Annotated in this window: 44 protein-coding genes, 1 tRNA gene and 1 pseudogene (1 of these 46 running past the window's edge); 30 read left to right on the plus strand and 16 right to left on the minus strand. The window is 68.7% G+C overall.

Translation table 11 applies throughout. The features are described from left to right. Together BKH32_RS01450 and trhA are read right to left on the minus strand one after the other, a co-directional pair. A partial coding sequence (locus BKH32_RS01450) for a GreA/GreB family elongation factor (protein WP_075248298.1) occupies nucleotides 1-363 on the minus strand: 363 nt, incomplete at its 3' end. Nucleotides 364-695: 332 nt separating this feature from the next. Then, nucleotides 696-1406: a PAQR family membrane homeostasis protein TrhA gene (trhA, locus tag BKH32_RS01455; protein ID WP_075248299.1), complete on the minus strand. Its 711-nt coding sequence runs from the start codon at nucleotides 1404-1406 to the stop codon at nucleotides 696-698. A 383-nt stretch (nucleotides 1407-1789) separates the two neighbouring features. Between trhA and uppS the strand changes: the two genes are divergently transcribed. Further along, entirely contained in the window at nucleotides 1790-2614 is an 825-nt protein-coding gene (gene uppS, locus BKH32_RS01460; RefSeq protein ID WP_075248300.1) for a polyprenyl diphosphate synthase, read from the plus strand. Nucleotides 2615-2823: 209 nt separating this feature from the next. On the opposite strand, the gene BKH32_RS01465 is transcribed toward uppS, so the two are convergent. Then, entirely contained in the window at nucleotides 2824-3537 is a 714-nt protein-coding gene (locus BKH32_RS01465) for a FadR/GntR family transcriptional regulator (protein WP_075248301.1), read from the minus strand. A 126-nt stretch (nucleotides 3538-3663) separates the two neighbouring features. On the opposite strand from BKH32_RS01465, the gene BKH32_RS01470 reads away from it, so the two are divergent. From BKH32_RS01470 to BKH32_RS01485, 4 genes are all read left to right on the plus strand, one after another. After that, on the plus strand, nucleotides 3664-4191 hold the full coding sequence (locus BKH32_RS01470; RefSeq protein WP_075248302.1) for a gluconokinase: 528 nt from the start codon (nucleotides 3664-3666) through the stop codon (nucleotides 4189-4191). Between the two features lie 138 nt (nucleotides 4192-4329). After that, nucleotides 4330-5742: a GntP family permease gene (locus tag BKH32_RS01475; RefSeq protein ID WP_075248303.1), complete on the plus strand. Its 1413-nt coding sequence runs from the start codon at nucleotides 4330-4332 to the stop codon at nucleotides 5740-5742. 339 nt (nucleotides 5743-6081) lie between these two features. Then, entirely contained in the window at nucleotides 6082-7560 is a 1479-nt protein-coding gene (locus tag BKH32_RS01480; RefSeq protein ID WP_075248304.1) for a DEAD/DEAH box helicase, read from the plus strand. A gap of 189 nt (nucleotides 7561-7749) precedes the next feature. Further along, nucleotides 7750-8595: a hypothetical protein gene (locus BKH32_RS01485; protein WP_075248365.1), complete on the plus strand. Its 846-nt coding sequence runs from the start codon at nucleotides 7750-7752 to the stop codon at nucleotides 8593-8595. A gap of 440 nt (nucleotides 8596-9035) precedes the next feature. Here BKH32_RS01485 and BKH32_RS01490 read toward each other — a convergent pair. Then, nucleotides 9036-9109: transfer RNA gene (locus tag BKH32_RS01490), tRNA-Lys, on the minus strand. Nucleotides 9110-9296: 187 nt separating this feature from the next. Between BKH32_RS01490 and BKH32_RS01495 the strand changes: the two genes are divergently transcribed. The 3 genes from BKH32_RS01495 to BKH32_RS01505 all read left to right on the plus strand — a co-directional run bounded on the left by BKH32_RS01495 (nucleotide 9297) and on the right by BKH32_RS01505 (nucleotide 14382). Then, nucleotides 9297-9959: a hypothetical protein gene (locus BKH32_RS01495; RefSeq protein ID WP_075248305.1), complete on the plus strand. Its 663-nt coding sequence runs from the start codon at nucleotides 9297-9299 to the stop codon at nucleotides 9957-9959. 454 nt (nucleotides 9960-10413) lie between these two features. Next, complete coding sequence (locus BKH32_RS01500) at nucleotides 10414-13341, plus strand: RNA degradosome polyphosphate kinase (protein WP_075248306.1); 2928 nt, start codon at nucleotides 10414-10416, stop codon at nucleotides 13339-13341. 12 nt (nucleotides 13342-13353) lie between these two features. Then, nucleotides 13354-14382, plus strand: a complete 1029-nt coding sequence (locus BKH32_RS01505) for an NUDIX hydrolase (protein ID WP_075248307.1) — start codon at nucleotides 13354-13356, stop codon at nucleotides 14380-14382. Between the two features lie 95 nt (nucleotides 14383-14477). On the opposite strand, the gene BKH32_RS01510 is transcribed toward BKH32_RS01505, so the two are convergent. Then, nucleotides 14478-14807, minus strand: coding sequence for a cell surface protein (locus tag BKH32_RS01510; RefSeq protein ID WP_256690353.1), 330 nt, complete (start codon nucleotides 14805-14807; stop codon nucleotides 14478-14480). Nucleotides 14808-15004: 197 nt separating this feature from the next. On the opposite strand from BKH32_RS01510, the gene pstS reads away from it, so the two are divergent. The 4 genes from pstS (at nucleotide 15005) to pstB (ending at nucleotide 19266) form a co-directional block, all read left to right on the plus strand. Further along, nucleotides 15005-16078 carry a phosphate ABC transporter substrate-binding protein PstS gene (pstS, locus tag BKH32_RS01515; RefSeq protein ID WP_075248308.1) on the plus strand — a complete coding sequence of 358 codons (1074 nt, stop codon included), beginning with the start codon at nucleotides 15005-15007 and terminating at the stop codon, nucleotides 16076-16078. 98 nt (nucleotides 16079-16176) lie between these two features. Further along, nucleotides 16177-17190, plus strand: a complete 1014-nt coding sequence (pstC, locus tag BKH32_RS01520) for a phosphate ABC transporter permease subunit PstC (RefSeq protein ID WP_075248309.1) — start codon at nucleotides 16177-16179, stop codon at nucleotides 17188-17190. 1 nt (nucleotide 17191) lies between these two features. After that, nucleotides 17192-18415, plus strand: a complete 1224-nt coding sequence (pstA, locus tag BKH32_RS01525) for a phosphate ABC transporter permease PstA (RefSeq protein WP_178384525.1) — start codon at nucleotides 17192-17194, stop codon at nucleotides 18413-18415. A 71-nt stretch (nucleotides 18416-18486) separates the two neighbouring features. Beyond that, entirely contained in the window at nucleotides 18487-19266 is a 780-nt protein-coding gene (gene pstB, locus BKH32_RS01530; RefSeq protein ID WP_003781705.1) for a phosphate ABC transporter ATP-binding protein PstB, read from the plus strand. Between the two features lie 447 nt (nucleotides 19267-19713). Here pstB and BKH32_RS01535 read toward each other — a convergent pair whose 3' ends face one another. Then, nucleotides 19714-20385, minus strand: a complete 672-nt coding sequence (locus BKH32_RS01535; protein WP_075248310.1) for a winged helix-turn-helix domain-containing protein — start codon at nucleotides 20383-20385, stop codon at nucleotides 19714-19716. A gap of 207 nt (nucleotides 20386-20592) precedes the next feature. On the opposite strand from BKH32_RS01535, the gene BKH32_RS01540 reads away from it, so the two are divergent. From BKH32_RS01540 to BKH32_RS01575, 8 genes and pseudogenes are all read left to right on the plus strand, one after another. Next, a complete protein-coding gene (locus tag BKH32_RS01540) occupies nucleotides 20593-21729 on the plus strand; it encodes a hypothetical protein (protein WP_075248311.1) in 1137 nt (378 codons plus the stop codon). Nucleotides 21730-22020: 291 nt separating this feature from the next. Continuing rightward, nucleotides 22021-22770 (plus strand): FABP family protein, encoded by a 750-nt coding sequence (locus BKH32_RS01545; protein ID WP_075248312.1) that lies wholly within the window; start codon nucleotides 22021-22023, stop codon nucleotides 22768-22770. Next, entirely contained in the window at nucleotides 22770-24017 is a 1248-nt protein-coding gene (locus tag BKH32_RS01550) for a YgfZ/GcvT domain-containing protein (RefSeq protein WP_075248313.1), read from the plus strand. The genes BKH32_RS01545 and BKH32_RS01550 overlap by 1 nt, the downstream gene beginning before the upstream one ends. A 232-nt stretch (nucleotides 24018-24249) precedes the next feature. Then, nucleotides 24250-24639, plus strand: a complete 390-nt coding sequence (locus BKH32_RS01555; RefSeq protein WP_075248367.1) for a DUF2516 family protein — start codon at nucleotides 24250-24252, stop codon at nucleotides 24637-24639. After that, a complete protein-coding gene (gene dtd, locus BKH32_RS01560) occupies nucleotides 24639-25067 on the plus strand; it encodes a D-aminoacyl-tRNA deacylase (RefSeq protein WP_075248314.1) in 429 nt (142 codons plus the stop codon). Before BKH32_RS01555 ends, dtd begins: the two co-directional genes overlap by 1 nt. A gap of 223 nt (nucleotides 25068-25290) precedes the next feature. After that, nucleotides 25291-26115 (plus strand): arginase family protein, encoded by an 825-nt coding sequence (locus BKH32_RS01565; protein WP_075248315.1) that lies wholly within the window; start codon nucleotides 25291-25293, stop codon nucleotides 26113-26115. A gap of 171 nt (nucleotides 26116-26286) precedes the next feature. Then, nucleotides 26287-26445 (plus strand): annotated as a pseudogene (locus tag BKH32_RS01570) (D-aminoacyl-tRNA deacylase); the annotation flags it as partial. A 39-nt stretch (nucleotides 26446-26484) separates the two neighbouring features. After that, on the plus strand, nucleotides 26485-26991 hold the full coding sequence (locus BKH32_RS01575; RefSeq protein WP_075248317.1) for a DUF3995 domain-containing protein: 507 nt from the start codon (nucleotides 26485-26487) through the stop codon (nucleotides 26989-26991). A gap of 300 nt (nucleotides 26992-27291) precedes the next feature. On the opposite strand, the gene BKH32_RS01580 is transcribed toward BKH32_RS01575, so the two are convergent. After that, a complete protein-coding gene (locus tag BKH32_RS01580) occupies nucleotides 27292-28317 on the minus strand; it encodes a threonine ammonia-lyase (RefSeq protein WP_075248318.1) in 1026 nt (341 codons plus the stop codon). A gap of 81 nt (nucleotides 28318-28398) precedes the next feature. Here BKH32_RS01580 and BKH32_RS01585 point away from each other — a divergent pair, with 81 nt between their 5' ends. Genes BKH32_RS01585 through BKH32_RS01605 form a run of 5 tightly spaced genes read left to right on the plus strand, consistent with a single transcriptional unit; the run spans nucleotide 28399 to nucleotide 31713 of the window. Then, nucleotides 28399-29310 carry a LysR family transcriptional regulator gene (locus tag BKH32_RS01585; protein WP_075248319.1) on the plus strand — a complete coding sequence of 304 codons (912 nt, stop codon included), beginning with the start codon at nucleotides 28399-28401 and terminating at the stop codon, nucleotides 29308-29310. A gap of 40 nt (nucleotides 29311-29350) precedes the next feature. Then, entirely contained in the window at nucleotides 29351-29656 is a 306-nt protein-coding gene (locus tag BKH32_RS01590; RefSeq protein WP_256690374.1) for a hypothetical protein, read from the plus strand. A gap of 52 nt (nucleotides 29657-29708) precedes the next feature. Continuing rightward, a complete protein-coding gene (locus BKH32_RS01595; RefSeq protein ID WP_075248320.1) occupies nucleotides 29709-30248 on the plus strand; it encodes a LacI family DNA-binding transcriptional regulator in 540 nt (179 codons plus the stop codon). After that, on the plus strand, nucleotides 30134-30700 hold the full coding sequence (locus BKH32_RS01600) for a LacI family DNA-binding transcriptional regulator (RefSeq protein ID WP_256690417.1): 567 nt from the start codon (nucleotides 30134-30136) through the stop codon (nucleotides 30698-30700). Before BKH32_RS01595 ends, BKH32_RS01600 begins: the two co-directional genes overlap by 115 nt. Nucleotides 30701-30729: 29 nt before the next feature. Further along, nucleotides 30730-31713 carry a ribokinase gene (locus BKH32_RS01605; protein WP_075248322.1) on the plus strand — a complete coding sequence of 328 codons (984 nt, stop codon included), beginning with the start codon at nucleotides 30730-30732 and terminating at the stop codon, nucleotides 31711-31713. Between the two features lie 105 nt (nucleotides 31714-31818). Here the strand turns inward: BKH32_RS01605 and BKH32_RS13440 are convergent, their stop codons facing one another. The 9 genes from BKH32_RS13440 to BKH32_RS01645 all read right to left on the minus strand — a co-directional run bounded on the left by BKH32_RS13440 (nucleotide 31819) and on the right by BKH32_RS01645 (nucleotide 47490). Beyond that, complete coding sequence (locus tag BKH32_RS13440) at nucleotides 31819-33030, minus strand: hypothetical protein (RefSeq protein ID WP_178384526.1); 1212 nt, start codon at nucleotides 33028-33030, stop codon at nucleotides 31819-31821. Between the two features lie 17 nt (nucleotides 33031-33047). Continuing rightward, nucleotides 33048-35255 (minus strand): hypothetical protein, encoded by a 2208-nt coding sequence (locus tag BKH32_RS13445; protein WP_143222660.1) that lies wholly within the window; start codon nucleotides 35253-35255, stop codon nucleotides 33048-33050. A 101-nt stretch (nucleotides 35256-35356) separates the two neighbouring features. Continuing rightward, on the minus strand, nucleotides 35357-36307 hold the full coding sequence (locus BKH32_RS01615) for a hypothetical protein (protein ID WP_075248324.1): 951 nt from the start codon (nucleotides 36305-36307) through the stop codon (nucleotides 35357-35359). Further along, on the minus strand, nucleotides 36304-38379 hold the full coding sequence (locus BKH32_RS01620; RefSeq protein WP_075248325.1) for a hypothetical protein: 2076 nt from the start codon (nucleotides 38377-38379) through the stop codon (nucleotides 36304-36306). Before BKH32_RS01620 ends, BKH32_RS01615 begins: the two co-directional genes overlap by 4 nt. 19 nt (nucleotides 38380-38398) lie before the next feature. Beyond that, nucleotides 38399-39643: a hypothetical protein gene (locus tag BKH32_RS01625; protein ID WP_256690378.1), complete on the minus strand. Its 1245-nt coding sequence runs from the start codon at nucleotides 39641-39643 to the stop codon at nucleotides 38399-38401. Then, nucleotides 39640-41571 (minus strand): hypothetical protein, encoded by a 1932-nt coding sequence (locus tag BKH32_RS01630; protein WP_256690380.1) that lies wholly within the window; start codon nucleotides 41569-41571, stop codon nucleotides 39640-39642. Before BKH32_RS01630 ends, BKH32_RS01625 begins: the two co-directional genes overlap by 4 nt. A gap of 205 nt (nucleotides 41572-41776) precedes the next feature. Further along, complete coding sequence (locus tag BKH32_RS01635) at nucleotides 41777-43063, minus strand: hypothetical protein (protein WP_256690381.1); 1287 nt, start codon at nucleotides 43061-43063, stop codon at nucleotides 41777-41779. Beyond that, a complete protein-coding gene (locus tag BKH32_RS01640) occupies nucleotides 43063-45168 on the minus strand; it encodes a hypothetical protein (protein WP_075248329.1) in 2106 nt (701 codons plus the stop codon). Before BKH32_RS01640 ends, BKH32_RS01635 begins: the two co-directional genes overlap by 1 nt. Before the next feature lie 213 nt (nucleotides 45169-45381). After that, nucleotides 45382-47490, minus strand: a complete 2109-nt coding sequence (locus tag BKH32_RS01645; RefSeq protein ID WP_143222661.1) for a hypothetical protein — start codon at nucleotides 47488-47490, stop codon at nucleotides 45382-45384. A 423-nt stretch (nucleotides 47491-47913) separates the two neighbouring features. On the opposite strand from BKH32_RS01645, the gene BKH32_RS01650 reads away from it, so the two are divergent. The 5 genes from BKH32_RS01650 to BKH32_RS01675 form a co-directional block, all read left to right on the plus strand. Further along, nucleotides 47914-50514, plus strand: a complete 2601-nt coding sequence (locus tag BKH32_RS01650; RefSeq protein ID WP_075248331.1) for an ATP-dependent Clp protease ATP-binding subunit — start codon at nucleotides 47914-47916, stop codon at nucleotides 50512-50514. Between the two features lie 701 nt (nucleotides 50515-51215). Beyond that, nucleotides 51216-52589, plus strand: a complete 1374-nt coding sequence (locus BKH32_RS01655) for a hypothetical protein (protein WP_256690385.1) — start codon at nucleotides 51216-51218, stop codon at nucleotides 52587-52589. Then, nucleotides 52586-54967, plus strand: coding sequence for a GT4 family glycosyltransferase PelF (gene pelF, locus BKH32_RS01660; RefSeq protein WP_075248333.1), 2382 nt, complete (start codon nucleotides 52586-52588; stop codon nucleotides 54965-54967). Before BKH32_RS01655 ends, pelF begins: the two co-directional genes overlap by 4 nt. Continuing rightward, on the plus strand, nucleotides 54964-56073 hold the full coding sequence (locus BKH32_RS01665; protein ID WP_075248334.1) for a putative glycoside hydrolase: 1110 nt from the start codon (nucleotides 54964-54966) through the stop codon (nucleotides 56071-56073). Before pelF ends, BKH32_RS01665 begins: the two co-directional genes overlap by 4 nt. A 202-nt stretch (nucleotides 56074-56275) precedes the next feature. After that, on the plus strand, nucleotides 56276-57671 hold the 5' portion of the coding sequence (locus BKH32_RS01675) for an MFS transporter (RefSeq protein ID WP_075248335.1). It continues 17 nt past the right edge of the window; only the first 1396 of its 1413 coding nucleotides appear in the window; its start codon is at nucleotides 56276-56278; its stop codon lies off the right edge, out of view.

Genomic DNA, 57671 nt, shown 5'->3' on the forward strand with positions numbered 1-57671 from the left:
GACCTTGACGCCGTCGGGCACGTCCGCGGTGATCTCCTGGCCGCCCAGGGCGAAGACCTGCTCCTTACCGGCCACCTTCGCGGTGACGATGGTGCCGGCCGAGACCGAGCCGTCGTCGGCCGCCTCGCCGATCTGGGCGTTCTCCAGGGTCTCCTCGAGCTGGATGATGCGCGCCTCGTTGAGCCCCGCCTCCTCGCGGGCGGCGTGGTAGCCGGCGTTCTCCCGCAGGTCACCCTCCTGGCGGGCCGCCTCCACGCGCTGGGCGATCTCCTTGCGCTCGGTCGTCTTGCGGTGCTCGAGCTCGGCGGCCAGCCGGTCGTAGGCCTCCTGGGTGAGCCAAGTGCCCTGTGACTGCTCGGACATGGGTCCTCCTTGGATGACTGGTGATGGTCGCTCGGCAGCCGGTCGGGTCACCTTGCGACGACGACACCCGGCGGCTCCTCTCAGGGCCGACCGGGTTTGAAGCGCGAGTCTACGCCGCAGCCTGAGGGAATGCTGTGTGATTGGAGAAAGGTGCTGGAGTATTCCGGGGCTGCGGTCGGGCGGCGAGGCGGGCGATTCCGTGCCGGCCCACCTGATCGACGTCGTTGTGGGGTTCAGGGGACTCAGCGGGAAAAGTGGGTGGCTCGACGGCGTGGCGGGCCGTGTGCTGGGCTGGTTGCCTCAGCGGCCGCCTCCCGGCGGGCCTGTCCCGTCTAGCGCAGAACCGCCAGGAAGCAGGCCACGCACTGGCAGGCCCATGCGGCCACGGTGCACACGTGGAAGATCTCGTGGAAGCCGAACCAGCGCGGCGAGGGGTCGGGCGTCTTGCGGGCGTAGACGACGGCGCCCAGCGTGTAGGTCACGCCGCCGGCCACCAGCAGCCACACGATCGCGGGGCCGCCCGCCCGCCAGAACTGCGGCAGGAACCAGACCGCCACCCAGCCCAGGATGACGTAGAGGGCGGTGGTGAACCAGCGCGGGGCGTGCATCCACAGCAGGTTCGTGGCCGTGCCGATCGCGGCCCCCGCCCACACGATCCCCAGGACCAGGGTGGCCGTGCGCGTCGGCAGCAGCGCCGCCGACAGGGGCGTGTAGGTGCCGGCGATGAGCAGGTAGATGTTCGCGTGGTCGATCCGCCGCAGCGTGGCCGCGACCGTCGCCGGCCAGTGCCCGGTGCCGATGTGGTAGACGCCGGAGTTGGCGAACAGCAGCAGCGAGCACGTCAGGTAGACGGCGCAGGCCCACTTCAGGCCCGCTCCCGGCGCCAGCACCGTCAGCACGATGCAGGCCGCCAGGGCCAGCGGCGCGGTACCGGCGTGGATCCACCCGCGCAGCCTCGGCTTGACGGCGGCGATGACGCCCTTGGCGCTCGTGGACGCGGAGCGGCGCGAGGCCGGCGGCGTCGAAGGCGATGTCGGTGACATGGGCGTGAGCGTCCTTCTGGGTGGTGTGGGCCGGGGCCCGGTCGATGCTGAACCTTACGACTCCGTAGGTTACGTGAGCGTAGGTTGTGGTGGTAGCGGTCCGGACGGCGATGTGACGCGGCAGGCACGTTCGCGCGCGTCGGGAGGTTCCACGGCCGCCGCCGTCGTCGTGGGACCCGGTGTGATCGCGCGTCCTGACGTGCCTCTGCTGTGCCCCGGCAGCTCCGGGCGAACCTGATGGGCGGATTTGACCCGGCTGTTAGCCGACTTGTCCAGCGCAGGAGGGGTGTCGCGCGATAGCGTTGGAGGTGGCCCCGAGCCGTCGGGCCCCGCCCCTATCACTCCCCCCATCAACTCGACCGAGGAGCCCCGAGGAACACGGCATGGCAGGCGACAACCTCCTCTACGACATCTACGAGCGCCGGCTGGCTGCGCGCATCGACCCGGCCACGGTGCCCCACCACGTGGGTGTCATCCTCGATGGCAACCGCCGCTGGGCCAAGTCCATGGGCTTCGGGGCCGCGCAGGGACACAAGCGCGGCGCGGACAAGATCGAGGAGTTCCTCGGGTGGGCCGAGCAGATGGGGGTCCAGGTCGTCACCCTGTGGCTGCTGAGCACCGACAACCTCTCCCGCGACCCGGCCGAGCTCTCGCCCCTGCTGGACATCATCGCCCACGCCGTCGACGAGCTCGCCGAGACCGGCCGCTGGAGCCTGCGCCTCGTGGGCGCCGTCGACCTCCTGCCCGAGCCGCTGGCCGAGCGCCTGCGCGCCGCCGTCGTCCGCTCCCGGCCAATGGGCGCGGAGGCCTCTGAGTCGGGCGGGTCGGCGGGTGAGGCCGCCAAGGCTGCGGACGAGGACCGGCGCATGCAGGTCAACATCGCCGTCGGCTACGGGGGCCGGCAGGAGATCGCCGACGCCGTGCGCGAGCTGTTGCGTGAGCGGGCCGCCGCCGGGGCGAGCCTGGAGGAGGTGGCCGCCTCGCTCAGCGAGGAGGACATCACCGAGCACCTCTACACCAAGGGCCAGCCCGACCCCGACCTGGTCATCCGCACCTCGGGTGAGCAGCGCCTCTCCGGGTTCCTGCTGTGGCAGTCGGTGCACTCCGAGTACTACTTCTGCGAGGTCAACTGGCCGGCTTTCCGGCGCGTGGACTTCCTGCGGGCGCTGCGCGACTTCGCCAGCCGGGAGCGCCGCCTGGGCAGGTAGCCCGCGTCATCTTTTGACCGTTGGGGGCGGGTCTGGGGCCTCAGGTGTCACGAATGGCGACTTTTCCGTCGATTCTGCGGCCGTTGTTCCTGGGCTGTGCCGCGAAGTCGCAGGTCACGGCGTTTCGATGGTCGCCACGGCGAGTGCCTGCGCAGTGAATAGTCGCCCGGAGTGACACATGGGCCGATGCGGGCGTCCGCTGGTGGGGGTCAGGTCTCGAGGAAGCCGCGCAGGCCGCGTTCGAGCAGGGCGCTGCGCACCTCGGCAACGAGGTCTCGCATGGAGGACTCCGCCGCTGTGGCGTCCCCGGTCGCGATCGCGGCGGCGACTCGTTCGTGGAGCCTGAGCGCCTCAGGCTGAGGCACTTGTACCTGGCCGGTGAGTCTGGCCCGCCCGGAGAGCACCTCCGCGATGACGTCGGTCAGCGCCTTGAAGGTGTCGTTGTGGCTGGCTTCCAGGATGAGCCGGTGGAAGGCGATGTCGTCGTCGAGATAGGAGGCGACGTTGCCGGTGGTTCCCTTGGCTCGGATCGTGGCGGCCAGCGCCAACAGACCGGAGCGCTGCTCCTCGGTGGCTCGGCGGGCGGCTGCCGCGGCAGCGACAGGCTCGATGGCGGCGCGCAGCTCGGTCAGGGCGCCGAGCTTGGGGCCGTGCGGATCGGCCTCGAGCTGCCAGCGTACGAGCTGAGGCGCCAGGGCTGACCAGTGCTCGCGTGGTTGAACCGTAATGCCCACCCGACGTCGGGAGGCGACGATGCCGACGGACTCCAGGGCGTGGACACAGTCGCGCGCCAGTGTTCGGGAGACGCCGTAACGGGACTGGATCGCCTCCAGCGTCAGGCTCTGGCCCGGCGTCATCTCCCCGGTCACGATGGCGCGCCCGAGGGAGTCGAGAACGTCGCGACGTCGGTCGGTGGAGGACATGGATGTGCTTCCGGAGGAGTGGTGCGAGATGTCTGTGGGAGATGCTATCCGACCCTTTTAAAAGTACTACGTTTGAGGTAAATTCGTCATATCAGTTCACGACAACGGCGTCATCAAGGAGCAGACATGAGCCGATCCGTTGAGCACCTTGTCCTCATGGGAGTCTCCGGCTGCGGCAAGACCACGGCCGCGCTCAACCTTCACAACGCACTGGGCTGGCCCGTCGCCGAGGCCGACGACTTCCACCCCAAGGCCAACATTGACAAGATGAGCCGTGGCATCGCCCTGACCGACGAGGACCGCTGGCCCTGGCTGGAGTCCATGCGCGACTGGATGAGCGAGCGCGCCGCTGACGGCGTCAAGACGATCGTCACCTGTTCCGCGCTCAAGCGCTCCTATCGCGACCTGCTCTCCAGCGCGCAGGGGCGGGTCTTCTTCATCCATCTGCTCGCCCAGGCGGATGAGCTCCAGGAGCGTATGGCTCATCGTGAGGGGCACTTCATGCCCCTGAGCCTGCTGCCCTCCCAGTTCGCCGCCCTCGAGCCCCTGTCCGACGACGAGGACGGGGTCACCGTGGTCTCGCGGGCGACACCGGAGGAGACCTTCGAGGCGATCCTCACCGCACTCGAGCAGGCCTCGTCCGACGCCGTGTGAGCATCGTTCCTCACTGACGATCGCCCGCCTCCACACCAGCTGGCCGAGGTGCACGGCGCACAGCCACCCCCGCCCACTGAACCCGACACACGTACACCCCGTTCTCACCCCCACCTCCCAATGACAACGGAGACGACAATGACGTTCACTCTTCCCGCTCAACCGGTTGCGCTGCCGGCCGCAGACACCGTGAGCCACACGGACAATCACGTGCAGCTCATCGCGGCCGCCCTGCTTGGCATCACCTCGATCATCGTGCTCATCGTCTGGCGCAGGATGCACCCCTTCCTCGCGCTGACGCTGGGCTCGGCGGTCCTGGCCGTCGTCGCAGGCATCCCGCTGGCCGACACCTTCACCGCCTTCACCAAGGGAATGGGTTCCACGATCGGCGACGTGGGCACCCTCATCGCCTTCGGGGCGATCATCGGCCGTCTCCTCATCGACTCCGGCGGCGCCGACCAGATCGTCGACACCGTCCTGGCCCGCACTCCCGGCCCCCGCCTTCCCTGGGCGATGGCGCTCATCGCCTTCGTCGTCGGCATCCCGCTGTTCTTCGAGGTCGGCATCGTTCTGCTCATCCCCGTGGTCATGATCGTCGCCCGGCGGGCCCACCAGTCCCTCATCCTGCTGGGCGTGCCCGCCCTGGCCGGCCTGTCCGCGCTCCACGGCCTCGTGCCACCGCACCCCGGACCGCTCATTGCCATCAACGCCGTCAAGGCCGACCTGGGGCTCACCCTCGGACTGGGGCTGCTGGTCGCCGTGCCCACGGTCATCATCTCCGGGCCCGTCGCGGCCCGCTTCATGGCCAGATGGGTGCCGATTGAGGCGCCTGAGCCTCTGGGGGCCTCGGACGAGGAGCACGAGGGGCCACGTCCCGCCTTCGCGACCTCGATCACGGTGGTCCTGCTGCCCGTGGGACTCATGCTTCTGCGCACCGTCGTCGAGACCCTCGTCCCCAAGACCGGCGGCAACCCGGCAGTCCACGCGGCCCTGTTCGTGGGCAAGCCGATCGTCGCCCTGCTGATCACGGTTCTGGCGGCCATGTACCTCTTCGGGGTCCGCCTGGGGCTGGGCGCCGACGACGTCAGCGGGCGGGTCGGGGCCTCGCTCGGGCCCATCGCCGGGATCCTGCTCATCGTCGGGGCAGGAGGGGGGTTCAAGCAGACCCTCGTCGACTCAGGGATCGCCGACATCATCGCCGCATGGATCCAGCAGGCGGCCGTTCCCGCGCTCCTGGCCGGGTGGCTCGTCGCCGTCGCCGTGCGTCTGGCCACCGGATCGGCGACGGTGGCCACCATCACCGCGGCCGGGATCATGGCGCCGCTGGCCAGTCACATGCCGCAGACCGAGGTCGCTCTCCTCGTCCTTGCGATCGGCGCCGGCTCCGTCTTCCTCTCTCACGTCAACGACGCCGGCTTCTGGCTGGTCAAGGAGTACTTCGGGATGACCGTGGGGCAGACCTTCAAGACCTGGTCGCTGATGGAGACGATCCTGTCTGTCGTCGCGATGGCCACGATCAGCCTCCTCGCGCTCGCCCTGGGAGTCTTCTGAGGGGCCCTCAGGTGTCACGAATGGCGACTTTTCCGCTGGTTCTGCGGCCGCTGTTTCTCGGGCGTGCCGTAAAACCGCTGGTCATAGCGTTTCGCGGGCCGCCGCATCGAATGCTTGCACAGTGAATAGTCGCCCGTAGTGACACATTGCGGGATCTCGGGCAGGATGACTCCCTGGTCCGGGCGTCGCCCGGCCTGGCTGGTGCCCCGGTCCCGGCGCGCGTCGACTCACCTGACGTCCCGCGCCGTCGAACCGCGTACGCCGGCACCTCACGCACCGACGCGCACGCTGCCAGCGACACGCGCCGGCGTGCTCGCGGTCCCAAACGACAGGAACCTCGTGGCCGCACACCGCACCTCCGCCTCGCACCGCTTCGCCTCCGGGAAGACCCCGGCCGCGGGTGAGGCCACCTTCGCCGACCTCGGCGTGGACTCAGACCTCGCCGCCGACCTCGACGCCCGCGGCTTCACCGCGCCCTTCCCCATCCAGGCCGCCACCCTGCCCGACACCCTCGCCGGGCGCGACGTGCTCGGCCGCGGCCGCACCGGCTCGGGCAAGACCCTGGCCTTCAGCCTGCCGCTGGTCCAGCGCCTGGCCCAGCAGGACAAGGCCCGCCCCGGCCACCCCATCGGCCTGGTCCTGGCCCCCACCCGCGAGCTCGCCCTCCAGATCGCCGAGGTCATCGAGCCCCTGGCCCGCGTGGTCGACATGGACGTGACCACCATCTTCGGCGGGGTCTCCGCCAAGCCCCAGGAGAAGGCCCTCAAGGCGGGGGTCGACGTCGTCGTCGCCTGCCCCGGCCGGCTCCTGGACCTCATGGGGCAGGGACTCGTCAGCCTCGACGAGGTCGAGATCACCGTCCTGGACGAGGCCGACCACATGGCCGACCTCGGCTTCCTGCCGGGCGTCCGCCGCATCCTGCGCGCCACCCCGCAGCGCGGCCAGCGCCTCCTGTTCTCCGCCACCCTGGACAACGGCGTGGACACCCTGGTCAAGGAGTTCCTCCACGACCCGCTGCAGCACTCCGTGGACCCCTCGACCTCGCCCGTGGACGCCATGACCCACCGCGTGTGGATGGTCGCGGACAAGACCGCCAAGGACGGCATCGTGCGGCGCCTGGCCTCCGGGGAGGGGCAGCGCATCCTGTTCACCCGCACCAAGCACCTCGCCCGGCGCCTGGCCCGCAAGCTCGTCCAGGCCGGAATCCCCGCCGTCGAGCTGCAGGGCAACATGAGCCAGAACGCGCGCGAGCGCGCCATGCGGGCCTTCTCCACCGGGCAGGTGCACGTCATGGTCGCCACCGACATCGCCGCCCGGGGCATCGACGTCTCCGGTATCGAGCTCGTCGTCCACGTCGACCCGCCCGCCGAGCACAAGGCCTACCTGCACCGTTCGGGCCGCACCGCCCGCGCCGGGGCCGCCGGGAGCGTCATCACCCTGGTCCTGCCCGAGCAGAAGCACGATGTGCAGGTCCTGCTCAAGAAGGCGCGGATCCGCGCGGACATCGAGCGTATCCGTCCCGACGACGACACCGTGGCCGCCCTCGTGGGGCAGGTCGCCGAGGCCGTCGCGCTGGAGGACATGCCCGAGGGTGTGGCCATCAAGGGCGGCAGCCCCAGCGGGCGGGCCTCCACCGGACGACCGGGGCGCGGCCACGGTGAGTCGGGGCGCGGTCGGTCCGGTCGCGCCGGTCGCGGAGGTCGCAGCGGGGGAGCCCACGGTGGACGCGGCGGGAACACTGGGAACGGCGGGCGCAGTGCGAAGCGTCGCGGCTCCCGCGGTCGCGGAGCCAAGGGTGGTCAGGGCAGTCCCGCCTGAGGCGTCGCGTGGGGCGGCATCCGCTGCGAGCTCTTGGGTGTTGAAGGCGTCACGCTCTTGCTGAGCCTCTCCTCGCCCCGGCCGAGCAGAACCGGGATGCCGGTGCTACCGTCGAGTGGCTGACGGCGATCAGGAAGGTGGGTGGAGAGTGTGGCGGCGCACCTTTCGCGGCGAGCCCTGACCGGCGTGATGACGGGCCTCATCCTGGCCGGCTGCGCTTCTCGGGGGGTGCAGCGGGCGGTAGCGCACTCGACTCCGCCGTCGTACCTGCGCTTGCGAGGGGCCGGCGTCGCGCCGAGCCGGCGGCCGACGTCGGGAGACCTGTCGGTTCCTGCCGCGTTCCCCTACACCGACGACGAGGACGAGACCTCCGACTGCATCTTCTACGCGGCCACGGACGTACCAGTCGGACTGGTTGTCTACATCGACGGCGACGGGCAGTCCTTCCACAGTCAGGGGAACCAGCACTGGGACGAGAGGTCCCGTGGTGGCCTGGCCGGCGCCGGGGGAGTCGTCGAGGCGGCGGGCGCTCGCGGGTACGACGTGGTCTCGGTGCGTGCTCCCGGAGACGACGGGGCCTGGTGGCTGGAGGATCAGGACGGCAAGGTCCACTACCTGGAGCAGACGCTCGACTACGTGGTCGCCGAGTGCGGCGCCACCACGGACCGGGTCTGGCTCGTGGGCTACTCCGGAGGATCGGAGTTCATCAGCCAGTGGTTCTTCCCGGCCTACGCCGAGCGCATGGCGGGTGGGGGCTTCTTGCTCTTCGGGGGCGGCGACGCGCCCGAGGAGAAGGCGGCCTTCTCCTCAGGGGCCAAGGAGCGGCTCTCGCTGAGCTGGGTGACGGGAACCCGCGACGTGCCCAGCAACAGCCTCGAAGGATTCGATGGCATCGGGCACGCCCGCAACAGCCTGGCCTACTACCGATCGGCGGGCTTCGGTCACACCTGGAGCGAATGGCCCGACGACGACCACGGCAGCATCACCGAGAAGTTCGGCCGCTATGTCGGTCGCGTGCTTGACGCCGCACAATAGAGAAGCTGAGCCGTATTCACAGGACTAGCCGACGCCAGCATCTGCGCAGGTCACAGCACCTTCAACGGATGCTGCGAATAAGCCTCGCTGCCTCGGAGGTTGGATGCTGAGTCTCCGAAGCAGGCTGCGATCCACAAGGTGCGGTCCTCAGACCCGGGTTATGTCCTGTGGCTGAACGACCTGTGGCTGCGTGACCTGTGCTCACATCCGGCCACCTGGGCTGGCGCCGATTGAGCCTGGCCCAACATGGGTGTCCTCTCTTGTCCCTGCTGGCCGGGGCATCCACCCCAGGTGGATCGGTGCCACCTGAGCTCACCGGATTCCAGCAACCATCACGCAGCCCGAAAGCACGTGCCTGCAGGGCTACGTGAGGGTTCCGGCACCTTACGTCTCGGGCACGAGTAAGGCCCCGGTCCCTGGTGGGGCCGAGGCCGGCGGGGTACCCCCTGTGGGGCTCGAACCCACGACCTTCGGATTAAAAGTCCGCAGCTCTAACCAACTGAGCTAAGGGGGCGTGCCGACGGCCGGAAGCAGAGTCCAGACGCCATCGGCAGGGGCCAGCATAGCCGGACAACCGACCACCGTGTCGAACCGGCCTCACCGTCGGCCGGAAGTGAACCCGTGGGGGAGCGCCCATGCTCCCGCGAGACAATGGGTCTGCGCGTCGTCGCCGGCGCGCCCGCACCGCGTGAGGAGTCCCCATGGCCCGCCAGTTCCACCGCCCCGCCCGGCTCGACCCCGAGGCCGCCGAACAGATCGAGGGCAGCACCGACACCGCCGTCGCCTCCGAGCTCGCCCACCGCGCCGCCCAGGCCCTCATCGGCGGCTTCCCCAGCAGCGAGATCGAGGACGACCCCATCACCCGCTCCGGCATCGTCGCCGCGGTCGCCTCCAACGGCATCGACGACATCGCCGAGCTGTGGGCCGACTCCCCGGCCACCACCCTGCCCGGCACCCTGTGGCGCCTGTTCCTCGTGCGCGAGTGGATCCGCCGTGACCCCGAGCTCGTCGCCCGCCGCTACGCCACCGTCATCGACCTCACCGAGGCCGACGACACCACGAACGCCCGCCTCGAGTCCGCCCTCAGCGAGGCGCGCCCCGCACCCTCCCCGACCGACCTGCGCGAGCGCCTCGACGCCGTCCTGGCAGGCAGCGTCGAGGGCTCCGTCACCGAGATCGCCCCACTGCTGAGCGCCACCGCCGGATTCCTACGCGCCCTGGCGGCCGGCTCCAACCCCGTGTGGATCGAGGACGACACCGATGAGCTCGCCGACCGCGTCACCCGCCGCGACTCCGCCCTCCTGGCCACCGCCGAGGAGCTCACCGACGCCGCCCGCCGCGCCGCCGCCGGACTCCTCGACTGAGAGGGCCTTGCGTAGGGGCTATCCGGGCGCGGGATGTCCAAATCTGCAGCAAAGGCATCAGTCAGACTGGAACGTGCGAGGCAGAACCGCATGATTCCGCGGTTCTGTCAGCGTCCTGACCGGGCCTCAGGCTCCTTTGCTGCAGATTTGGACACGATCGGCACCATCGGCGAGATCATGAACGCTGCGTCGGCGCAGTACCCACGTGTATCGCTCCCGCTGCGTGCAGGAAAGCTGGCGCTCGGATGCGGTTGCCGCACAGCCGCTGTGCGAGGACTCGATCACCGTGAGGAATAGGGAAGTGCACCGCACGCGAGGTGGGGGAGCGCGAAGCGGGGTCGACTATCGGCCGTGAGTCCCGAAGAGCGGGCGGGAGCGGCGGAGCCTCGCATATTCGCCGAACCGGACCGGACCTCCGCCCCACAAGGCTGCCCGGACGTGGGACCATGTGGCCATGACCAACGACGCGCCCCACTCCGCCCCCACGCCGCTCTCCCGCTTCCTGGGCGGGTGGATGCGTCACCCCGGCCCTCAGGGACCCGAGCAGGTGGCCGACGACGCCGAGGCGACCGAGGTTGTTGAAGCCGCTGAAGCCGCTGAGGCCACTAAGTCCGCCGAGTCGGTGGTCTCGCCCGAGGCCGCGAGCACCGACGGGCCGGCCGTCTCCGCCGAGGTCGCCGGTCCCGACACCCGGGGCGGGCCCGGCGCCGCCCCGACCGCTCCCGGTGACTCGTCCGCCGGTGACGAGACCCCTGTGGGGCAGGAGGTCCCCGAGCGCGCCGATGCCTCGGGAGAATCCCCCGATCTGGCAGACCCAGCCGACCCCGAGGGCGCCGAGGAGACGGTCGAGGAGGAGCACATTATCGAGGTCGCCGACCCGCGCGACTTCGCCGATGACTCCGGCCCCCAGTACGAGGACGAGGACTTCGACGACATCGTCGACGGCGAGGGCGCCCCCGCCCCCGGCCCCATCGGCACCGCGACCCCCGCCATCGCCCCCTCCTTCATCACCTCCGCCAGCTCGCACTCGGCCCCGTCAGCCGCCGAGGCCCTGGCGACCCCGTCGACCACGGCGCCGGGGGACCGGGGCCTGTCCGCTCCCGGCAGCGCCCCCAGCTCGGGCCCCGCCGTCAGCTCCGCCAGCGCCCCCTCCGCAGCCTCCTCTGCGGCCTCCTCACTGAGCGCAGCCGGCGCGGCCGGTGTCGGCGCCGCCGATGCAGCGGCCTCGGCAGCCTCCGCTGACACCGCCCAGGTGGACCCCGAGGACCTCCTGCCGCCCCTGAAGTCCTTCAAGAACCGCTTCATCGACCGGGAGCTGACCTGGCTGGACTTCAACGAGCGCGTCCTGGAGCAGGCCGAGGACCACACCCTGCCCCTGCTGGAGCGCGCCTGGTTCCTGTCGATCTTCTCCTCCAACCTGGACGAGTTCTACATGGTGCGTGTCGCCGGACTCATGCGCCGCATCAAGGCAGGCATCACCCCGGTGCGCGCCTCCGGCCTGGACGCCCACCAGGTCCTGGCCCAGGTCACCAGCCGCACCAAGGAGCTCACCGCGCGCCAGGCCGCCCTCTTCCAGGAGGACATCCGCCCGGCCCTGGCCGAGCACAACGTGAGGATTCTGGGCTGGGACGAGCTCAACTCCGACCAGCAGGAGCGCCTGACTCGCTACTTCCGCCACCAGATCTACCCGGTCCTCACCCCGCTGGCGGTCGACCCCTCCCACCCCTTCCCCTACATCTCGGGCCTGTCCCTCAACCTCGCCGTCATCCTGCGCAACCCGCGCAGCGGCAAGGAGCACTTCGCCCGCATCAAGGTGCCCGACTCCCTGCCGCGCCTCATCCAGGTCCCCGGCCGCGAGCTCGACGCCGCGGACAAGGCCGCCGGCTGCGCCGTCATCCCCATCGAGATCGTCATCGGCCAGCACCTCGACCACCTCTTCCCGGGCATGGACATCCTGGAGCACCACCTCTTCCGGGTCACCCGCAACGAGGACCTCGAGGTCGAGGAGGACGACGCCGAGAATCTCCTCAAGGCCATGGAGAAGGAGCTCGAGCGGCGCCGCTTCGGCGACTGCGTGCGCCTGGAGGTGGAGGACACCATCTCCTCCTTCACCCGCCGCTACCTGGTGCGGGCCCTGGGCCTCAAGGCCGACGACGTCTTCGAGCTCCCCGCGCCTCTGGACCTGACCTGCCTCAACCAGCTCCACGACCTGGACATCCCCGACCTGAAGTACCCGCGCTTCGTGCCGGTGACGGCCGCGGGCCTGGCCGCCTACGAGTCCTCCTCCGCGCCGGACGTCTTCGCCGCCATGCGCGAGCACGACGTCCTCCTGCACCACCCCTACGACTCCTTCTCCACCTCCGTCCAGGAGTTCGTGGCCCAGGCCGCCGCTGACCCCAAGGTCCTGGCCATCAAGCAGACCCTCTACCGCACCTCCGGCGACTCCCCGATCGTGGATGCCCTCATCGAGGCCGCCGAGGCCGGCAAGCAGGTGGTGGCCATCGTGGAGATCAAGGCCCGCTTCGACGAGGAGGCCAACATCTCCTGGGCCCGCAAGCTCGAGCGCGCCGGCGTCCACGTCGTCTACGGCATGGTCGGCCTCAAGACGCACTGCAAGCTGCTGCTCGTCGTGCGCCAGGAGTCCGACGGTCTGCGCCGCTACTGCCACGTCGGCACCGGCAACTACCACCCCAAGACTGCCCGCGGCTACGAGGACCTGGGACTGCTGACCTGCGACCGCGACGTCGCCCAGGACCTGACCACCCTGTTCAACCAGCTCTCCGGCTACGCCCCGCGCGCCCGCTTCCGCCGCCTGCTCGTGGCCCCCCGTGGCCTGCGCGACGGGCTCGTGGAGCGCATTGAGCAGGAGATCGCCAACCGGAAGGCCGGCCTGCCCGCCTGGATCCGCATCAAGGTCAACTCCATCGTCGACGAGACCGTCATCGACGCCCTCTACCGCGCCTCGCGCGCCGGGGTACCGGTCGACATCGTGGTGCGCGGCATCTGCGGCCTGCGCGCCGGTGTCGAGGGCCTCAGCGAGAACATCCGCGTGCGCTCGATCCTGGGGCGCTTCCTGGAGCACTCGCGCATCTACGCCTTCGCCGGCGGTGGTCAGACCGAGCTGTTCATCGGCTCGGCCGACCTCATGCACCGCAACCTCGACCGCCGCGTCGAGGCCCTGGTGCGCATCACCGACCCCGCCATGGTCGAGGACCTCGAGTGGCTGGTCACCCACTGCGCCTCCGACGACGTCGCCTCCTGGCACCTCCAGCCCGACGGATCCTGGGAGCGTCGCCTCCTCGACGCCGAGGGCAACCGCCTCGAGGACATCCAGGACAGCCTCATGGCCCGGGCGCGCTCGCGCGTCAAGGGCCGGCACTGAGACGGCCGTGCTATGAGCTCCTCCAGCAGGAAGAACGGCTCGCGCGAGACCGTGAAGGCCGCCGGCGCCCTCGTGTGGCGTGAGAACGGCAAGCACCTCGAGGTGCTCCTGGTCCACCGTCCCCGCTACGATGACTGGTCCATCCCCAAGGGCAAGGTCGAGCCCTGCGAGTCGGTGCGCACCTGCGCCGTTCGTGAGGTCGCCGAGGAGACCGGCGTCCAGGTGATCCTGGGCCAGCCCCTCAGCCGCGTGCGCTACAAGCTCGCCGACGGCTCCCGCAAGGAGGTCCACTACTGGGCCGCCCGCGTCGCCCCCGACTCCTCGGCCGCCGTCGCCGCCCGCTGCGCCGTCAAGCCCGCCTCGACCAAGGAGATCGACGACGCCGAGTGGCTGCGCGTGGGGCAGGCCCGCAAGCGCCTGACCTACTCCTACGACCGCGACCTGCTCGGCGAGCTCGTCGACCTGTGGGAGGACGGCAAGCTCGACACCTGGACCCTGGTCCTCGTGCGCCACGGCCGCGCCGTCAAGCGCTCCGTGTGGAACCGCCCCAAGGAGCGGGACAAGGAGACCGACGAGGCCACCCGCCCCCTGACCCACGACCAGGGCGAGACCCGGGCCCGCGCCCTCGTCCCGATCCTGGCCGCCTACGGGGTCGGGCGCGTCCTCACCAGCCCCTGGAAGCGCTGCGTGGACACGGTCGCCCCCTACGCCGCGGCCGCGGGCCTGGACCTGGAGACGGCCGGGGCGCTGACCGAGATGGCCCACGCCCAGAGCCCCAAGGGGGTTCGCTCCGTGGTCAAGAAGGTCCTGCGCGTGCGCGAGGAGCCGACGGCGCTGTGCACCCACCGCCCGGTCCTGCCCACCATCATGGAGGTCGTCTCCCAGTACGCCCCCGGCAGGCTCCTGCGCTCCGTGCCCGACCGGGACCCCTGGCTCAAGACTGGTGAGATCCTCGTGGTCCACATGGCCCGCCGCCCCCGCGGCAAGATCCGCGCCGTCGCCATCGAGAAGCAGCGCCCGGTCCTGTCCGAGGGGCGCTGACCAGACCGATCTCTGCTGGGAGAACTATGGGCTCGCGGGTTACCAGGATTCTCCGGTAACCCGCGAGCTGATTCCCCTCTTGAGATGACGGAATGCTACTGGTGGGTGACGTGGTCGTGCGGTAACGCCCCGTTGATCACATCCGGCTGCTGGGGCACGTGGCGGCGGGACCTGCGCCATGCCAGGAAGGCGAGGACGTCAAGGGCCAGGAGGCTGAGCAGTGAGGCGTGCGCGGCGAACCAGAACGGTATGGCGTGGGGCAGCAGCTGGCTGGGGTCGAAACCGTGCTCCTCGGCACGGTTGACCGCCGCGGTGTCGGCATTGCTCCACAGCACGAAGAAGCTGATGACCGAGGCGTTGAGCGCCGCCAGCACGGAGAGGAACGCGGGGCGTGAGGAGATCGTGAGGTTGCTGTCATGCGTCATGTCGATGTCCTTACTTCTGAAGCGGTCGTCTCCCCACCACCGTATCGAAGTATGACCGTCCTCACGGGAGGTGTTTACCAACCGTTTACCCCGGTCACCCGGAACCTTCATCCGGGGCGCCTATCGTGACCGCTGCCTGACCATCACCCGGTATTCGACTGGACCCCCGACCCCCTCTGACTGAGCGAGGAGAGCCCGTGCTCCTGACCCGTCGCGGCGCCCTGGGCGCCCTGAGCGTGGCCACCCTGACCGCGCTGACCGCCTGCGGGCGCGATGCCGGCGCCCCCGACCCCGACGCCTCCAGCGACCTGGTGGGGGAGATCCGCGGCGCGGGCGCCACCTCCCAGTCCGACGCGCAGGACGCCTGGATGAACACCTTCATGGGCGCCAACCTGCGCGCCACCGTCGACTACGCCGGCGGCGGCTCCGGGGCCGGGCGCACCAAGCTCGTCGAGGGCGCCATCGACTTCGCCGGCACCGACACCCCCATGACCGTCGACGAGATCAGCAGGATCGGCGGCGCCGTCGAGCTGCCCCTCTACATCTCCCCGATCGCCGTGGCCTACAACCTGCCCGGCTTCACCGGCGAGTCCCACGTCAACATGACCGGCGAGGTCCTCGCCAAGGTCCTCTCCGGGGCCATCACCCGCTGGAACGACCCCGCCCTGGCCACCCTCAACCCCGGAGCCGCCCTGCCCGACCAGCGGATCATCGTCGTGGGCCGCTCCGACGACTCCGGCACCACCAAGGCCCTGACCACCTACCTGGCCACCGTCGCCCCCAAGGCCTGGCCCCACGAGCCCGAGGAGACCTGGCCGCTGCGAGGCGGCCAGTCCGGCGACGGCACCGCCGGCATGATCCAGACCGTCTCCGCGGCCACCGGCACCATCGGCTACGCCGACGCCTCCAAGGTCCCCGCCACCCTGGGCACCGTCGCCGTCGGCAGCAACGGGGCCTACGTGCCCGTCTCCGCCAAGGCCGCGGCCGCCGCCCTCGACGCCGCCACCCTGGGCGCCGAGGCCGACGAGACCCGCCTGCTCTACCAGCCCAGCCACGACGCCGAGGGCGCCTACCCCATCGTCCTGGTCTCCTACCTCGCCGCCCGCCTGCGCTACGACGACGCCCAGATCGCCGCCGTCGTCAAAGCCTACCTGCGCTTCGCCGCCTCCACCAGGGGGCAGGACGCCTCCACCAAGGCCACCGGCTGCGCCCCCATCACCCGCCAGATGCGCGAGAAGATCAACGCCGCCATCGACAAGATCGCCGCCTGAGGCCGCCCGGCCGGCCACCCCGACGCCGCACGAACCACATGACCAGCCAGCACCCACCCGCCCAGCCGCCGCCCCAGACACCCCGAGGAGGGTCAGCCGTGGCCAGCACCACCGCACCGTCGTCGCCGCCCCCAGCGGGCGCCGCGACCGCCTCCAGCAGCGCCGACGACGCCATCATCCAGCCCGGCAAGGCCCCCGGGCAGACCGGCAACCGGATCTTCACCGGACTGTCCTTCGGCGCCGGCACCCTCATCATGGTGGTCCTCGCCCTCGTGGCCGCCTTCCTCATCCGGGAGACGCTGCCCGCCCTGACGGCCTCGCGCCAGACCCTGGAGTCGGTCTCCTTCATGCGCGACCGCAGCCTGTGGGGCTACGTGGCTCCGCTCGTCTTCGGCACGCTGCTGTCCTCGACCATCGCCCTGGGCGTCGCGGTGCCGCTGAGCATCGGGGTGGCCCTGTTCATCTCCCACTTCGCCCCGCGTCGCCTGGCCCAGGCCCTGGGCTACATGGTGGACCTGCTGGCCGCGATCCCCTCCGTGGTCTTCGGTCTGTGGGGCTTCCTGTGGCTGGTGCCCCTGCTCGACCCCATCAACACCTGGCTGAGCGACAACCTCGGCTTCATCCCGCTGTTCGCCGACTACACGGCCCCGGCCAAGAACATCACCACCGCCTCCCTGGTCCTGGCCGTCATGATCCTGCCGATCATCACCGCCACCATCCGCGAGATCTTCCTCCAGACGCCCACCCTCCAGGAGGAGGCCTCCCTGGCTCTGGGGGCCACCCGCTACGAGATGATCCGCCAGGCCGTCCTGCCCTTCGGCCGCTCCGGCATCATCTCCGCCTCCATGCTGGGGCTCGGTCGCGCCCTGGGGGAGACCATGGCCGTCCTCATGATCCTCTCACCCGGCATGGGGCTGAACCTCCGAGTCCTCCAGGCCGGCCAGCACCAGACCATCGCCGCCAACATCGCCTCGCAGTTCCGCGAGGCCTACGGGCTGAGCGTCAACGTGCTCATCGCCACCGGCCTGGTCCTGTTCATCATCACCTTCGCGGTCAACTCCCTGGCGCGGTGGATCATCGCGCGCCGCTCCGAGTTCTCAGGAGCCAGCTGACATGACGCCCACGAACACACCCGAGCCCACCGCCGGCGCCGCTCCCGACGGCGCGGTCCCCCGCCCCGACCCGGCCGCCGCTGCCGGTTCCGCAGGCGAGACCGGTGCCCCCGCGCCCAAGTCCCTCAAGGCCGCGCTCGCGGCCGCCGAGGCCCCGGCCGCCCCCGTCGACCCCCTGGCCGACCCGCCCACCATCGAGGGCGTGCCCCTGACCTCCTACCGCCTGCCCGACTGGTTCATCTGGGCCGCGCTGGGAGCCGCCTTCGTCGTCGTCGGCGGGATCGGCCTGCTGGCCGGGTGGAGCATCGCCGCCGTCGTCGCCCTGACCGCCCCGGTGTGGGTGGTGGGCGCCACTGCCGTCTCCTGGGTGCGCGAGGGCGAGCGCTGGGGCCGCAACACCCTGGTGACCCTCCTCATCTACCTGTCCTTCGCCGTCGTCATGGTGCCGCTGGTCTCCCTGGTGTGGATGGTCCTGTCGGGCGGCTCGGCCCGCTTCGGCTACGACTTCCTGACCACCAACATGCGCGGCGCCGACGCCTCCAACGGCGGCTTCTACCACGGCATCGTCGGCACCCTTCAGATCACTGGGATCGCCACCCTCATCTCGGTGCCCCTGGGACTGTTCACCGCCGTCTTCCTCGTGGAGTACAACGGCGGCTGGATCGCCCGGGTCATCACCTTCCTCGTCGACGTCATGACCGGCATCCCCTCGATCGTGGCCGGGCTGTTCGCCTACTCGATCTTCCTCATCGCGGCCGGCCCCCGCTACCAGGCCGGCATCATCGGGGCCGTCGCCTTGAGCGTCCTCATGACGCCGGTGGTCATTCGCGGCGTGGAGGAGATGCTCAAGCTCGTCCCCTCCCACCTGCGCGAGGCCTCCTACGCGCTGGGCGTGCCCAAGTGGCTCACCATCGTCAAGGTCGTGCTGCGCACCGCGGTGGCCGGCATCACCACCTCCGTCATGATCGCCATCGCCCGAGTCATCGGTGAGACCGCCCCGCTGCTCATCACCGTGGGCCTGACGATCCGCACCAACACCAACCCGCTGGACGGCTCCATGTCCACCCTGCCGGTACTCGTCTACGACCAGTACTCCCGCGGGGAGGCCGCCGCCATGGAGCGGGCCTGGGCCGGGGCGCTGACCCTCATCATCCTGGTCATGCTGCTCAACCTCGCGGCCCGCCTCATCTCCAAGTACTTCAGCCCCAAGGGCGGCCGGCGCTGAGCCGCGCCCGAGCCATCGCGCCCGCAGCGCCCCAGAGCCCTCCACCGTTCACCTCAGGTAAAGGAACCGACGTGTCCAAGCGCATCGACGTTATCGGCGAGAACATCTACTACGGCGACTTCCTGGCCGTGAAGGACGTCAACGTCGTCATCGAGCCCAAGTCCGTCACCGCCCTCATCGGCCCCTCCGGCTGCGGGAAGTCCACCTTCCTGCGCACCCTCAACCGCATGCACGAGACCATCCCCGGTGCCCGCGTCGAGGGCCAGGTCATCGTCGATGGCGTCAACCTCTATGGCCCCGGCGTCGATGCCGTCCAGGTGCGCCGCGCCATCGGCATGGTCTTCCAGCGGCCCAACCCGTTCCCCACCATGTCCATCGCCGAGAACGTCCTGGCCGGCGTGCGCCTCAACAACCGCCGCATCAAGAAGTCCGATGCCGACGACCTGGTGGAGGCCTCCCTGCGCGGAGCCAACCTGTGGGACGAGGTCAAGGACCGCCTGGACCGGCCGGGCCTGGGGCTCTCGGGCGGTCAGCAGCAGCGCCTGTGCATCGCCCGCGCCATCGCGGTCAAGCCCGCCGTCCTGCTCATGGACGAGCCCTGCTCCGCCCTGGACCCCATCTCCACGCTCGCCATCGAGGACCTCATCTCCGAGCTCAAGACGGACTACACGATCGTCATCGTCACCCACAACATGCAGCAGGCCTCGCGCGTGAGCGACATGACCGGGTTCTTCAACCTGGAGGCCACCGGCAAGCCGGGACACCTCGTCGAGTACGACTCCACCGACAAGATCTTCTCCGCTCCCAGCCAGCAGGCCACTGAGGACTACATCTCGGGCCGCTTCGGCTGAGGATCGAGGGGCCAGGTGTCACGAATGGCGACTTTTCAGGTCGCCTGAGGCCTGTCCGAGCGTCCCCTGATTCACGTCCCCGCAGGCCAGCGCGTGACACGTTGATCCGGGAGCTCTTACCGCGCAGGTAAAAGTCGCCCTGAGTGACACTTGTGGGTGCCTGGCGTGACGCGGCGGTGCGGTTACGAGGGGAGGCGGGCGACAGGCCGCTGGGGAGAGATGGGGACGTCGGGCCGGAGAGCGCCAGTCGGCGCGAATGCCGCTCGCGGCGGCTTGAGTTGGAGCCCGGGGCCCGTCACGGCCCGACGCCGCCCACGAGTCTACAGGTCCGGGCTCCGGGCCGCGGCGGTGTCCACCCAGTGAATCCACCCGGCGGTCAGGGAGACGTCTGGGCTGCTCCTGGCTGGGTCTGCCCGGGCCTTCTCAGGCTCCCCGGGGCCGGTGTGCTCAGGCGTCCTCGGGGGCGTCCAGGCGGTAGCCGACGTTGCGCACCGTGCCGATGAGGTTGTCGTGCTCGGTGCCCAGCTTGGCGCGCAGGCGACGGATGTGCACGTCCACCGTGCGTGAGCCGCCGATGTAGTCCTCGCCCCACACCTCGTGCAGGAGCGCGTCACGGGTCAGGACCCGCCCCCGGTTGGCGGCCAGGAACTTCAGCAGCTCGAACTCCTTGTAGGTCAGGTCCAGGATCGTGCCGCGCAGTCGGGCCGTGTAGGCGGTGACGTCAATGACGAGGTCACCCACGTCGATGCGGTCGTCGTCGGCCTCGTCCACGACCGGGACGTGGGCGCGCAGCAGCCGCAGCCGGGCCGACAGCTCGGCGGGCTTGGCGCCGGCCATGACGAAGTCGGCGGCGCCCCAGTCGATCTGCACTGCGGCGGCGCCGCCCTCCTCCACGATGAGGATGATGGGCGGGCAGTCCATGGGGCCGGTGAAGAGCTGGCACAGAGCGCGGGCACGGGTCAGGTCCCCGCGGGCGTCGATCATGACGACATCGGCGCTGTCCACCTCCGCGTAGGAGGAAGGCGTCGGGGGGAGGCACTCCACCGGGGAGTCGAGGAAGGCGGTCGCCGGCAGGACGTCAGTGGCGTCACTCTCACGAGTGAACATGATGATCCGCATGGCTGCTCCTTCCGTGGCTCGCGACCTGGAACCGCCGGCGCAGTCGAGCTGAGCAGCGGCGATACTATTGGGACAAGTCAACCACACCTGGTCGCAGGCGAAATCCCCAGGGGCAACGACTGTCCGGATAGTGGCCGTCCAGGGGGAGGCCGGAGCGGGGGCCGTGTGAGGTCACACTGGGCCCTGCGGCCGCCCGGGTGTGGGACGATGCGTGCTGTGACTACCCACCACCGACGAGCCCAACCGGCCGCGCGCGCCCGCGGAGCCTCTCGAGGCTCGCGCGATGACTCCCAAGCCGTAGCCGTTCCAACGGCCGCCGGTGGCGCGGCGGACTGGGCCAGCGTCATCGGCGTGGGCGACTCTCTCGCCTCGGCTGGGCCCGCCGGGTCGGAGCCCGCCGTGCGCTCGTCCGGCTCGGATACCCCCGGCGAGTCGGACGGTCCCTCCGATGCTCCGGCGGCGGCCCGCTCAGCGGACTCGGGGGATGACGTCGACCTCACCGAGGACCTGGGCTACGCCACCCGCCGCGCCTCCAACCGCCCCAAGGAGCCGGGCCTGGTGGACCCAGCCTGGACCCGGCTCGCCTTCGCGGGCGTGGTGCCGCTGCTGCTGGCGGTCGGCTCGGTCCTGCCCGGCTGGGTGAGGCTGGCCCTCGTGGCCGCCCTGGTGCCGGCCGCCGCGCAGGGCTGGCCCGCGCTCGTGCGCGCCCGGCACGACCTGGGCGGCACGATCGTCATGACGATCACTGGACTGTCGGCCGCCGTCAGCGTCTACCTCCTCGACGACATGGGGGTGGCCGGACTGGTCATGGCCTTCTCGATCCTGGCGGCCTTCGTCGGCCAGATGCTGCGGCGCGACGGCCGTCATAACCTGGTCGAGGACCTGTCCTCAACGGTGGCCGGCTGCCTCGTGGCGGTCTCCGGTTCGGCCTGGTGCGCTCTGGAACCGGGGCTGGCCGACCCGGCCATTGTCGTGCCCACCTGCCTGGCGCTGTTCGTCGGCGCCGTCCTGACCGTCCTCAACGTGCGTGCCCGGATGCTGGAGGCCCTCACCGTCACGGTACCCGCCGTGCTCGCCGGCGCTGCCGGCTACGTGCTGGCCTCGGCCGGCTTCTTCGGCCTGTCCCACATCAGTGCGACCGCGGCCCTGCAGAGCGCCGTGGCCTGCGTGGCCGTCGGCTTCGTGGCGGGGGTCCTCATGGCCTCGGGCAACCGCGTCTTGTGGACCCACCGGTGGGTGCCCGGCGGGCGGGCGGCGGTGGCCTCCGCGCTCGTGCCGATCCTGTCGGTCGGTGTGCCGGTCTACGCCATCGCCCGCCTCCTGGGCGGCTTCATCGCCGGCTGACCTGCCCCGCGAGGCCCCGAGCGCCGCGTCACGGCGGCCGGATGTCCAAATCGGTGACAAAGAGGCTCCGAAGCCCTGCGGTCAAGCGAAGAAACCGCGGAATCATGCGGTTTCATCTGGCGCGCTCAGTGCTCCTCACCGCCTTTGTCACTGATGTGGACACCACAGTGCCGATCCTGCCCGGATCTGCGGCTCCAGGATGCGCCGGACGCTCAGGGCGCCGGCGGCTCCGCCCGGCCGGGGCGGGCGGCGCGTGTGATGCGGCCCGGGGTGACGTCGTAGGCTGCGGGCATGGCATTCACGCTTCCTGACGACCTGGCCCCCGAGCTCTACCCGCTGGCCTGGCTGGCCGGCACCTGGCGCGGCTACGGCATCCTCACCTACGGCGAGACCGTGCCCGAGCAGGCCGTCTACCAGGAGATGACCTTCGACCACGACGGCGGCCCCTACCTGCGCCAGACCACCACCATCTGGACGGTCGACGCCACCCGCTCCAAGAACCTCGACTTCGAGATGCCCGGCCTCCAGGGCGCGTCCCTCCTGGCCCCCGCCCAGATCTGGTCCACCGAGACCACCTACTGGCGGCCCGTCGGCCAGGAGCAGCCCGACGGCGCCGAGACCACTGAGCCCGTCGAGGACGCCGCCGACACCAAGGGCTCCGGCGGTCCGCTCACCCCCGTCACCCGCCTCGAGCTCGTCTCGGCCGACCCCGCCGGCCACGTCGCCGTCTGGGAGGGCTGGATTCAGGGGCCGCGCGCCCAGGTCGGCACCCAGGCCGTGGGTCGGGCCCGCACCGCCGTCCCCGTGGAGGAGATGACCCGCATGTTCGGGCTCGTGGGCGGCGACCTCATGTGGACCCAGGACATGGCCGCCTTCGGTCAGAGCGAGGTGACTACCTACGCCTCGGGCCGCCTCGGCCGCGTCGACGACGTGAACGACCCCGCCGCCCAGCCCGGCTCCGCCCTCGACCCGGCTGAGCCGGCGGAGGAGCCCTCCGACTCCTCCGCGCCTGCCTCCGACGACGCCGAGCCGACCGCCTGATGCTCCCCTCCCCACTGCTGACCCGCCCCGGCGCCGTCGCCTCCGCCCCGGACGACCCCGACGAGGCAGTCCCCGCCCATCTCGGCGACCCCGGCCGCGAGCAGTCCGCCCTGGTGGAGGGGCGCGCGGCCTGCGCCCTGGCGCGCGACGTCGTCACCGTCACCGGGCCGGACCGCCTGAGCTGGCTGACCACGCTGTCCAGCCAGGTGCTCACCTCCCTGGAGCCCGGCGACGGCGGCGCGGAGACGCTGCTCCTCGACGCCCAGGGGCACATCACGCATGCGCTCGCGGCCCTCGACGACGGCCGCACGCTCTGGCTCGTCACGGAGGCCGGCCGCGGCGCGGCGCTGGCGGCCTTCCTGGACTCCATGCGCTTCATGCTGCGCGTCGAGGTGACCGAGCGGCTGGACGTCATGGCGCTGGGCGCCCTGGGGGAGGGGCTCGAGGCCCTGGCCCAGGCGGCGCGCGACACCGCGCCGGACGCCTCCGATCCACAGGCCGAGGCCGGCGACGCCGAGCCCCAGGACAACGCCGGGCCTCAGGGCTCACTCATCGGCCTGTGGCGCGACCCGTGGCCGGGCGTCGTCGAGGGCGGCACGAGCTACGACGTCGGAGCGGACCGGCCGCATCCCGGCCAGGGCTACCAGGGCGGCTTCGTCCTGGTGCCCGCTCGGAGCGTGGACGCCGTGGCGCGGGTCTTCCTCACTGCGGAGGAGGGTCGGCGCCTGGCCGGCGCCCTGGCCTGGGAGGCCTTGCGCATTGAGGCCGGCCGCCCCCGCTGGGCCCGCGAGGCCGACGCCCGCGCGATCCCCCACGAGCTGGACTGGCTGCGCACGGCCGTGCACCTGACGAAGGGCTGCTACCCGGGGCAGGAGACGATTGCGCGCACCCTCAACCTGGGCCGGCCTCCGCGCCGCCTCACCGTGCTCCAGCTCGACGGTCTCGTCGGCGACCTGCCCCGGCCGGGGGCGAGTGTGCGCATGGGGGAGCGGGCCGTGGGCGCCGTGACCTCCGTGGCGCGACACCACGAGCTCGGCCCCATCGCCCTGGCTCTGCTGCGCCGGGCCGTGCCCGCGGGTGAGCAGCTGACCGTGGAGATCACCGAGGTCGACGAGGCCACCGGTGAGACCGTCCCGGTCGGTCGGGTTGACGCCGCCCAGGAGGTGCTGGTCTCCCCCGAGGGGCGCGCCCAGGCCAGTCCCTCCGAGCGGCCCGGCGCCGAGCTGCGCAAGGGCCTGCGGCTCTGAGCGGTCCCGAGCTCGATTGGTTTCGGTTGTCCCGGGCCCGGGCCGGCTGCTATGGGGGTGGAGCCGGACGTCTGCCCGGTGATGGTCCGGGGGCTGTCACCCGCGGTGGCCAGTCGCTGTCGGCTCGAGGCTGATGGAACGGCTGACGGCCGCCACGTGAGGCCTCAGCTGTTCTCGCTGGGCGTGGCCGCCCGTCTGGGATCGGTGACCGGCGACCGGTAGCCTGGTGTGCGTGAGCGTCCTCAATGCTGTGTCATTCTTTCTCTCCGAGGCGGTCAGGTGGAGCTGGACCGCCGCCCAGGTTGTCTCTCTCGTCATGGGGATCTGGGCGCTGATCGACTCTCTGATGCGGCCGGCGGAGTACTACGCGGCGGCCGGCAAGAGCACCAAGCGGTTCTGGAACGTGGTTAACGCCGCGGGCACGGCGGTTGTCGGCCTGCTCGGGGCCGCCTCGATGTTGGGCCTGCTGGGCGTGGTGGCCAGCGCCGTCTACCTGGCGGATGTGCGCCCGGCGCTGCAGGCGCTGGCGCCGGTGCGGGTTCGCTCCTCGATCCGCATCCCGGGGCGGGCCTCCCAGCGTCGGCCGGGGCATGGCGGGCGCGGCAGGAGCGCTGGTCGCTGATGCGCGCGGTCATTCAGCGGGTCAACCGGGCGGCGGTCCGCGTCGACGGTGAGGTGGTCGGCGAGATCACCCGGCCCGGCCTCATGGTCCTCGTGGGCGCCACGCACGACGACGGCCCCACCCAGGTGGCCACCGTGGCCCGCAAGATCGCGGACCTGCGGCTCCTGGAGGGCGAGCTCTCGGTGACCGACGCCGGGGCGCCCGTGCTCGTCGTCTCCCAGTTCACCCTGTACGCCGACACCCGCAAGGGCCGGCGCCCCACCTGGAACAAGGCGGCCCCCGGCGAGGTGGCCGAGCCCCTGGTGGAGGCGGTGGTCGAGGACCTGCGCGGGCGCGGCCTGGAGGTGGCCACCGGACGCTTCGGCGCCGACATGAAGATTGACATGGAGGCCGACGGCCCGGTGACGATCTTGATCGAGGCTGAATAGGGCCTGTTGCGAAACTGGGGCGAGGTGACCGCGTGTTCATACCCTCTACCCTTGAACGCGCGCCCCAAGGTACGACCGCGACGTCGACGACCGGTGTACGGACATCGGCCCACAGTCGTGACGGGAGGCGGGGCCACGGCTCCTCCTCGGTGATTGAGGCACGACACCGCCGGTCCGTAGCGTTGCGGGTAACGTGAGACCCGCACAACGAGAGGAGCCGGAGATGAGCGCAGGGGCCAGAAGAGAGAGAGTTGTGGTCACCCACGTCGCCGGGAGGATCGGCGACCACAACGACCGAGCCATGGCGGCCTCGCCACGCCTGGCCGCCGCCCTGGCGCGGCGCTACGACGTCGAGCCCGTCGTCATCGGATCACCCCGCCCGGCGCTGAGCGTGGGTTGGCAGGTCGAGCTCGACGCCGCCCGCGACGAGCTGGAGGCGCTCGCGTCCCACTACGAGGTGCTGTGGGCCGGCTCTGCCGTGCCGGTGACTGCGTTGAGCCGCTGTGCCGGGGCGCTGGCGACCCTGCCCGTCGTCGCTGCCAACCGGCCCGACGCGCTCGTCGTGTGGTTCGACGCCCACGCCGACCTCAACTTCCCGGAGACCACGCCGAGCGGCTACCTCGGCGGTCTGGCCCTGTCCGGACCGTTGGGGCTGTGGGACTCCGGACTCGGCGCCGGGTTGGGCACGGACAACGTGGTCCTGGCCGGGGTGCGCGACATCGACCCGCCCGAGGCCGATCTCATCGAGGGGGCGGGCATCCCCCTCGTCGGCCCTGGAGAGGGCTTCGCTGAACGGCTCGGGCGGGTGGTGGACGGCAGGCCCGTCTACATCCACATCGACTGTGACGTGCTGGAGCCCGGTGTCGTGCCGACCGACTACCTCGTCGGCGGAGGCCTGAGCCTGGTCGAGCTGCGCCAGGCGGCCGAGGTCCTCGCCCGCGGCGAGGTCGTCGGCATCCAGATCGGCGAGCTCGAGACGGCCACTGGGGAGGAGGACCTCGCCCCGCTGCTAGACGCCCTGTCCCCCGTGCTCGACGCCGTCGGCTGAGCCGGGCCAGCCCTTGCAACCTGTCCCGCCCATGGACGGGGTGACTGCTGTGGGGCGACAATGAGACATGACCAAGCGTGCGGGTGCGCTCCTCGATCCGCATACCGGGACGGGCTTCGCAGCGTCGGCCGGGGCGCGGTGGCGGCCGAGGGCCGTGTGACTGGAATGGTCGCTGCGGCCCCCGGCGAGGTGGCTGAGCCCTTGGTGAAGGCGGTGGTCGAGGACCTGCGCGGGCGCGGCCTGGAGGTGGCCACCGGCCGCTTCGGCGCCGACATGAAGATTGACATGGAGACCGACGGCCCGGTGACGATCCTCATCGAGGCCGAGTAGGCCGACTAAGCTGAGGACGCCGCAGAAGGAGCCGCTGAGATGACGGGGCGCTCGCGGGTGATGGTCGTCGTCATGATGCTGTGGTGGGCCTTCTTCGGCTGCATCAGCGTGTCCTGGGCGCTGGGCTCCCCGTGGCTGGTCGACACGGTCCTTCAGGGTGAGGGGCTGCGGCTCGCCCAGGAGAGACCCACCTGGCTCGTTGCGGTCGTCCTCGTCTCCGGACTGGTGAAGCTGGGGTTCGTCGTCTTCGGCTTCGCCCTTCTGCGCCCGGACATCATCAGGGTGCCGCGCTGGATGCGCCTGGCCTTCGGCTGGGTCTCGGGAGCCCTGCTCATGGCCTATGGGCTGGTCGGTTCGGCGCAGGCGATCCCGAGGCTGCTGGCGGGGGAGCCGCTTTCACGATACGGCTGGTGGCGGCTGGTTCTGTGGATGCCTCACTTCTGGGTGGGCGGGATCCTGGTGCTGGCCGCGACGGTCGCCTACCTGCGCTGGAGCCGGCCCGTGGCGACCGGTCCTGCCGGGCACGTGGGCCCTGCTGGACGCTAACTCTCTGCGGTGAGTGTCCACAGCGCTGACATCAGGGCGCCGACGTCGCCGCCCCAGATTTCTCAGCCGCGTGATTCCGCGGTTCTCCGGATGGTGCAGGCCGCCGGGACCGCTTGATGTCAGCGCTGTGGACACTCGGGACGGAGGTAGGTCCCGGTCGGCGCCGCCGGGGCAGAGGAGAGGGCCGGGTGTGCGCCCCCGACTGCGCTTCCCGGCCCTCGCTCGAGTGTTACTCGGACGGTGTCCCGGGTTCAACGGGGAGTATTCCCCGACCGGCCATCAGGTATGGAGTGGCCGGCTTCAGCAGCTGAGGGTCGCATCGGTGCCGACGGCGGCTCCGGCGGAGATGCCGGCGAGCTCGTGGTCGTCGGCGTTGCCGCCGGTGCAGACGATCGCGCAGGGGCCCTGACGGGTGGGGTCGGCCATGAGGCCGGCCAGGCTCGCGGCCCCGGCGCCCTCGGCCAGGGTGTGGGCGTGGGTGGCCATGAGGCCGACGGCGTCCTGGATCGCGTCGTCGTCGACCAGGATGAAGTCGTCGAGGCCGCGGCCCAGCACCGACTGGGTGAGGGCGAAGCTCGCCCCGACGGCCAGACCCGCCACGCGCGTGCGGCTGTGGACGGTGGCCGGCTCCCCGGAGGTCCAGGCGCGGTGCGCGGCCGGCGCGGCGCTGGACTGGACGCCGATGACCCGGCACCCGGGGGCCAGGGCGTCGCGCACGAGGCAGGCGCCGGCGGCCCCGGAGCCCGAGCCGACCGGCGCGTAGACGGCATCCAGGCCCGGGTGGCGGCGGAAGAGCTCGAGGTAGACGGTGGCGTGCCCGAGCGCGATGGCCGGCTCGTCCCCGGGGGAGACCATGCGCATCCCCTCGGCCAGAGACAGGGCCTCGGCGTGGGCCAGCGAATCGCACATCGTCTCCCCCTCGACGACGACCCGGGCGCCCAGCGCGCGCACCGCGGCCACCTTGCGGGGCGGTGCGTCCACCGGGACGACGACGGTGACGGGGACCTCGCTGCGGGCGCCGGCCCAGGCCAGGGACTGGGCGTGGTTGCCGGTGGAGGCGGTCACGACGCCGCGGCGCCGCTCCTCGGGGTTGAGCGCCGCCATGAGCGCCACCCCGCCGCGGACCTTGAAGGCGCCGGTGGGTTGGACGTTCTCGTGCTTGACCACGACCTCCACCCCGGCCTCGGCGTTGAGCAGCGGGTAGGACCAGGCGGGAGTCTCGGGCAGGACGCGCGAGACGGCCTCGTAGGTGCGCAGGACGGCGTCGAAGTCGAGGCCGGACTGGGGGGTGGCGGGAGACTGGGGCAGGGTGTCGGTGACGGTCATGGCTTCATGATGCGGGCGGCCGGGGTATCGGTCCAATGAATGTTTTGACAGATACTCATCGATATCAGACATACTTGGTGTGTGATCGATGTGCAGCAGCTGCGGGCCCTCGTGGAGCTCTCCCGCCTCGGCACCGTCTCGGCCGCCGCCGAGTCCCTGGGGTTCAGCCAGTCCACCGTCTCCCACCAGCTCGCCGCCCTGTCGCGCGCGACCGGCGCGGTCCTGCTGACGCGGGCCGGACGCGGCGTGCGGCTCACCGAGGAGGGCCGGGCGCTGGCAGCCCGGGGCCAGGAGGTCCTCGACCTGCTGGACCGCACCGAGCGCGAGGTCGTCTCCATGGCCCGCGCCGAGGCGGGGCGCGTGCGCCTGGCCGCCTTCCCCTCCGCGGTGGCCTCCCTGGTGCCGGGGGTGCTCGACGTCGTCGGCCGGCAGTACCCGGGCCTGGAGGTCGAGCTCGTCGACGCCGAGCCGCCCGAGGCCCTCGACGCGCTGCGGCGCGGGCGGGTGGACGCGGCCCTGTCCTTCTCCTACGTCGACGACGACGCCGGTGAGGGCCTTCAGGCCGAGCAGCTGCTCGATGACGTCCTCTACCTCGTCACCCACCCCGGCGGCATCACGCGCATCGCCGACGGCGCCCAGTGCCGGTGGGTGACCGGCTGCGCGCGCTGCCGCGAGGAGCTCATCGCCGTGGGGCGGGCCAACGGCTTCACGCCCGAGACCGCCTACGCCTCCGACGACTACGTGGCCGTGCAGGCGCTCGTCGCCGCCGGGGTGGGGGCGGCCCTGCTGCCCGGGATGGCGCTGAGCGCCTACCGGCACGAGGGGGTCCAGGTGCGGCCCCTGGCCCGCGAGCAGCGGCGCGTCGAGGTGGTCACCCGCGCCGAGCAGCCCCGGCCGCTGGCCATCGACGTCCTGGTGGAGGCCTGCCAGGCGGTGGCCCACCGCACGAGCCTGCGCCGCCCCGCGGTCAAGGGCGCGGCAGCGACGCCCTGAATCACCCTCCCGAGCAGGACGGCAAAAGGCATTGATTGACGTGAGTAACGGTGCTAAAGCGGGCATGGGCAACATCATGCTCAACGGTCTCGGCATCGAGCTCTCCCCGAAGGACAACCCCGGCTACCTTCCGGGACTCAACGCCGGGGCCTTCAACCTGGGCGCCGGGATCTCCTTCGCGATCCTGTACGCGGTGAAGACCGCTGCGGGAGACGTGGGACGAGGAGCCTACGTGGCCACCATCATCGCCGGTGTGGTGCTGCTTGTATTGGCCTTCCTCGCTTCGCTGCTGATCCCCCGAGCGGCGGCCGACGGTGAGGCGCCGGTCGGGTCCACGGGCAGCTGAGAGCCCGGAGCGGCCGCGGTCGGCTCAGGGACTCGCCACGAGGTGGGAGACGATGGTTACTCAGAGGGATATTGCTCGCGAGCTGGGAGTGGCGGTGTCGACCGTCTCCAGGTCCCTGAGCGACGTGCCCGGAATCCCTGAGACGACCAAGGAGCGCGTCCGTCAGGCTGCTGAGCGGCTGGCGTACCGCAGGGATGCGCACGCCGCCTCCCTGCGGACCGGCCGCTCGGGGACGATCAGCCTCGTCGTCGGAGCCATCGACAATCCCTTCTTCGCTGAGCTGGCCCACCACGTGGAGACGCAGGCGAACCGTCTGGGGCTCCTGTTGATGATCGCCAATGGTCAGGAGGACCCGCAGGCTCAGGAGAGGGTGGCGCTGTCGATGCTCGAGCAGCGGGTCGACGGCATGATCCTGGTGCCGGTGGGGCCCCCACGAGCGGGTTGCAGGAGCTGGTGGCGCAGACCCCGACTGTCGCCGTGGACCGACTCCTGCCCGGGGCCGGCGTCGACTCGGTCCTGGTGGATCCCCGAGATGCCGTCCGCGAGCTGGCCGGGCACCTGCGCGATGCGGGCTACCAGCGTCCGGCCGTGATCTCAGGGCCGGACGCCACCAGTACGGGTGCCGGACGCGCTCGGGTGGTCGCCGAGGAGCTGGAGGCCGCCGGATGGTCCGGTTTCCCGGTACTGTCCTCGGCACATGACGCCTCGCAGTCTCAGGAGCGTGCGGAGTTCCTCCTCGCCGACTATCGGCCGGATGTCCTCATCTGCGGAGGCAACGTCATCACACTTGGTGCGCTGCGCGCGATGAAGCGGCTGGGGGTCGAAGTCGGTGCCGACGTCGGAGTGGCCACATTCGATGATCTTCCGTGGTTTGATCTGATGAGTCCGGCACTGACGTCCATATCGAATGACATTCCACGCATGGCGGCCGAGACGGTTCGGCTGCTGCTGCAGCGGATTGAGAACCCCGATGGGGCTGTCCAGAAGGTGGTTCACGAGGCCTCGCTCAGCCTGCGTGAGTCCACCCGCGGTCCTCGTCCGTGAATCGATGCCACATGAAAGGGAGAAATCTGATGCATACGTGTGTGCGAGCTGTTCTGGGTGACGTATCCGGCGAGGTCGCCGTCTTCGGGTCCCTCAATGCTGACCTGACGGTCCGAACGGAGCGCTTTCCCAAGCCCGGTGAGACGATCAGCGGGGAGGATCTGGTGATCCTGCCGGGAGGCAAGTCCGCGAACCAGGCGGTTCAGGCAGGTCTTCTCGGCGCTCACGTGAGGATGATCGGGGCAGTCGGTGCGGACGGTCACGGCGACCTGCTCCTCGAGTCCCTCCAGCGCGCCGGCGTGGACACCTCCGAGGTCCAGCGCGAGGAAGTGTCCACCGGCACCGCCATCATCACCGTGGACTCCGCGGGGGACAACACCATCGTGGTGTCCCCCGGTGCGAACGGGAGGGTGGATGTCCCGACGGCGCAGCGGCACCGCGACGTCATCGGCGAGGCCCGCGTGCTGGGGCTGTGCATGGAGGTCAGCCCCGACGCGGTGGAGGCCGCGGCCCGCATCGCCCACGACGCCGGTACCCGCGTGGTCTTCAACAACTCTCCGTTCCACCCCGTCCTGTCCGCCGGGCTCCTGGAGGCCATTGACGTCCTGGTCGTCAACGAGCATGAGCTCGCCGACATGCTGAAGCCGGGTACGAGCGATGCTGCGGCCGAGCCGGAGTGCGAGCGGGCCGACGACGCCACGGACTGGGGCGATTGCGCGAGGAGGTTGGCCGCCATGGGGATCCCCTCCGCGGTGGTGACTCTGGGGGGCCGCGGGTCGATGGTGATCGAGGGGGAGGAGATCACCCCGGTCGATCCCTTCCCGGCTGATGTCGTGGACACCACCGGTGCCGGCGACTCCTTCCTGGGCACGCTGCTGGCGGCGCTCGCCGCAGGGGCGGGACTCAAGGAGGCTGCAGGTGCGGCCTCGGCCGTCTCCGCCTTCGCGACGACCTCAGTGGGAGCGCAGGCCTCCTACGGGGACATCGCCGCAGTCGAGCAGCACTTCGCCTAAGCGCGGCTCGACGAGCAAGGCGAGAGGGTTGAGGCGGCTCGCAGCGGCTGCAGAGGCATGTGAGCCTCAGGGGAGGGGTGAGGACACGGGCCGCCGGCCCGCGCCTCAGTTGTTCTCGAACTGCTCGAGGTCCTCGGTGTGGGGGTGGCCGTCATCGGTCGAGCTGAGCCAAAAAACAGGGGCGTACTTGGCGTTGACGTCCTCTGAGGGAACCCGCTTGAGCGCAAGGAGACCTGGCCCTGTGGGGAGGCCGACTTCTTTCATCAGGAGATCTGTGATGTCGGTGTGTTGACCTGAATCGGGATCCACGAGTTCCCGCCGTATGCTTCTCAATTGCTCATTCGAGGCTTGACGTTCTTGTATGCCGATGGGGTCGTAGATTTGAGCCAGTAATGATGACGCGGCAGCTGGATCGGAAAATCTTGATATCCAGCCCCCGGAGTAGACATCGATGACTCCGGAGACGGTGTCGATCGTTTGACCTGTGCCGCCGATGCGAGAAACCGTCATAGGGGTGCAGTGGTCGCTATTGCAGGGATCTCCATACTTGTAGTTACTCAAAAGAAAAGAGTTGTGGCTAGTGCCAATAAGCCATTGTGTTGTGGGTGTCGTGACCGGAGGTGCGCCTTGGTTTAATAAAGACAGAACTGTCAACGTGGCGTTTCCGGACCCTCCGGGGAAAGGTTGGTCAGATGTTTCGACAGCAAGATGTGTGTCAGTCAGCGCGACACCAATGATTCTGCGAGTGATATGGGTTGTCCGGACAACCGTTCCGGTGGAGGCCTCAACAACCGCAAAATAGGCTGTCGCTTTCGTTGAACTATTGAGCTTGAATACTACGTACTTCCCGTTGGGGCTGAGTGTCCAGTCGTTAGTAAGGGCGGTGGTCTTGGTTGATGGTGACTGTTCATTCGAAGAATCTGGGTGGGTCGGCGCATCAAGAGGATGCGTGAAATCGTTCACTCTGATCTGTGTTGCCCATACTATGCTCTTGTCCGAGGATCGCCTTCCGAACACGGAGAGCGAGGGAGGTTCACCTCCGGTTCCCTCGTCTATGAACTGGCTTACTCCGGTGATGTAGTACCCGTTCCCGGCGATGGAGTTCTTCCACGATGTGAGGTTTGGGGGATTTTCGGTCGAATCTATCGACTCGGCCTTAGAAAGATCCAGTGATGTGACCTTAAGTTCAATGTTAGAATCTAGGGAACGATGGTAATGGCAGGTGCTGATTGTCAGCATAAGTGTGATCGCAAGCGCCAGGGCGGTGAATGCTCTGACGTCTCTACGTAGTTCCTGTTCCACGTATGAGTCGGACACGGCAGTGTGTGGGGAAGTCATACGTTCCTCTCTGTAGCCCCGTAGAGGCGATAGGTGGAGGAACGCTCGCTAGGGCCGCTGATATTCAGAAGGATAGTGGTGCATCCAGGAGTGCTCGTGAACTCCAGGTAAGGTCTCCGTTGGTCCTCTTTGTCTGCCATAAGTTGGTGCACTCCCTCAGAGAGAATGAGTGGACTAGTGTCAATAGTGTTGCCGTTAACTGGAATAGTGAGTTCTGGCGACCCGTCTGACGGACGTAGGAATATGTTTGCAATGATGGAGTCGTCGCTTGAACGTGGGGAGATCCCTACATGAGCAGAAGCTAAGCCCGGGTAGTGCGCTGCAGGTGTGGCTGTCCTGTTCGTGGGTGTGAATACTGTGGTGACTCGTGGAGTGTTCCAGGTCGTCATGACGTCATATATGGACTTGTCGGAACCGTAGTAAGGGTATGTCGACAGAGTTTGAGATGCGGTGGATGCGACTTCGTTAATGCCTGACGCTGCGCCAAGAGGAATTTTGTCTATGTCGTGAGAATCAGTCTTGGAGGCTTGGTCGATGTTGATGGCGTGTGCAGTAGGGTTCCCGTCATCGTCGCTTTGATTGGTGAACTGGGCGGCCCATCCAGAAATGATGACCGGATTTGCTCCCATGTCATCGCTGTGGCTTCGCGACCGTAAGTTATCAACGACTATCGGATCAATGAGGAGATTATTGACACGGGTGCTTGCGGACGGGGTGGTGTCGGGAGCCACGGCGACGCTTGAGGTTCCTGCCCATTTTTCTTCATCTGCGTTCTCACTGTCTTGTTCGAAGGTTGCGACAATGAAGGTACTGTGGCCGGCTGCCCCCATGAATGTGGTATCAATGGCGTCTCTGTTGCTCCACAACTTCCTCCCGTCCTTCAAGGAGTATGCCGTGTCCCCATCGAGAAGGGCGGAATCTGTGAGCTGTAAGGTGCCACCGTGACTTATATGGCGTATGACCGGAGCTCCTGTTCGAGTGTCAAACACTAGCGTCGTCTCTGGTGGGTCGGATGCTGACAAGTATTCATCAGAATCGATGACTAGATCATCCGGGATTCGTGCCCTTAGGACGAGGTAGTTTCTATTCGGGCTCGTAAATACGAATGAAGCATGCAGGTGCGCCCCATACTCCCATAGGATGCTGCCGTGGGTCGGCTCCAATGCGGTGATTCCCTCGCTGCTGATCACAATAGGTCCTGTCGATCCGGCAATGACGTGATCGACTCCCACCATATCTTTGACCCAGCTCATTTTGGTGTCGATTGTTATTGGGATGGGAGGTGTCTTGTGTGGCGCGGCAGAGGTGTTGTGTGTGAAAGGTGTCACGAGGTAGTGTGCTGTTGATGTCAGCAATGAGAGTGCGATGATTGGCGTGAGTGATATGGCAGCAAGTTTTACCTTCGTGATCGGTTGGAGTTTTAATGATGCTTGCTTGGTTACCTTGACGCTGCTCTCGCCTGGCTGAGGACGTGCCGGGAGATACAGCTTGCGCCAGCGGGCCGGATTGCTGAACTGCCTAGGGTGTATGGAAAGTAGGGTTCGCACGCGATGCAGGATGATGCTCGTGCAGATGAGTGTTGTGAAGCCGAGGGTCTCTGCTGCGTGGCACAGGAAAATGGGGATGGAGATTCCCGACCGCTCGTATACTGTCATCCAGTGGTGAATATTGATGCCTGCCGTCGCGGCACCAAGTAGTGCAATGAGGCTGACGATGACGATCATTGCCGTTCGCCTCAACTGATTGGCGACCGCGGCGAAGGACCATAAGAGGAGTTGTAGTGCGAACATTGCGACGGTAGCCTGTACTGCCAAGTCGGAGAAAGGTCGCACTGATTTCATGTGAAGGACGTCGATGTCGATCCCGTAGATCGAACTCAGTAATTTTGCGATACCCGACGAGGCAAACATCGCTAATACTCCGCCCCAGCGCAGGGCGCGCAGGGCGAGGACGCCGCGCGGTGGGAAGGACTCGCCCTCGTTCTTGCCTTTGGCCTCGCCGTTGCTTTCACCGGTGTCGGTTGCGGCCTGGTCGGCCTCAACGGCATCACAGTTGGCGCTGCCTTCGGCCTCACCCGTGTCCGGCTCGGTCGAGGCCTCGTCGCTGGAGGCGGCTGCGCTCGGCTGGGTTCCGATCCCCTGGCTGCCGGGATCGGTGCTGTGCTGATCGGTGCCGTTGTCGTCGGCGTCGGGCGTAGTGGGCATGGATCCCATTGTGGTGACCCAGTCGTGACTATGTCAGGCGTTTGTAAGGCCATCGCGCGGTTGAACGGACAAGGGAAGGAGTACTCCGGAGGGCCGGGCTACTAGCGTTGCTTAGGTCGCTCCCAGTGCTTCAGGTCGGGAGCGGTGACGCCTTCAATGGTGCCGAGCTTTCGCCCCCGGGTATCGACGCGGGTGAGCGTCACCGACATGTCGTCACGCCGTTCGGTGGCCAGCGACTGTGGGGACAGGAGCAGGGCGCCGTCGTCGATCCCGGTGAGCCACTGGTCGGTGGCGAAGGATGCTGGAGCGGCGGGCGTGTCGGTCAGGGAGTAGACGGTGACCGTCCCCTTGCCGTCCCCGGCCGGGTAGTAGGTCCGGGCGGTCTCCACGGCCAGAGAGTCGTTGGTCAGCACCTGCCCCAGGACGAGCCCCGAGACCTCCACGGTGCGGACCGTCTCCCCGGTGGCGGCATCGAGGACGAGGACGTGGGTGCGCTGAGCGGCGACGTCGAGCGGGTTGCGGTCGTCGTCCGAGTCGTGAAGCACGGGCCTCATCTGCGGTGGACGCAGGACGAGCGAGACATAGCGGGCATCGGGGCTGACGACGGCGTAGCCTGCCGGCCGCCACGCGAGGAGACCGTGGGCAACGTCCTGGGCAGAGCTGCCGTCGTCGTCGAGCCAGTTGACGACGGTCGGCTTGATCTCACGCGCCCACAGCACCGAGCCGTCCGAGCCGCGGTACCTGGCGACGATGGAGCTGTTCGCCCCCGACCGGTCCCGCCAGTTGCGTTGCGCCTTCTCCTTCTCCGTCAGTTCCTGAGCGGAGACGTGGAGGAAGTCCTCGCCGACGGGTGTGGAGTAGTAGTCAGTGCTGGTGGGAGTCTCCGAGATGCGCTCCTTGACCTGCGAGGCGCTCAGCGCGGTGGTCTCCACCTGCTGCAGCCGCGAGGGGGTCGGGCTGCAGGCGCTCATGGCCCCCGCGAACAGGACAGCCGCAGCCAGGGCCGAGCCGACGATCCGCCGGCGACGGGGGTGAGGGTGTGTGCTGGTCATGACGAGGCTCCTGAGATGCCGAAGATGCGGAAGGAGTGGGAGCCCTTGTCCGGGCCGGTGGCCATGATGACGAGGGTCGTTCCCGGCGTGCTCAGGGTGGTGAGCAGCGGATTCGACGACGGTGAAGGATCATCGATGGTCCACAAGTGCCGAGTCCCGGGTGGGTAGTAGGTGGAGCCTGCGGGGACGTCCACCGTCGTCGGGGTCCGCTCCCCGCTGCTGACGCTCAGGACGCCGCCACCACCGGACTCGGCGCGGGCGAGGCCGGCGTAGGACAGGATTCCGGCCTCCTGCGCCGAGTGGGAGACGGCCCGGGTCTGTGGGTCGAAGATCGCGGCGACGGCTGTACCGCCCTCAAAGTCCTTAGGGGACGGCGGCGCATCGAGGACCGAGTCGCCCTTTGCCCGTCGAGGCAGAGTCGTCAGCGTGCCCGTGGCGCGGGAGGCTGTGCTGTTGGTTCCGGAGGTCAGGCCCAGGTCGTAGGTGCTGGTGTCGGCACCGGCGACGCCGGCCATGGCATCGAGGTTGACGGCCTGCGCCGCCCAGCCCGTCGGGGAGGTCTGGAAGTCGATCGGTGTGGGTGTCTGCGTGAAGGCGGCCACCCATCCGCCGACGACGAGAGGACTGCCCCGGCCATCGGTGACCAGTGGGGCGCTCTCACGGCGCGTGGCGGGGGAGGTGTCCGACATGAGTGTGTAGGTCGCGTACGGTCCGCGCCGGTCTGGTTCCCCCTCGGGACTGCGCGGTATGCCCCCGAGGAGGAAGGTGGAATGACCGGCCGTGCCCCAGTAGGGCCGGGTATCAGGTGACACGGAGACGTCCTCCTTGTCGATGGACCACAGTCGGGAGCCGTCGGTGAGCGAGTAGCCGGTGGCGCCGTTGAGCAGGACGGAGTCGGTGAGTTGGAGAACGCCTTCCTGCATGAAGCCTTCATAGGTGACGCGCCCGGTCACCGAATCGAGGACCACCACCAGGGATTCGATGCTCATTCCCTCCGGCTGCTCGCCGTCGGTGGAATCGAGGGTCACCGCGAGGTGACGGCGGTCCGGGCTCGAGTGGCTGCGGATGAAGCGCGCATGCTTGCGCGGATAGGTCCACCGGATCGAGCCGTCGGCGGGATTGAGACCGACGACGCCGTCGCTGCTCAGGACGACCGGCCCGGCAGCACCGGCCACCACCTCCGCCATGTTGTGGATGTCCTGCGACCAGGCCGCCGTCGAGGCGAAGGACCGGGGCAGTGCCGGAAGCGCAGAGGTGTCGATACTCGCAGCGGTCGACGGCGTGACCCGCCCCCAGACCAGGTGTGGGACCGTGGCCGCTGCCCCGAGGGCGAGCGGCGGAATGACGATGAGAACGACCGCGCCGAGGACGGAGCGCCACGAGGGCCGGGGCAGCCGAATCCTCCGCAGGCCTCCCAGCCGCGCCCTCAGGTGCTGCTTCTGCGACGGCGGGACATAGGTGGCCCGGGTGGCACGAACCAGGAGATCGGTAGCCGCCAGCAGGCCCATGCCCAGCGCCCCCATCGCCAGCGTGAGCAGCTGGTTGATACTGACCGAGGTGCTGCGTAGCTGGGCGTGCCACAGGCGAAGAAGGACGACGGTGAAGCCGCCCGAGAACACCAGGAAGCACAGCGGTTGGAAGAGGACTGTCTTCCTGACGAGCGCTCGCGGTGAGCTGGGATAGCTCTTCAAGGCAGAACGCGCGGTCTCTGCCCACTTGAAGTAGCCGGCGATCCATATGAGTACGGCCAGGCCGCCAACGAAGCCTCCGACCCCCTTCATCGCGTGACCGGGATCCCTCATCCCGCTCTGGTAGACGAGGAACAGGACGGCCATCGCCCCGACCGCCAGGAGCCAGCCGAGGCGCAGGGCCCGCAGCATCGTGAGGATGCGCCGCGGAGGATTGGGGACCGACCCGTCTGAGGCGCCAACGGATCCAGCGGTCTCCGCGGCCTCGGTGGCCTCGGCGGACTCAGCGGAGCCGGCGGACTCGGCGGACTCGGCGGACTCCGCCGAGCTGGCGGGTGCAGGGGACTCGGTGTCCTGGGACTGGTCGTTGTGCTGATCGGTCATCGTGCTGTCTTCCGTGCCGCTACTTGCTGGTGAACTGCTCGAGGTTCTCGGTGTGGGGGTGGCCGTCGTCGGCGGAGCTGAGCCAGAAGACCGGGGCGGAGGTCTTCTTCCCGCTCGCGTCAGTGGTCGTCCGGCTGACCACCAGCCCGGGCCCGGTCGGGACGCCCTGGTCTTCGACGGTCGTTTCGGTGACGTCCAGGCTGCTGCCGGTGGAGACGTTGACGACCTGCCGCGTCAGGCCCTGCAGGGCGGCGTTGAGAGAGGGCGGTTTCTCCTTCTTGCCCGTCGCCGCGTGGTTGGCCGAAGCGTTGACCGCTGCCGGATCACTGACCTGCGTGACCCAGCCGCCGGGGTGCACCGCCTCAACACCGTTGATGGTTGCGCGGATATCCCCGGAGGCATCCACCTGGGTGATGGTCAATGCACCGGAGACGCTTGCCGGGGAAGGCGCCTGCGGTGACAGCAGCAGCGAGTCGGTCCCGGCCCCCGCGAGCCACTGATCAGTGTCGAATGACGAGGGCGTGGCGGACGGGTCGTCCAGCCCGAAGACACGGACCTGGCCCGTCCCCTGACCTCCGGGGAAGTAGTCGTAGGCGATCTCCACGGCCAGAGAGCTATTCGTCAGACCCTGCCCCAGGACCACTCCGCTGAGCTCCTCGGTGCGCACCACGGCGCCGCTGCTGGCGTCCAGGACGACGACGTAGGACGCCTGCTCGGCGAGCCTCCCCTCGAGCTGCCCGCGATGCGGCGTGAGGATGAGGGAGACGCGGCGCCCGTCGGGGCTGACGACGATCTCTCCGCTGGTACGGGACTGCAACAGGTATGCGAGGTTCCGCTGCGGGACCTGTGCGTCCCTCAGCGCACTGAGCGATGCACCCGGTGGCGTGATCGTTACCGCCCACTTCAGGGCGCTGTCTGATCGGTTCCGGCTGACGAGGGTGGTTCCCAAGGGCTTGCGATGGTTCTTCTCCCAGTTGATGAGCACCGTGATGGTGCTGTTGCTAGCGGGAAGCGTTTCGAACTCGACGTCCGGGTCCGTGTTGGCGTCGGCCTCAAGGCTCGTGACCTGATCGGCGGTGAGCGCGGTGGCCTTGACAGTGGCCTCCTGCGTGGCCCGGTCCGAGGCGGAGGGCTGCTGACCTGTGCAGGCGCTCAACGGGAGGGCCAGCAGCGCTGCGGCAAGGAGCAGTCGGGGGGATCGACGTCGACGGCGCGCAGGCGCAGCGAACGTGCGGTGGGGGTGCCGGGCGGCTTGCTGACTCATGACGAGGCTCCTACCAGTCCGTAGAGACGAAGGCGTGTGCCGGTGGCCTGGCTCTCGTCAGTGGGGCGCAGAAGCACGACGGTGACGCCCGGCGCGCTGAGTGCGCTGATGCCGTCGTTACCCCCTGGATTATTGACGGAGAAGTCGAGAAGACCGGGGTTGCGGCCGCTTGCTCGTGAATCGAAGGAGACTGTGCCGTTCTCCAGAGGGATGGAGGTGGCTTTCGACTTGTCTCCCGACTGAAGGCTGATGCGCCTCTGGCCGTCGTCGGCCCGGGTGACCCCGACCGCTGTGACGAGCCCCGGGTCCTGGGAGGCTGCCAGCACAGCGCGTGTCCTGGGGTTGAAGGTGGTGGCGACTGTGGAACGGTTCTTCCAGCCATCGGGGACGGGACTATCGTCCGGCTCGACCGAGTCGGGTGCGGTCTGCGGCAGGACAGCCAGCCTCCCGGAGAGCCGGGAGGCCATCGGGGCGATGCCGAGGGTCTGGCCCAGGTCGTAGGTGTGGGTGTCGGCGCCGGGAGCTTTCGCCAGGGCGTCAAGGGAGACGGCCTGGGCACGGTGAGTCTTCGAGTAGTCCCAATCGACGTCGGTGGACTCGTCCTTCGTGGCCTCGGGGTAGGTGACCGTCCAGCCCTCGACGATGAGCGGCTCCTGGTTGGCGAAGGCGACCAGAACATCCCTGACGATTCCGCGGGGGTTGGTGTCCGGGACGAGCGTGAGACGGCCGACCCCGTTGTGGCTTCCTCCATTGTCTTCTTTTGTGAGAATGAGGCTGGCGTGCCCTGCTGTACCTGTGTACTGGTGGTCCTCCTCGGAGAGATCGACGTCGACGTCGCCGAGCTGCCACATCACGGAGTCGTCGGCCAGTGAGTAGACGGTGCCGCTGGCCAGGAGGACGGAGTCGGTGAGCTGGACGGCCTTGCCGTCGTGGAAGTGCTCGTTGGTGACGCGTCCGGTCACGGTGTCCAGGACGATGGTGAGGGTCGGCTCCAGACCGAAACCGCCGTCGGACTTGTCTTGCGGGGATTCCAGCTCCCCGAGTGTCAGGGCGACGTGGCGCCTGTCCGGGCTGGTGATGAGATAAGGGGGCTCACCGCGGACCCCGTCCAGCCTTCCCCCGTACTGGGCGAACTTCCTGCCTTGACGGTGGTAGTCCCAGCGAATCGACCCCGTGGAGGGATCCAGACTGATGAGGCTGTCATCGGTGAGGACGAGGGGCCCGGCGGCCCCTGCGGTCACGTCCAGCACGGAGGGGATGTCGTGGGTCCAGGTCGCCTGAGACGGGAAGGAGGTCGGGTAGGAGGGCAAGGTGGCGGGGGCGGCCACAGGGATCGGGAGGGATCGGTCCCAGTCATATGCGAGGTAGGCGCTTCCGCTCAGGAAGAGGGACGGGGTCAGGAGGATCACCACCAGAACGATGCGTGAGCTCCAGGAGTGGGTGCCCCGGAGGCGAGTGGGCAGAAGGTGTGGGATACGGATGGACCTGTCACGGCGCCGTGGACGGCGCGAGGAGGCCTGTGCGACCTCGGGGAAGAAGGACCGGGTGACACGCTGGAGAAGATCGAAGGCGAAGAAGGCGCCCAGCCCCAGGGCCGCTATCGCGAAGGCGAGCAGCTCGCCTGCGCTAGCGTCCAGCGACATGAAGATGTCGTGCCACAGGCCCAGCGTGCCTCTGGCGCTGAGCAGGCCGCAGGCGGCCACCCCGGCCACGGGCAGGAGCCGCTTGATGATGCGCCGGCAGGTCCTCACCCGATGCTGCCGGTCGACCCAGTACTCGGCGGGCTCCTGCCAGGCGAGAATGCCGATCCCCCACAGGACGAGCGCCGCGACCAGTGGCGCGAGGCCGAGGTAGAGGAACACCCACCGCATCGTCAGATCAGTGCGCCACATCAGGTAGAGGCCGGCCGCCACGAGGACGGAGAGCATTGAGCCGACCTTCAGCGCCCAGAAGAGGCCCTCGATCCGCCGCGACCAGACCTGACGGCGCTCTTGAGGTGTGCGGGGGCGCCGACGGCGGGCAAGGGCTGATAGCGAGGAGTAGGGATTCTCTGAGGTGAGGGAAGTGGGAGCCGCGAGAGGCTCTGCGTCCTCTCCGGGTCGCTGATCGGTCAATGTGGTGTCCTTCGTGCCGCTACTTGCTGGTGAACTGCTCGAGGTTCTCGGTGTGGGGGTGGCCGTCGTCGGCGGCGCTGAGCCAGAACTGCCGGGTGCTGTTGTTGTCGTCGGCGGCCTTCTGACTGATGAGCAGGCCGGGGCCGGTGGGGACGCCGACCGACCTGGCCTCTCCTTCCGTGAGGTCGTGCGTGCTTCCGGAGTTCAGGTCGACGATCTGGGTGGGCAGGGCGTCCCAGGCGGCTTGAGCCTGGTCATCGTTCTTCCCGACCGTGCTGGCGGCGAGTGCGGCCGCGGCGGCCGGATCGCTGAAGCGTTGAAGCCATCCACCGGGGTGGATCTGGTTGACACCGGTGATGGTCCGGCGCACTTTGCCGTCGGTGCCCATCTGGGTCACCGTGAACGGGCGGAGCCTGGTGCTCCAGTCGTTGCCGGCGGAAGGGGAGTACGGGGACAGGAGGAGTGAGTCCCGGGAGGCGCCGATGAGCCAGTGGTCGCTGGGGATCGTGGACGGTTTGCCCGCAAGGTTGCTCAGCGGATAGACGGAGATGACTCCCTGACCCTCGGCTCCCGGGTAGTAGTTGTGGGCGGTCTGGATGGCCAGGCTGTCATTGGTGAGGACCCGCCCCAGGATCAGTCCGGAGACCTCCACCGAGCCTTCGAGCGTGCCCGTCTCGGCGCTGAGGACGACGACGTAGGTGCGCTGGGCCGAGAAGTCGTTGTCCTCAGCGGTCCGGTGCGGTTGGAGAATGAGCGAGATGTGTTGCCCGTCGGGACTGACGACGCCCACACCGGAGGACTCCTGCTTGAGAAGGTCGTAGGTCTGCGTCTGGGTGGTCGAGTTGCGGTAACGGTCACCCAGGTCGCTGGTTTTGAGAATGGGGTGATTGAGGCGGGTGGCCCACTGAAGGGTCTTGGTCTTCGGTTCGTCGTCGGTGCTCCCAGGTTTGTCGCTGGTGACGACTCCTGAGGACAGAGAGCCATCATCTGATTCGGGTGGTGAGTTGTCCGCGCTGACCGTCCCGTAGTGGATGGGCAGGTCGCGGACATAGACGGAAGAGAAGCTCTTCCGCTCGGACTCCACCTGATGTGCACTGAGCGGTGTGACGGAGACTCCCGCCGACGGCGTGGTTGCCGCGGTCTTTGGGGATGAGGAGCCGCAGCCGGACAGTGGCAGTGAGACGAGGAGTGCTGTCACCAGGGCGCGGGCGGCGCGGCTCGCCGCCGAACCGGTGCGGTGACGGGGCATCGAGGGCATGGGGGTGGGCGTGGGGCTGGGCTTCGTCGTGTGTGTCGTGTGGCTCATCATCGGGTTTCTCCTCCCACGGCGTAGATGCGAGAGGTCCCGGAGTGCTGCGTGCCGGTCCGAACCATGATGATGGTGGCGCCGGGAGTACTGACGGCGGTCACCAGACTGTCTTCATCGTTGCCGTTGGCCAGTGCCAGATCCTTGAGCTGAGGGTTGTAGAAGATGTCTCCCGGCGGAGCGAATGTTGTCCCCGGCGCCAGGGGGACTGATACGCCCGATGACCCGTTTGCGGGCTTGACGCTGATCCGTCCCTCGACGGCTTCACCGACGGCGGCCTGGGTGATGCCGACGGAGGCGGCGGCCAGCCCCGGTGTCTGTGCCGCCGTCGTCACTGCCAGGGTCCGAGGGCTGAAGACGGAGCCGACGGTGCCGGAGGCCTCCCACAGGAAAAGGTCCGAGTTTGACTTTTTCTTAGGCTTCTCGGCTGGGAGGGGCGGGAAGGTCACGAGGGCTCTGGCCTTCATGGAGGCGATGTCGTTGACCGCAGAGGTCATGCCGAGGTCGTAGGCCCGGGTATCTGCTCCGGGAACACCGGCCAGGCCGTCGAGGCTGACGGCTTGGACCTCCCGGTCCTGCGGGTCGTTCTCCGTGGACCACGACGGCCTGGACTGTTTCCCACGAGGCTTGTCAATGACCATCCAGCCGTCGATCACCAGAGGAACGTCCGCCTTGTTGTACTCAAAGTAGATACGTCCGTCTGACCGGGGGGTGAGGGTCGGGAGCTCATGGGTGGCGGTGGGATCACTCTGCGGGACCGCAACGTCATGGTATGTCGCGGGGCGACTCAGGACGAAGGCCGAGTGACCGGCTGCGCCGGAGTAGGCGGCCTGGGCGGCCTGAGAGCCTGAGGCGCCGTCAACGGTGAGCTTTCGAAGGTCCCACATGGTTGACCGGTCCTTCAGCGAGTAGGCGGTGGTGCCGTAGAGGACCGCCGAGTCGGTCAGTTGGAGGGGACTGTCGCCGCGCCAGTCGAAGACCGTGGCTCCGGTGACGGTGTCCAGGACAACGGTGGTCTTCGGCGTCGAGGCACTGAGATTTCCGTCCGTTCCGGTCATGGACGTGTAGACGTCCGGCTCATCGAATCTCAACGCCATGTAGCGGCCGTCGGGGCCGGGGATGACGCCCGTCGCTGTCGAGCCCTTGCGCTGGTAGCTCCACCGGTTCGAGCCGTCTCGGGGGTCGAGCCCGGCAGCTCCATCGGAGGTGAGAACGATGGGGCCGGCGGCTCCGGCGATCACGTCCTGTCCGCTCGCCAGGTTCTTGGTCCACATCTCCTTCGAGGCGAAGCCGGTGGGGTACGACGGCAGCTGGTCGGCGTTCACCGACGGGCCCGTGGCCTGGGTGATGGTGGGCCGGCCGGACGCCGTCGGGTGGCCGAGGTAGGGGACGGCGAAGGAGGCGACGAGCGCCACGACGGGAACGAGGGCGAGCAGGGCGCGAGGGCCCAGGGTCCGGAGGGAGGATCGCCACGGTCGCCGCAGCTGATCGCGCAGGTCGTGTATCCGCGCCGAGATCGGATTGGGAACGTACAGCGACTCGCCGGCATAGGGCTCGAATAGGGCGCGTGAGGCCCGCAGAAGAATGTTTGTGGACAGCAGCAGGGCGAAGGCGGCGATCCCCATGATGTAGGCCAGGGCCTCGCCGAGGCTGACCGCGTAGGTGGAGAACACGGACCTCCAGAGCCTGACGACTGGGAGGGCGGCGTACACGGCAACGGCCGGGACCAGGACAGCGGGTAGGAGCATGAGCGCTGAGCGGGCCGCGGTCAGGCCCCTGTTGCGCGTGCTGCGGCTGTCACTGCGTGGCTCGGGCCAGAGGACGACCCCGCACGCCCACAGGAACACGGTCAGCGCCAGGCCCTTCCAGGTCAGCTGAGGGAGCTTGAACAGCACCTTGGCGATCCCGCTGCGGCAGATGACGGAGAGGGCGACCGCGGCCACCATACTGAGGAAGCAGCCGAAGCGCAGCGACGTCAGGGCCGCGATGATGCGCTGATGGCGGCGTCTGCGCCGGTTGAGGGCCGCATCGTCCTGGTCGGCGCTGTGGCCGGAAGCGGAGGGGGAGTCGTCGATGGGTTGGTCGACGTCGGCGGCGGGCGGCATGGCGTTGGGGTCCTTCGTCACGGGGTGGCTTGGGCGTTACTTGGTGGAGAACTGCTCGAGGTTCTCGGTGTGGCGGTGGCCGAGGCCTCGTTCGAGCCGCTGCCCTTCGGGGCGGTGTGCTGCCGTCCTTGACCTCCTCGGTGTGAACAGCCTTTCCGGTCTCGGTCTCGATGACGACGACGTGGGCGCGCTGGTCTGCAACGGTGAAGTCCCTCATCCTGTCGCTGCTCCCTCCGTGAGGCCGAAGAGGCGATAAGTGTGAGGGGTGTGGAACTTCTGGGCGGCGGAGTTGAGGATGATGATGTTGGCGCCCGGCGCGTGAAGTGCGGACACCTCCGAGTAATGCTGGAGCGCGGTGGCGATATCCTTCATGTCGGGGTTGTAGCGAAATGAGCCCGGCGTGTGGAAAGTACTTCCTGGTGCGATGGTGAAGGAGACTTCCTCCCCGCCGCCCATGGGGGCGACTCGCATTCTTGCCTCGAGGCTGTCGGGTGTACCCGCAGGTGATATCCCAACCGCTCGGACGAGGCCCGAGGGCTGGTCCATGGGCAGAAGCTTCTGCGTGGAGGGGTCGAAGACCGCTGAGACTGTCGTGGGATCGACCCAGGAGCAGAAGGAGTGCTCATTGAAGGAGTCTCGCGCGGAAGGTGAGGGCGTCCCTGGAAGTATGGCGAGTTTTCCCGTGGTCATTGACGCGGGGACGTTGATGGTGACACCTCGGCCCAGGTCATGCTTTTGCTGCTGAGAGTCGGCCTCGGATGCTAGAGAATCCAGGGTGACGGCTTGCATCTCCCAGCCCTGGTTGAAGGAACCATTAGTGCTTGTCGGAGCCTCGTCGCTATAGATGGCCGTCCAACCATCAATGCAGATCGCATTCGGAGATTTTATCCTCATTGCTGTCGGAGCAGAGGTGCGGATCTGCTTGAAATCGGCCTGCGAGACCAGGGACAGGCGGAGGTATGAGATTCTGTTCTCATCTAGGCGATTTTCTGATTCAGTGTCGATGTTGATGATGAAGGTCGAGTGCCCTGCTGTCCCTGAGTAGGGCGTTGCTCGGCCGAAGGGGTCGATGTCGTGCTCATCGAAATCCCACAGCTCGACGTCACTGCCGATGCTGTAGATCGTGTTCCCGTCCATGATTGCAGAATCGGTGATCTGAAGGGGACCGTCATCTGAGAGGCGGTCGTTGAGTACCTGGCCGGTGATGGTGTCCAGCACGATCGTGATCGCCGACTGGCCGATGCCTTCTCCGTCTCTTGTCTCCCCGGGGCCGGCCATGCGGAAGGTGACGTAACGATGGTTGGGGCTGACTGCCAGTGTTCGTTCGTGCTCCTCACCCATCAGGTGCGTGAGGGCTCCACGAAGTCTGAGATACGTCGCGTCCTGACGCACATAGCTCCACAGGACGCTTCCGTCCACGGGGTTGAGACCCATGACGCCGTCGGCTGTGTGGACGACAGGGCCCGCGGCTCCCGCCGCAATATCGAGCGCATTCTTAATGTCCTTGATCCAGGCGGGCTTGCCGGCCAAGGAGGCGGGGTAGGCGGGAAGGCTCTTGGCGGCTGAAGACGGAGCCAGCCTCTGGATCGGCTTCTTGCTCCGGCTTAACGGAAAGACGGCCGCCCCGGCGAGGATGACAGAGGGCGCCAGGACCAGGGCCGCACGTGTAAGAGTCCGACGCCGCGGGCCCCGGAGACGCTGGACCGACTTTCGGGGCCGCCGGAGGCGTGCCCACCACCTCTTGCGAAGGAGCTCCGGGGGCAGTACGGCGGCCCGGAGCGTGCGAAGGAGAATGTCAGTGACGCTTAGAAGCGCCAGACCCGCCGTGCCCATGGCGATGGCGATGAGGTCCACGGTGTTGACCCCGGTGCGGAAGAGCACCGAGGACCATCTCGACAGGCAGTCCCGGATCATCTCGGGGGTCAGCGCCACGATTCCGCCGATCGCCAGGATCGCAACCGCCGTGCGTATGACGGCGATGCGGGAGCCGTGGACAGGGTCGCGGAACCGCGAGGGCCGAGGGCGGACAATGACGGTCGCCATCCAGAGAGTGCCGATCATGGCGGGAGGCATGCCCCACAGGGGGAAGGTGCGAACGCCGCTCGGCCAAGCGAAGAAAAGCACGACGGAGCCGATGACGCTGAGCAGCGCCCCGACTCTCAGCGCCGGCAGGGCGTGCAGAAGGCGTTGTGCGATGCCTACGGCCCCTCGTCTGGTCTCCCGCGCTTCGGTGTCAAAGTCCTGAGTGGTGGACGTGCTGGAAGTGTTGGCCGGCGCCGTGTCGTCGTGATCGGCGTCGGCGGGAGAAGTCGCGGGAGGCATGACCTCCATTGTGGTGGGCCGCCCCGGATCATGCGGCAGAATTCGTGAGGCAGTTCTTCCTGCGCCGCTCGAATGGGCCGGTCTGAAGGCGCCCGTAGCCGTGCCGACGCCTTCCCTGCCATCGCGGTCGTGCCTTATGTCGCGCGATCGAGGGTTCAAGGTGCGATCGCGAGACCTAACCTACGACCGCGACCGGTGGGGCGGGGCGCCAGGCGGAGGCTGAGCCCCGCGACTCCTCATCTTGAGTCGACCCGGCTCAAGGCTTACTCACGCCTACCGCGAACAGGGGCATGGCCTGGGCGTCGGCCTGGTTAGCCTTGTCAGCACGTGCTCTCAGCGCCATCTCTCCCCGGCGCTGCGACATCCCTCGCCACCACCGGACGAGCGGTCCCGCACTGAGCGCGTGCCGAGGAGGAATTACTGATGTTTGAACGCTTTACCGACCGCGCCCGTCGCGTCGTCGTGCTCGCGCAGGACGAGGCGCGGGCGCTGAACCACAACTACATCGGCACCGAGCACCTCCTCCTCGGCCTCATTCACGAGGGCGAGGGGGTGGCCGCCAAGGCGCTGGAGTCCATGGATATCTCCCTGGACGCCGTGCGCAGCCAGGTCATTGAGATCATCGGCGAGGGGCAGTCCGCCCCCACCGGCCACATCCCCTTCACGCCGCGCGGCAAGAAGGTCTTCGAGCTCTCCATGCGCGAGGCCCTCCAGCTCGGCCACAACTACATCGGCACCGAGCACCTCCTCCTCGGCCTGCTGCGCGAGGGCGAGGGCGTGGCCGCCCAGGTCCTGACCAACCTCGGCGGGGACCTGTCCAGCGTGCGCCAGACCGTCATGCAGATGCTCTCCGGCTACGAGGGCAAGGAGACCGTCAATGCCGGCGGCCCCTCCAAGGAGGGCACGCCCTCGGGCAGCGCCATCCTGGACCAGTTCGGCCGCAACCTCACCGCCGCCGCCCGCGAGGGCAAGCTGGACCCGGTCATCGGCCGCAAGAAGGAGATGGAGAGGGTCATGCAGGTCCTCTCCCGGCGCACCAAGAACAACCCCGTCCTCATCGGGGAGCCGGGCGTGGGCAAGACCGCCGTCGTCGAGGGCCTGAGTCAGGCCATCGTCCACGGCGACGTCCCCGAGACCCTGCGTGACAAGCAGCTCTACTCCCTGGACATGGGCTCGCTCGTGGCCGGCTCGCGCTACCGCGGTGACTTCGAGGAGCGCCTCAAGAAGGTCCTCAAGGAGGTGCGCACCCGCGGTGACATCGTCCTGTTCATCGACGAGATCCACACTCTCGTCGGGGCCGGAGCCGCCGAGGGCGCCGTCGACGCCGCCTCCATCCTCAAGCCCATGCTGGCCCGCGGCGAGCTCCAGACCATCGGGGCCACCACCCTGGACGAGTACCGCAAGATCGAGAAGGACGCCGCCCTGGAGCGCCGCTTCCAGCCGGTGACCGTCGAGCAGCCCAGCATCGAGGAGACCATCGGGATCCTCACCGGCCTGCGCGACCGCTACGAGGCCTTCCACCGCATCGTCATCACCGACGAGGCCATCGAGGCCGCCGCCAAGCTCGCCGACCGCTACATCAACGACCGCTTCCTGCCGGACAAGGCCATCGACCTGGTCGACGAGGCCGGCGCCCGCCTGCGCATCCGCCGCATGACGGCTCCGCCCGAGCTGCGCGAGATCGACGAGCAGATCGCCCAGGTCAAGCGGGAGAAGGAGTCCGCCATCGACGACCAGGACTTCGAGCGCGCCGCCTCCCTGCGCGATGACGAGCGCCGCCTGGCCGACGAGCGCGCCGCCAAGGAGAAGGCCTGGAAGTCCGGAGACCTCGACCAGGTCGCCGAGGTCGACGAGGCGCTCATCGCCGAGGTCCTGGCCATGTCCACCGGCATCCCGGTGGTCAAGCTGACCGAGGCCGAGTCCGCCAAGCTCCTCAACATGGAGGCCGAGCTCCACAAGCGCATCATCGGCCAGAACAAGGCCATCGAGGCCCTGTCGAAGTCGATCCGCCGCACCCGTGCCGGGCTGAAGGACCCCAAGCGCCCCGGTGGCTCCTTCATCTTCGCCGGCCCCACCGGCGTCGGAAAGACCGAGCTGGCCAAGGCCCTGGCGGAGTTCCTGTTCGACGACGAGGACGCCCTCATCCAGCTCGACATGTCCGAGTTCGCCGAGAAGCACACGGTCTCGCGTCTCTTCGGCGCCCCTCCCGGCTACGTCGGCTACGACGAGGGCGGACAGCTCACCGAGAAGGTGCGCCGCCGGCCCTTCTCCGTGGTCCTGTTCGACGAGGTCGAGAAGGCCCACCCGGACATCTTCAACTCCCTGCTGCAGATCCTGGAGGACGGGCACCTCTCCGACGCCCAGGGGCGCGTGGTCGACTTCAAGAACACCGTCATCATCATGACCACCAACCTCGGCTCCAAGGACATCGGCAAGTCGGTGGCCACCGGCTTCCAGTCCACCGAGTCCGGCGCCATGGACTACGAGGAGATGAAGGCCCACGTCAACCGCGAGCTCAAGCAGCAGTTCCGGCCCGAGTTCCTCAACCGTGTCGACGACCTCATCGTCTTCCCGCAGCTGACCAAGGAGGAGGTGCGCCAGATCGTCGACCTCATGATCGTGCGCCTCGACAGGCGCCTGGCCGAGCAGCAGATGACCATCGAGCTGACCGAGGCCGCCAAGGACCTCCTGGCCGAGCGCGGCTTCGACCCGGTGCTCGGCGCCCGTCCGCTGCGCCGCGCCATCCAGCGCGACATCGAGGACGCCCTGAGCGAGAAGATCCTCTTCGGGGAGCTCGAGCGGGGTCAGAAGGTCATCGTCGACGCCGAGGGCGAGTCCATCCTGGGTGAGTTCATCTTCCGCGGCGAGCCCTGGGAGCAGGGCGAGGCCGAGGTCGCCGCGCTGCGCGAGGCCGAGGATGCCGCGGCCGGCGGCGGGGGAGGGGCCTCCAGCCCGCTGCGCATCTCCTCCCCGCCCATCAGCCGCAACGGCGGCGCCTCACCGGCCGCCGAGCCCGGACGCTGACCTCACTGCGTCTCACGGGCCTCACCGAGCCCGCCGGGCGCGGGCGCCGCGCCAGTGCCTCGAATCCCCTTATCAATTCCATACGATGGGCCGCAACCCCACTGGGGGTGCGGCCCATCGTCGTCGCTGCACCGTGGGGCCCTCGGTCTGCAAGAGCCATTGATGCGAACCACAGGCAAGGTGGTGGACCCGCATTGGCTCCGCCACCATTTTTCCAGGTGGCGACCATTACCTTGAACGCAAGAGATTGCGGGGCGCGGTTCGCAGTTATGAATATGTACGGGTTCCGGCCTTGGCCTTGCGGAGAAGCAAGCACATGAAAATTGAATGAAATCTGAATGGAGCAAGAGAATGTTCTGAGAGTTTGGCTTGGCTGTCTCATGTCTGTCCTCTGCCAGATACAGTGGAGTGACGATCCGTCGAAAGTCGTCCCTCGGACATGGTCGATCGGTGTCGTCACCCCGCCCCGCGCGGGGCCGTCTCAACCGTCATCGCCCCTACATGTCCTCACTGTCCGTACCTGTCCGCCCTCATTCAGACTGCCGCGACGCTCCTCGATCGCGGCGCCGGAATGTCCGGCTCGGATCGCCCGTGCGTGCTCACGCATTCTTGGTGCCGCTACTCCCATGACCCAACTCAGATACGAACCGCGACATTTCCACCAGCATCGTTTTCCGCGCCTGCGGACCGCCAACGCTGCTGTGACCCTGGGCGTCCTCGGCGTGGTGGCGGCGGTGCTGCCCTGGATCGGCTGGCCGAAGCAGGTCACCGTCAGCGTTCTGGTCCTCACCGTCCTCATCGGCCTGGGGCTGATCACAGCGCCTCCCACCCGGGCGCTCAAGCGCGGCGGCATCGCCCCGGGCGCCCGCTGGCACTGGGGTGCGGCGATGCTCCTGGGAATGTCCCCGGCGATCCTTCTGGGCCTGAGCTTCCCCGTCGTCTCCCAGAAGATGGCCGCCAGCACGGTGAGCGGGACGGGACTGCCGGTCATCGTCCTGAGCGTGTCGGTGGCGGTGCCCTGGCTCAGCCAGATCATCGGCACCCCCGTCTACCGGCTCCTGGGCGACTCCATCGGCCGCGGTCCGCGGGCGGTCCTGGAGCGCTACTGCTCCATCTGGCCGGCACTGTTCGTGTGGGCGCTCCTGCCCACGGCGCTGGAGATCCTCGTCGTGGCCGCCGTGACCGGTTGGAACCCGCACGTCCTGGGCGTCCACACCGCCCTGCTCCTCCTGCACGTCGTCTTCGTGCAGTCGCTCATCGTCGCCGACGTCGCCGGGCGACGCCGCCTGTGGTCGGTGGGCTGGCTCTGCTACGCCGTCGCGCTCGTCGCCGAGCCCACCTGGTGGTACCTGCCCCCGCTGGTGGGAGCCCTCAGCCAGCTGCTGTCCATGGGACGCTGTCTGGGCAGGATCCTGCGGCCCCGCGGGGTCGCCACCGGCATCCTCGTGCAGGACATGCTCCGCGGCGCGATCCTGGGGGGAGTGCTGTGGTCGGACAAGTTCTTCCTCTTCCTGGGTGCCGGTCGCGACTTCGACGTGGCGCTGGTCTACCTGTGCCTCCAGCCCGCCGTCGTCGCCTACTGCTACTACTTCGCGGTCACCGCGCCGCGGGTCAACACCGAGATCGCCCTGTTCCAAACGGTTCTCAAGCGTGAGGGCATGACCAGCCTGCGCGAGCGCGGGCGCACCCTGCGCCGGCTGCTGGACGCCAGCCTCATCCGCGCCTGCATCGTGGGGGCCGCCGGCGTCATCGTCGTGGTGTGCTCCATGGCGCTCATGTCCGCCGAGCAGGTTCCGCTGGTCCTCGAGGTGTGCCTGTCCTCGACCCTGTTCACGGTGCTGACGCTCCTGAGCTACGAGATCGACCACATCGGAGACTCGACCACCGCCCTGCTCCTGTCCGGCATCCACGTGGCGATCGCCGCGGCCCTGCTGCTCAAGGTGGCCGACGCCGCCGCCTACCTGCCGCTGGCCGGCGTCGACCTGGTGCTGTGCACGCTGGGGCTGCTGCTCTACCGCAAGCGGTGGGCCGCACCCGAGTACTCCTTCTTCTGGGGAAAGGCCATGTCCTGGTGAGCTCGTCATCCTCCTTCCGCGCCCGCCTGGAGAGCCTCCCGCTGCGCTACTCGGCTCCTGCCGGCGGCTACGCCCCGATGCCCAGCCCCGACGACGCCCCCGGCATCGGCGACCGGGGCGAGGAGACTGGCCCCAGGATCAAGGTCGGCCCCGACGGCTACGGCGTCGTCGTCACCACCGGCGGGGCCGGCACCCCGAGCGGCCCCTCGGTCGCCGCCCCCTCCACCGGCTCGCCCACTACTGAACCGGCTGCGCAGCCGGCCGCGGCGTCGGCCTCCACTCCTGAGAACCCGGCCGCACCGATCTACGGTGTGGTCCAGGCCCCGGCGCCGGCCGGCTACGGCGTGGTCCAGCCGCGCCCCAAGAGCCCGGAGTCGGCCTCCCCGCAGAGCCCCGACGTCCTGGACTCCCCGATCTTCGGTGCCGTGAGCTCGGCGGCCTCGGGCGCCTCGGCGTCCTCGCCGGTGGAGCCGGCCGCTCCCCGCTCCGCCGCGTCACCGGCTCCCGATGACGTTGAAGCCCCTGACGCCACGGCAGCGTCGGCGCCCTCTGAGCCTTCTGAGCCTTCTGAGCCCCCGGCGCACGGCGAGTCCCAGGCCCCCACGGCCATCGTCTGGGAGTCCGTGGCCTCGGCCGCCTCCCACGCCTCCGCGATCCCCCTGTCCCAGCAGACCGCCCAGGAGGAGGCCGAGGACGAGGAGGCCCCCGCCGGCGCGGCCGAGCTGATCCGGCTCCCCGAGGAGCCGGAGCCCGAGGCCGACGACCAGGTGCTGCCCGACGGCGTCCCCGAGGACGGCGTGTACGCCGACGTCGACGTCGCCATCGTCATGGAGTCCACCTACCCCTATCTCAAGGGCGGGGTATCCGCGGTGGTCCACGACATCATCACCGGCAACCCGGACCTCACCTTCGGGATCATCCACATCACCTGGGACTCCCACTCCCCGCTCAAGGACCTCTACGGCATGCCGGACAACATCGCCTGGGTGAAGGTCCTCTACCTGTCCATGGAGGAGCACCAGGAGGACTTCCTGCGCGCCCGTCCGCGTGACCTGCGCATGAACCGCCGCCAGCGCCGCGAGCTGTCCCGGCGCATCCTGGGCGCCCTGCTCTCCCTGGCCCAGGACGGTCAGACCGAGCCGCTGTGGGACATCATCAGCGAGGGCCTGAGCGCCTCGCGCCGCTACCCGGTCTGGGCGATCCTGGGCACGCGCGAGTTCATGGAGGCCTATCACGACATGATGCCGGACCTGGGGATGTCGATGACCGACATCTTCTGGTGCCTGCGCGACTTCTTCTCCCTGGCCTACGCGGTCCTGGCCGAGCCGGTCCCGCGCGCCCAGGTCTACCACGCCCACACCACCGGCTACGCCATGCTGCTGGGCGTCAACGCCGCCCGCGAGCACGGCACCAAGGTGCTGCTGACCGAGCACAACCTCTACGTGCGCGACACCGTCAACACCCTCCTGGAACGCAGGCTGGACCTCAACGTCAGGCTCACCGACTACCGCACCTTCGACGTCACCGGCCGCGAGCGCATGTGGATGGCCTGGTGGCTGGAGATGGGGCGCCTGTGCTACCCCTACGCCTACGCCTCCACCTACCTCTATCCTCGGGCCATCACCGAGGCCAATGAGCTCGGCGGTGACTCGGGGCGAGCCATCGTCATCCCCAACGGCATCGTCACCAAGGAGTTCGACGCCTCCTACGCCGCCCGCCTGGCCGCCATCGAGGAGATCAAGAAGGAGGGGGCGGACAAGCACCTGTGGAAGCTGGTGTACATCGCCCGCGTCGTACCCATCAAGGGGCTGCTGGACATGATCGACTCGGTGCGCCTCATGGTGGACCGGGGCCTGAACATCCACCTGGACGTGTGTGGGCCCACCGAGCACATGCCCTCCTACTTCGAGCAGTGCCTGACCCGCATCGTCGAGCAGGGCCTGGAGAGCGTCATCACCATCCGCGGGACCGTCAAGGTCCGTGAGCTCCTGCCTGAGTTCGACCTGTTCGTCCTGCCCAGCTACAACGAGGGCCTGCCGGTCGTCTCCCTGGAGACCATGGGGGCCGGCATCCCCACGGTGAGCACCGACGTGGGCGCCGTGCGCTCCGTCGTGGAGGACTTGATCGTCACCGACGAGGGGGAGACCTGGGACCCCTGCGGCATCATCATCGAGCCCGGTGACCCCGCCGTCATGGCGGACAAGGTCCAGGAGGTCATCAGCGACGTCGATCTCTACGAGCGCCTGAGCCTCAACGCCCGCGGCCGCGTGGAGGCGGCCTACGACCTGGTCAAGGTCAACGCCTCCTACAACAAGATCTACCGTCAGGGCGGTGCCGGCGAGCAGACCGGTACCCGCGCCGACCGAGGAGGAGCATGAGGAGCAGCACCGGCGGCGTCGGCGCCTGGATCCGTTACGGAAACCCGCTCGAGCCCGGGGAGCTGGACTTCGCGATCGCCCACTACCGGGCGGCGATCCTCCAGCCCTGGGAGACCGAGGCAGCAGCCCGCCTCAAGGAGGCGCGACCGGACATGACGGTCCTGGCCTACCGGTGCCTGTCCTCCACGCGAGACTTCGAGCCGGACTCCATGCGCGCCTCGGGACTGTCCTACCGCGAGGCCCTCCGCCGCGGTTGGCTCGCCAGGCGTGACAACGGCGACCTGGTCGAGTGGAACACCTACCCCGGCCACTTCCAGGCCCGTGTGTGGGACCCCGACTACCGCGCCCGCTGGGTGGAGGAGGTCTGCCAGGCCACCGCTGAGACCGCCTTCGACGGCGTCATGGCGGACAACGACGTCTTCGACGACTACTACGGCCTGGACCTCCCCCTGGACGGAATCGCCGACACCGCCGCCCTGCGCGCTGAGCTGAACATCTTCGTGGACCAGGCCGGTGCCGGCCTCAACGGCGTCGGCAAGATCCTCATCCCGAACGTGGCCGAGGCCCGCCGGGAACCCGGCCGCTGGGAGCGCCACTCGGCCTGGGGTGGTGGCTTCGACGAGTGCTGGCTGGGCTGGGGGGACCATCACCTCTTCGATGAGGCCACGGCCCTGGCCCAGATTCACGAGCTGCGAGGGCCGGGCCTGTCCATCGTGCGCACGCCCGACGGCGGGGACGGCGGCTCCATGTCCGGTGCCCGCACGTCCCCCGGCCTCTACGGGCTGGCGGCCTTCTGGGTCTTCGGGGGAGGGGAGGGCGCCTACACGGCCACCGGTCACGACGACTACTCGCGCACTCCCTGGTTCCCCGCCCTCGACGCCGACCTGGGGCGCCCGCTGGGACGGCCCCGGAGGACCTCGGGCGCCTGGGTGCGCGAGTTCGAGGGCGGAGTGGCCGCCGTCGCGCTCGGCGAGGAGGGAGGCGGCACCGTGCGTCTCCCGGCGGGCCTCAGGTCACCGGGGCCCACCGGGGACCCGGACGGTGAGGCGCTGGCTCTGGAGGTGCGCCTCAGCGCGCATCGTGGGATGATCGCTCTGCGTGCCTGAGTCATGACCCGGTCCGGCTTGTGCGAGATCCGATAATGCGACTAAAGACCTGTTAAACGTTAGTCATGTTGGGTGGATCATTGACCTGCTTGACTTCCTGAGATCCCCGCCGTCCCGTACAGCGTTCTCTCGGGCAGGAAGCGCGGCGTCCGTCTCGGGCGGCGTCGACAGAGTTCCACAGGGCCCAGGACAAGGATGACCTATGGCACAGACTTCCCAGAATAGCGCGGCGGACATCGCGCACAAGCCCATGATGAGCACTGCTCAGATCCTGCTGATGAACGTCGGATTCTTCGGCATCCAGTACTCCTTCGGCATGCAGCAGAACGCCATGTCGCCCATCTACCAGTTCCTCGGGGCTTCCGCTGACGAGATCCCCATCCTCAATCTGGCCGGACCCGTCACCGGCCTGCTCATCCAACCGCTCATCGGGGCGCTCTCGGACCGGACCTGGAGCGAGAAGTGGGGACGCCGTAAGCCCTTCTTCCTGATCGGGGCCGTCGGCTGCTCCGTGTTCCTGTTCCTCATGCCCTTCGTCACCGCCGTGTGGATGGCGGTGCTGTGCCTGTGGCTGCTGGACGCCTCGAACAACACGGCCATGGAGCCCTACCGGGCCTTCATCGGCGACCGCCTGCCCTCCAAGCAGCTCGCCAAGGGCTTCCTCGCCCAGTCCCTGTTCATCGGCGCCGGCTCGGCCCTGGCCGCCGGGACCCTCGTCGTTCTGGAGAAGACCCTGGCGGGCGCCACCGCCGCCGGCATCCCCTACTGGGTCTTCGGCGCCTTCATGGTGGGGTCGGTGTGCTCCATCGGCTCGGTGCTCATCTCGGTGCTCTCCACCAAGGAGCTGCCGCCCACGCCGGAGGGCTTGGTCGAGCTCGAGCGCAAGAAGCGGGAGGAGGGCCCCTTCGGCTTCGTCAAGGACATCGGCGTCGCCATCGTCGAGATGCCCCGCGGCCTGAAGAAGATGGCCCTGGTCTACCTCTTCCAGTGGTACGCCATGAACGTCTTCTGGCAGTACCTGGGCCTCATGTGCGCCGTCACCTACTTCGGCGTGAACCTGTCCGACCCGGGGTACGCCAAGACCAAGGCCTTCAACGACGCCTCCGGCTTCGCCACCGGGCTCATGGTCGCCTACTACGTCTCCTGCACGGTCGTCGCCCTCTTCCTGGCGCGACTGTCCAACCGCATTGGCCCCAAGCACGTCCACACCGCGGCGCTGTGCCTCGCCGCCGTCTGCCTGGTCCTGCTCACCCGCATCGGCAGCCCCGGCCACACCGCGGTCCTCTACCTGCCCATGATCGGCATTGGTGTGGCCTGGGCTTCTATTACGGGCGTACCCTACATCATGGCCATTGAGATGATCCGCAAGGAGCGCCGAGGCGTCTACATGGGCGTTATCAATATGATGATCGTCATCCCCCAGTTCATCCAGACCCTCACCTTCGGTCCCATTTACAAGCACCTGCTCGGCGATCACCCGGTCAACGCCATGCTCTTCGTCGCAGTCTTCCTCGTCATCGCCGGTCTGCTCATCGAGTGGATCGACACCGTCAAGGACGCGGACCCGCGGGTGCGCGCCGCCGCCGTGTCCGCCACTG

The organism is Actinomyces oris, from assembly GCF_001929375.1.
Taxonomy (GTDB): Bacteria; Actinomycetota; Actinomycetes; order Actinomycetales; family Actinomycetaceae; genus Actinomyces; species Actinomyces oris_B.

Excerpts from the sequence above, each read along its gene's own strand:
- BKH32_RS01630 (WP_256690380.1), bottom strand. The coding sequence starts at position 41,571 with ATGCTCTCCGTCCTCGTGGCGGCCGGCCTCTACCTGATGTGGCGCACT.
- BKH32_RS01605 (WP_075248322.1), top strand. The coding sequence starts at position 30,730 with ATGCATACGTGTGTGCGAGCTGTTCTGGGTGACGTATCCGGCGAGGTC.
- BKH32_RS01485 (WP_075248365.1), top strand. The coding sequence starts at position 7,750 with ATGACGGGCCTCATCCTGGCCGGCTGCGCTTCTCGGGGGGTGCAGCGG.
- pstA (WP_178384525.1), top strand. The coding sequence starts at position 17,192 with ATGACGCCCACGAACACACCCGAGCCCACCGCCGGCGCCGCTCCCGAC.
- BKH32_RS01470 (WP_075248302.1), top strand. The coding sequence starts at position 3,664 with ATGAGCCGATCCGTTGAGCACCTTGTCCTCATGGGAGTCTCCGGCTGC.
- BKH32_RS01565 (WP_075248315.1), top strand. The coding sequence starts at position 25,291 with ATGAGCGCAGGGGCCAGAAGAGAGAGAGTTGTGGTCACCCACGTCGCC.
- trhA (WP_075248299.1), bottom strand. The coding sequence starts at position 1,406 with ATGTCACCGACATCGCCTTCGACGCCGCCGGCCTCGCGCCGCTCCGCG.
- BKH32_RS01595 (WP_075248320.1), top strand. The coding sequence starts at position 29,709 with ATGGTTACTCAGAGGGATATTGCTCGCGAGCTGGGAGTGGCGGTGTCG.
- BKH32_RS01540 (WP_075248311.1), top strand. The coding sequence starts at position 20,593 with ATGCGTGCTGTGACTACCCACCACCGACGAGCCCAACCGGCCGCGCGC.
- BKH32_RS01615 (WP_075248324.1), bottom strand. The coding sequence starts at position 36,307 with ATGACCAGCACACACCCTCACCCCCGTCGCCGGCGGATCGTCGGCTCG.
- BKH32_RS01665 (WP_075248334.1), top strand. The coding sequence starts at position 54,964 with ATGAGGAGCAGCACCGGCGGCGTCGGCGCCTGGATCCGTTACGGAAAC.
- BKH32_RS01580 (WP_075248318.1), bottom strand. The coding sequence starts at position 28,317 with ATGACCGTCACCGACACCCTGCCCCAGTCTCCCGCCACCCCCCAGTCC.
- BKH32_RS01510 (WP_256690353.1), bottom strand. The coding sequence starts at position 14,807 with ATGACGCATGACAGCAACCTCACGATCTCCTCACGCCCCGCGTTCCTC.
- BKH32_RS01635 (WP_256690381.1), bottom strand. The coding sequence starts at position 43,063 with ATGAGCCACACGACACACACGACGAAGCCCAGCCCCACGCCCACCCCC.
- dtd (WP_075248314.1), top strand. The coding sequence starts at position 24,639 with ATGCGCGCGGTCATTCAGCGGGTCAACCGGGCGGCGGTCCGCGTCGAC.
- BKH32_RS01650 (WP_075248331.1), top strand. The coding sequence starts at position 47,914 with ATGTTTGAACGCTTTACCGACCGCGCCCGTCGCGTCGTCGTGCTCGCG.
- uppS (WP_075248300.1), top strand. The coding sequence starts at position 1,790 with ATGGCAGGCGACAACCTCCTCTACGACATCTACGAGCGCCGGCTGGCT.
- BKH32_RS01495 (WP_075248305.1), top strand. The coding sequence starts at position 9,297 with ATGGCCCGCCAGTTCCACCGCCCCGCCCGGCTCGACCCCGAGGCCGCC.
- BKH32_RS01620 (WP_075248325.1), bottom strand. The coding sequence starts at position 38,379 with ATGACCGATCAGCACAACGACCAGTCCCAGGACACCGAGTCCCCTGCA.
- BKH32_RS01550 (WP_075248313.1), top strand. The coding sequence starts at position 22,770 with ATGCTCCCCTCCCCACTGCTGACCCGCCCCGGCGCCGTCGCCTCCGCC.
- BKH32_RS01500 (WP_075248306.1), top strand. The coding sequence starts at position 10,414 with ATGACCAACGACGCGCCCCACTCCGCCCCCACGCCGCTCTCCCGCTTC.
- BKH32_RS01505 (WP_075248307.1), top strand. The coding sequence starts at position 13,354 with ATGAGCTCCTCCAGCAGGAAGAACGGCTCGCGCGAGACCGTGAAGGCC.
- BKH32_RS01535 (WP_075248310.1), bottom strand. The coding sequence starts at position 20,385 with ATGCGGATCATCATGTTCACTCGTGAGAGTGACGCCACTGACGTCCTG.
- BKH32_RS01575 (WP_075248317.1), top strand. The coding sequence starts at position 26,485 with ATGACGGGGCGCTCGCGGGTGATGGTCGTCGTCATGATGCTGTGGTGG.
- BKH32_RS01640 (WP_075248329.1), bottom strand. The coding sequence starts at position 45,168 with ATGCCGCCCGCCGCCGACGTCGACCAACCCATCGACGACTCCCCCTCC.
- BKH32_RS01625 (WP_256690378.1), bottom strand. The coding sequence starts at position 39,643 with ATGAGTCAGCAAGCCGCCCGGCACCCCCACCGCACGTTCGCTGCGCCT.
- BKH32_RS13445 (WP_143222660.1), bottom strand. The coding sequence starts at position 35,255 with ATGCCCACTACGCCCGACGCCGACGACAACGGCACCGATCAGCACAGC.
- BKH32_RS01465 (WP_075248301.1), bottom strand. The coding sequence starts at position 3,537 with ATGTCCTCCACCGACCGACGTCGCGACGTTCTCGACTCCCTCGGGCGC.
- BKH32_RS01645 (WP_143222661.1), bottom strand. The coding sequence starts at position 47,490 with ATGCCTCCCGCGACTTCTCCCGCCGACGCCGATCACGACGACACGGCG.
- BKH32_RS01545 (WP_075248312.1), top strand. The coding sequence starts at position 22,021 with ATGGCATTCACGCTTCCTGACGACCTGGCCCCCGAGCTCTACCCGCTG.
- BKH32_RS01475 (WP_075248303.1), top strand. The coding sequence starts at position 4,330 with ATGACGTTCACTCTTCCCGCTCAACCGGTTGCGCTGCCGGCCGCAGAC.